The 57,470-nt window shown below is 70.2% G+C and carries 50 protein-coding genes and 2 CRISPR repeat arrays (1 of these 52 running past the window's edge); of the genes, 30 read left to right on the plus strand and 20 right to left on the minus strand.

What is annotated here, in order from left to right:
• The first annotated feature begins 405 nt into the window (after positions 1-405).
• The 5 genes from ABT340_RS38130 (at position 406) to ABT340_RS38150 (ending at position 5,599) form a co-directional block, all read left to right on the plus strand.
• On the plus strand, positions 406-639 hold the full coding sequence (locus ABT340_RS38130) for a hypothetical protein (RefSeq protein ID WP_352015792.1): 234 nt from the start codon (positions 406-408) through the stop codon (positions 637-639).
• A 17-nt stretch (positions 640-656) separates the two neighbouring features.
• Positions 657-881 (plus strand): BldC family transcriptional regulator, encoded by a 225-nt coding sequence (locus ABT340_RS38135; protein ID WP_352015793.1) that lies wholly within the window; start codon positions 657-659, stop codon positions 879-881.
• Positions 882-910: 29 nt separating this feature from the next.
• Positions 911-1,243: direct repeats of the CRISPR family, unit length 28 nt; unit sequence GGACCATCCCCGCGTGCGCGGGGAGCAC.
• A 1,030-nt stretch (positions 1,244-2,273) separates the two neighbouring features.
• A complete protein-coding gene (locus ABT340_RS38140) occupies positions 2,274-3,392 on the plus strand; it encodes a methyltransferase domain-containing protein (protein WP_352015794.1) in 1,119 nt (372 codons plus the stop codon).
• A 996-nt stretch (positions 3,393-4,388) separates the two neighbouring features.
• Positions 4,389-5,234, plus strand: coding sequence for a hypothetical protein (locus ABT340_RS38145; protein ID WP_352015795.1), 846 nt, complete (start codon positions 4,389-4,391; stop codon positions 5,232-5,234).
• Positions 5,235-5,446: 212 nt separating this feature from the next.
• Positions 5,447-5,599 carry a hypothetical protein gene (locus ABT340_RS38150; RefSeq protein ID WP_352015796.1) on the plus strand — a complete coding sequence of 51 codons (153 nt, stop codon included), beginning with the start codon at positions 5,447-5,449 and terminating at the stop codon, positions 5,597-5,599.
• Positions 5,600-6,274: 675 nt separating this feature from the next.
• A CRISPR array of direct repeats spans positions 6,275-6,607; the repeat unit is 28 nt; unit sequence GTGCTCCCCGCGCACGCGGGGATGGTCC.
• 116 nt (positions 6,608-6,723) lie between these two features.
• Here ABT340_RS38150 and ABT340_RS38155 read toward each other — a convergent pair.
• Together ABT340_RS38155 and ABT340_RS38160 are read right to left on the minus strand one after the other, a co-directional pair.
• Positions 6,724-7,542, minus strand: coding sequence for a phosphotransferase family protein (locus tag ABT340_RS38155; protein WP_352015797.1), 819 nt, complete (start codon positions 7,540-7,542; stop codon positions 6,724-6,726).
• A gap of 200 nt (positions 7,543-7,742) precedes the next feature.
• Positions 7,743-8,132, minus strand: coding sequence for a hypothetical protein (locus ABT340_RS38160; RefSeq protein WP_352015798.1), 390 nt, complete (start codon positions 8,130-8,132; stop codon positions 7,743-7,745).
• Between the two features lie 289 nt (positions 8,133-8,421).
• Between ABT340_RS38160 and ABT340_RS38165 the strand changes: the two genes are divergently transcribed.
• Positions 8,422-10,035: a M4 family metallopeptidase gene (locus ABT340_RS38165; protein ID WP_352015799.1), complete on the plus strand. Its 1,614-nt coding sequence runs from the start codon at positions 8,422-8,424 to the stop codon at positions 10,033-10,035.
• 81 nt (positions 10,036-10,116) lie between these two features.
• On the opposite strand, the gene ABT340_RS38170 is transcribed toward ABT340_RS38165, so the two are convergent.
• Both ABT340_RS38170 and ABT340_RS38175 read right to left on the minus strand, forming a co-directional pair.
• Positions 10,117-10,626, minus strand: a complete 510-nt coding sequence (locus ABT340_RS38170) for a DinB family protein (protein ID WP_352015800.1) — start codon at positions 10,624-10,626, stop codon at positions 10,117-10,119.
• Positions 10,627-10,682: 56 nt separating this feature from the next.
• Entirely contained in the window at positions 10,683-11,966 is a 1,284-nt protein-coding gene (locus tag ABT340_RS38175) for a sensor histidine kinase (protein ID WP_352015801.1), read from the minus strand.
• Positions 11,967-12,242: 276 nt separating this feature from the next.
• Between ABT340_RS38175 and ABT340_RS38180 the strand changes: the two genes are divergently transcribed.
• The 5 genes from ABT340_RS38180 (at position 12,243) to ABT340_RS38200 (ending at position 15,913) form a co-directional block, all read left to right on the plus strand.
• On the plus strand, positions 12,243-12,821 hold the full coding sequence (locus tag ABT340_RS38180) for an RICIN domain-containing protein (protein WP_352015802.1): 579 nt from the start codon (positions 12,243-12,245) through the stop codon (positions 12,819-12,821).
• Positions 12,822-12,917: 96 nt separating this feature from the next.
• The gene (locus ABT340_RS38185; protein ID WP_352015803.1) at positions 12,918-13,808 is read left to right on the plus strand and encodes a DnaB-like helicase C-terminal domain-containing protein; all 891 of its coding nucleotides are present in this window, start codon (positions 12,918-12,920) and stop codon (positions 13,806-13,808) included.
• Between the two features lie 63 nt (positions 13,809-13,871).
• Positions 13,872-14,243, plus strand: coding sequence for a VOC family protein (locus tag ABT340_RS38190; protein WP_352015804.1), 372 nt, complete (start codon positions 13,872-13,874; stop codon positions 14,241-14,243).
• 61 nt (positions 14,244-14,304) lie between these two features.
• A complete protein-coding gene (locus ABT340_RS38195) occupies positions 14,305-14,937 on the plus strand; it encodes an AAA family ATPase (protein ID WP_352015805.1) in 633 nt (210 codons plus the stop codon).
• 169 nt (positions 14,938-15,106) lie between these two features.
• A complete protein-coding gene (locus ABT340_RS38200; protein WP_352015806.1) occupies positions 15,107-15,913 on the plus strand; it encodes a class I SAM-dependent methyltransferase in 807 nt (268 codons plus the stop codon).
• Here the strand turns inward: ABT340_RS38200 and ABT340_RS38205 are convergent.
• Complete coding sequence (locus ABT340_RS38205) at positions 15,889-16,734, minus strand: Vgb family protein (RefSeq protein ID WP_352015807.1); 846 nt, start codon at positions 16,732-16,734, stop codon at positions 15,889-15,891. The two genes, ABT340_RS38200 and ABT340_RS38205, sit on opposite strands and share 25 nt — an antisense overlap.
• Positions 16,728-18,227, minus strand: a complete 1,500-nt coding sequence (gene abc-f / locus ABT340_RS38210) for a ribosomal protection-like ABC-F family protein (RefSeq protein ID WP_352015871.1) — start codon at positions 18,225-18,227, stop codon at positions 16,728-16,730. Before abc-f ends, ABT340_RS38205 begins: the two co-directional genes overlap by 7 nt.
• A 74-nt stretch (positions 18,228-18,301) precedes the next feature.
• On the opposite strand from abc-f, the gene ABT340_RS38215 reads away from it, so the two are divergent.
• Entirely contained in the window at positions 18,302-18,898 is a 597-nt protein-coding gene (locus ABT340_RS38215) for a TetR/AcrR family transcriptional regulator (RefSeq protein ID WP_352015808.1), read from the plus strand.
• A gap of 475 nt (positions 18,899-19,373) precedes the next feature.
• On the opposite strand, the gene ABT340_RS38220 is transcribed toward ABT340_RS38215, so the two are convergent.
• A complete protein-coding gene (locus ABT340_RS38220; protein WP_352015809.1) occupies positions 19,374-22,265 on the minus strand; it encodes a helix-turn-helix transcriptional regulator in 2,892 nt (963 codons plus the stop codon).
• Between the two features lie 259 nt (positions 22,266-22,524).
• On the opposite strand from ABT340_RS38220, the gene ABT340_RS38225 reads away from it, so the two are divergent.
• The 3 genes from ABT340_RS38225 (at position 22,525) to ABT340_RS38235 (ending at position 25,198) form a co-directional block, all read left to right on the plus strand.
• Entirely contained in the window at positions 22,525-23,070 is a 546-nt protein-coding gene (locus ABT340_RS38225; protein ID WP_352015810.1) for an ATP-binding protein, read from the plus strand.
• A 77-nt stretch (positions 23,071-23,147) separates the two neighbouring features.
• Positions 23,148-24,557 carry an AAA family ATPase gene (locus ABT340_RS38230; RefSeq protein ID WP_352015811.1) on the plus strand — a complete coding sequence of 470 codons (1,410 nt, stop codon included), beginning with the start codon at positions 23,148-23,150 and terminating at the stop codon, positions 24,555-24,557.
• Entirely contained in the window at positions 24,554-25,198 is a 645-nt protein-coding gene (locus tag ABT340_RS38235) for a hypothetical protein (protein ID WP_352015812.1), read from the plus strand. Before ABT340_RS38230 ends, ABT340_RS38235 begins: the two co-directional genes overlap by 4 nt.
• A gap of 12 nt (positions 25,199-25,210) precedes the next feature.
• On the opposite strand, the gene ABT340_RS38240 is transcribed toward ABT340_RS38235, so the two are convergent.
• Positions 25,211-25,705: a hypothetical protein gene (locus ABT340_RS38240; protein WP_352015813.1), complete on the minus strand. Its 495-nt coding sequence runs from the start codon at positions 25,703-25,705 to the stop codon at positions 25,211-25,213.
• Positions 25,706-25,961: 256 nt separating this feature from the next.
• Here ABT340_RS38240 and ABT340_RS38245 point away from each other — a divergent pair, with 256 nt between their 5' ends.
• The 4 genes from ABT340_RS38245 to ABT340_RS38260 are packed head-to-tail and all read left to right on the plus strand — an operon-like array spanning position 25,962 to position 33,487.
• Positions 25,962-29,264, plus strand: coding sequence for an ABC transporter permease (locus tag ABT340_RS38245; protein WP_352015814.1), 3,303 nt, complete (start codon positions 25,962-25,964; stop codon positions 29,262-29,264).
• Positions 29,261-31,840, plus strand: coding sequence for an FtsX-like permease family protein (locus tag ABT340_RS38250; RefSeq protein WP_352015815.1), 2,580 nt, complete (start codon positions 29,261-29,263; stop codon positions 31,838-31,840). The genes ABT340_RS38245 and ABT340_RS38250 overlap by 4 nt, the downstream gene beginning before the upstream one ends.
• 2 nt (positions 31,841-31,842) lie before the next feature.
• Complete coding sequence (locus ABT340_RS38255; RefSeq protein WP_352015816.1) at positions 31,843-32,811, plus strand: ABC transporter ATP-binding protein; 969 nt, start codon at positions 31,843-31,845, stop codon at positions 32,809-32,811.
• Positions 32,801-33,487, plus strand: a complete 687-nt coding sequence (locus ABT340_RS38260; RefSeq protein ID WP_352015817.1) for an ABC transporter ATP-binding protein — start codon at positions 32,801-32,803, stop codon at positions 33,485-33,487. The genes ABT340_RS38255 and ABT340_RS38260 overlap by 11 nt, the downstream gene beginning before the upstream one ends.
• A gap of 12 nt (positions 33,488-33,499) precedes the next feature.
• On the opposite strand, the gene ABT340_RS38265 is transcribed toward ABT340_RS38260, so the two are convergent.
• The 4 genes from ABT340_RS38265 to ABT340_RS38280 all read right to left on the minus strand — a co-directional run bounded on the left by ABT340_RS38265 (position 33,500) and on the right by ABT340_RS38280 (position 36,792).
• Complete coding sequence (locus ABT340_RS38265; RefSeq protein ID WP_352015818.1) at positions 33,500-34,495, minus strand: TIGR04500 family putative peptide maturation system protein; 996 nt, start codon at positions 34,493-34,495, stop codon at positions 33,500-33,502.
• A complete protein-coding gene (locus ABT340_RS38270) occupies positions 34,492-35,502 on the minus strand; it encodes an MvdC/MvdD family ATP grasp protein (protein WP_352015819.1) in 1,011 nt (336 codons plus the stop codon). The genes ABT340_RS38265 and ABT340_RS38270 overlap by 4 nt, the downstream gene beginning before the upstream one ends.
• Positions 35,503-35,564: 62 nt before the next feature.
• Positions 35,565-35,714: a hypothetical protein gene (locus ABT340_RS38275; RefSeq protein WP_352015820.1), complete on the minus strand. Its 150-nt coding sequence runs from the start codon at positions 35,712-35,714 to the stop codon at positions 35,565-35,567.
• Positions 35,715-35,940: 226 nt separating this feature from the next.
• A complete protein-coding gene (locus ABT340_RS38280) occupies positions 35,941-36,792 on the minus strand; it encodes a maleylpyruvate isomerase N-terminal domain-containing protein (protein ID WP_352015821.1) in 852 nt (283 codons plus the stop codon).
• Positions 36,793-37,559: 767 nt separating this feature from the next.
• Here ABT340_RS38280 and ABT340_RS38285 point away from each other — a divergent pair.
• The 6 genes from ABT340_RS38285 to ABT340_RS38310 all read left to right on the plus strand — a co-directional run bounded on the left by ABT340_RS38285 (position 37,560) and on the right by ABT340_RS38310 (position 44,768).
• A complete protein-coding gene (locus ABT340_RS38285) occupies positions 37,560-38,489 on the plus strand; it encodes an AfsA-related hotdog domain-containing protein (RefSeq protein ID WP_352015822.1) in 930 nt (309 codons plus the stop codon).
• Complete coding sequence (locus ABT340_RS38290) at positions 38,486-39,151, plus strand: methyltransferase family protein (protein ID WP_352015823.1); 666 nt, start codon at positions 38,486-38,488, stop codon at positions 39,149-39,151. The genes ABT340_RS38285 and ABT340_RS38290 overlap by 4 nt, the downstream gene beginning before the upstream one ends.
• Before the next feature lie 2 nt (positions 39,152-39,153).
• Positions 39,154-39,900: a nitroreductase family protein gene (locus ABT340_RS38295; RefSeq protein WP_352015824.1), complete on the plus strand. Its 747-nt coding sequence runs from the start codon at positions 39,154-39,156 to the stop codon at positions 39,898-39,900.
• Positions 39,897-42,614: a PEP/pyruvate-binding domain-containing protein gene (locus tag ABT340_RS38300; RefSeq protein ID WP_352015825.1), complete on the plus strand. Its 2,718-nt coding sequence runs from the start codon at positions 39,897-39,899 to the stop codon at positions 42,612-42,614. Before ABT340_RS38295 ends, ABT340_RS38300 begins: the two co-directional genes overlap by 4 nt.
• Positions 42,611-43,507 (plus strand): UbiA prenyltransferase family protein, encoded by an 897-nt coding sequence (locus ABT340_RS38305; RefSeq protein WP_352015826.1) that lies wholly within the window; start codon positions 42,611-42,613, stop codon positions 43,505-43,507. The genes ABT340_RS38300 and ABT340_RS38305 overlap by 4 nt, the downstream gene beginning before the upstream one ends.
• A 70-nt stretch (positions 43,508-43,577) precedes the next feature.
• On the plus strand, positions 43,578-44,768 hold the full coding sequence (locus ABT340_RS38310) for a cytochrome P450 (protein ID WP_352015827.1): 1,191 nt from the start codon (positions 43,578-43,580) through the stop codon (positions 44,766-44,768).
• Positions 44,769-45,186: 418 nt separating this feature from the next.
• Here the strand turns inward: ABT340_RS38310 and ABT340_RS38315 are convergent, their stop codons facing one another.
• Both ABT340_RS38315 and ABT340_RS38320 read right to left on the minus strand, forming a co-directional pair.
• A complete protein-coding gene (locus ABT340_RS38315) occupies positions 45,187-45,393 on the minus strand; it encodes a DUF397 domain-containing protein (RefSeq protein WP_352015828.1) in 207 nt (68 codons plus the stop codon).
• 3 nt (positions 45,394-45,396) lie between these two features.
• A complete protein-coding gene (locus tag ABT340_RS38320; protein WP_352015829.1) occupies positions 45,397-46,224 on the minus strand; it encodes a helix-turn-helix domain-containing protein in 828 nt (275 codons plus the stop codon).
• 914 nt (positions 46,225-47,138) lie between these two features.
• On the opposite strand from ABT340_RS38320, the gene ABT340_RS38325 reads away from it, so the two are divergent.
• From ABT340_RS38325 to ABT340_RS38340, 4 genes are all read left to right on the plus strand, one after another.
• The gene (locus tag ABT340_RS38325) at positions 47,139-47,357 is read left to right on the plus strand and encodes a hypothetical protein (protein ID WP_352015830.1); all 219 of its coding nucleotides are present in this window, start codon (positions 47,139-47,141) and stop codon (positions 47,355-47,357) included.
• Positions 47,354-47,770 carry a hypothetical protein gene (locus tag ABT340_RS38330; protein WP_352015831.1) on the plus strand — a complete coding sequence of 139 codons (417 nt, stop codon included), beginning with the start codon at positions 47,354-47,356 and terminating at the stop codon, positions 47,768-47,770. Before ABT340_RS38325 ends, ABT340_RS38330 begins: the two co-directional genes overlap by 4 nt.
• A gap of 59 nt (positions 47,771-47,829) precedes the next feature.
• A complete protein-coding gene (locus ABT340_RS38335; protein WP_352015832.1) occupies positions 47,830-48,132 on the plus strand; it encodes a hypothetical protein in 303 nt (100 codons plus the stop codon).
• A gap of 421 nt (positions 48,133-48,553) precedes the next feature.
• Complete coding sequence (locus tag ABT340_RS38340) at positions 48,554-48,778, plus strand: BldC family transcriptional regulator (RefSeq protein ID WP_352015833.1); 225 nt, start codon at positions 48,554-48,556, stop codon at positions 48,776-48,778.
• Between the two features lie 114 nt (positions 48,779-48,892).
• Here ABT340_RS38340 and ABT340_RS38345 read toward each other — a convergent pair whose 3' ends face one another.
• The gene (locus ABT340_RS38345; protein WP_352015834.1) at positions 48,893-49,270 is read right to left on the minus strand and encodes a hypothetical protein; all 378 of its coding nucleotides are present in this window, start codon (positions 49,268-49,270) and stop codon (positions 48,893-48,895) included.
• Between the two features lie 79 nt (positions 49,271-49,349).
• Positions 49,350-49,691: an ArsR/SmtB family transcription factor gene (locus tag ABT340_RS38350; protein ID WP_352015835.1), complete on the minus strand. Its 342-nt coding sequence runs from the start codon at positions 49,689-49,691 to the stop codon at positions 49,350-49,352.
• A gap of 351 nt (positions 49,692-50,042) precedes the next feature.
• Between ABT340_RS38350 and ABT340_RS38355 the strand changes: the two genes are divergently transcribed.
• Entirely contained in the window at positions 50,043-50,210 is a 168-nt protein-coding gene (locus ABT340_RS38355; protein WP_352015836.1) for a DUF3073 domain-containing protein, read from the plus strand.
• A gap of 161 nt (positions 50,211-50,371) precedes the next feature.
• Here ABT340_RS38355 and ABT340_RS38360 read toward each other — a convergent pair whose 3' ends face one another.
• The 4 genes in view from ABT340_RS38360 to ABT340_RS38375 are tightly spaced (each overlapping or abutting the next) and all read right to left on the minus strand, a layout consistent with a single transcriptional unit that may run on beyond the window.
• Complete coding sequence (locus ABT340_RS38360) at positions 50,372-51,643, minus strand: proton-conducting transporter transmembrane domain-containing protein (protein ID WP_352015837.1); 1,272 nt, start codon at positions 51,641-51,643, stop codon at positions 50,372-50,374.
• Positions 51,640-52,998: a proton-conducting transporter transmembrane domain-containing protein gene (locus ABT340_RS38365; RefSeq protein ID WP_352015838.1), complete on the minus strand. Its 1,359-nt coding sequence runs from the start codon at positions 52,996-52,998 to the stop codon at positions 51,640-51,642. The genes ABT340_RS38360 and ABT340_RS38365 overlap by 4 nt, the downstream gene beginning before the upstream one ends.
• On the minus strand, positions 52,995-55,994 hold the full coding sequence (locus ABT340_RS38370) for a YbcC family protein (protein WP_352015839.1): 3,000 nt from the start codon (positions 55,992-55,994) through the stop codon (positions 52,995-52,997). The genes ABT340_RS38365 and ABT340_RS38370 overlap by 4 nt, the downstream gene beginning before the upstream one ends.
• Positions 55,991-57,470 carry the 3' portion of a SulP family inorganic anion transporter gene (locus ABT340_RS38375; RefSeq protein ID WP_352015840.1) on the minus strand. The gene runs 164 nt beyond the window's last position, so the window shows 1,480 of its 1,644 coding nt (coding positions 165-1,644); its start codon lies beyond the right edge, outside the window; the stop codon is at positions 55,991-55,993. The genes ABT340_RS38370 and ABT340_RS38375 overlap by 4 nt, the downstream gene beginning before the upstream one ends.

Below are 57,470 nucleotides of genomic sequence, written 5' to 3' on the forward strand. Positions count from 1 at the left end.
GCCCATAATCCGCTACCGCAGACACTTACCGCTTAACCTGCAGAAACAGGATCACGCGAAGGGCAGCTCATACACCACTTCGCTGGACGTGACCGCGCACCGGCCCTGAACGTGTGGGGCCGGTCCTCCTCCAGGGTGCCCGGCCGTCGTGCTCCCCGGCTCGGGGCCGGGCACCCGCCCTCCTTGTCTCCGCGAGGACCTGCCGTCCAAGCCCGAACGGCTGGAAATCCCCGAACCTCACGGCCCGGGCGGTCGAGGGCCCCGCCCAAGGGAAAGCCCCGGTCTCGCGGTCCCTGCGAAGGTTCTCCCGGCCTCGCGGCCCGAGCGATCGGGAATCCCCGCCCAAGTGAAAGGCCCTGGCCTTGCGGCCCGGGTTTCTTGTCCGCCCTCCGAACCAGGACGACCATGACCGACTACGAGCGACGAATGATCGACCTGCTCATCAGCGCCCACCCCGCCTGGCGCTACGAACATCTCCACCTGCCCGGCCTGCCCAAATGGTGGGCCATCCGCTACAAACCGCTCCGCCCTGACCAGCGCGCGGCCGGAGCCCGCGACATCCTCGGCCGCACCACCCTCCACCGCCTCGCCGAGGCCCTGGCCCACCACGACGAAATCCTCCACCGCACCCGCCATTGACCCCCTACGGAGCCCCCATGTCCCCACTCAAGGCCGTCGCCCCCGATGGCACCTTCACCACCGGAACCGGCACCACCGAACGCCTCCTCACCCCCGGCGAGGTCGCCCGCATCTTCGGCGTCGACCCCAAGACCGTCAACCGCTGGGCCCTCACCGGCCGCATCCCCTCGGTGAGAACCCCCAGCAACCAACGCCGCTACCGTGAAACCGACATCAACGCCCTCCTCAACACCACGTCTTGATCGTCGCCTTCCCTTCTCCAAGCGGGAGGCGGCCATCCCCACGTGCGCGGGGAGCACACCGGCATCACCCCCACGATCGCCGCCCACGTGGGACCATCCCCGCGTGCGCGGGGAGCACCTCCTCCAGGTAACGAGACAGCGATATCCCGCGGGACCATCCCCGCGTGCGCGGGGAGCACCGGTAGGCCGCGACCGATCCGTCGTCGACGGGCGGACCATCCCCGCGTGCGCGGGGAGCACGTCAGATCGACGCCGTTCTCCAAATTGAAGACAGGACCATCCCCGCGTGCGCGGGGAGCACGCCAGGACCAAGGAACCGGGATTGAAGGAGACGGGACCATCCCCGCGTGCGCGGGGAGCACCCTCGCCGACCTGCGGGTTTGTCGGCGGTGAGGGCTGAAAATCATTACTTTCGTTGAGCCGGACATTTCGGGCATGTTGTTTGAAGGGCGTGGAGAGTTCTGAGGGCAAGGGCGGCGGCGGGGTTTTCTGGTGCGTGGTGGGTTTCCTGTCTTGGGGTGTGCTTGTGGATTAGGGGGTTTTGTGTCGTGTCGCACGTTAGCTTGTGGTCGGCGTTGTCTCGGTGAACTTGATGGTGTGTCCGGTATGTCCAAGTCGATGGAAGTGATGAATTTCGGCCCTCTGCGCTGATAAACCTGCAGGTCGCCGAGGGTGCTCCCCGCGCACGCGGGGATGGTCCCGTTCACCTTCAGTAAGGGCGGGGAAGCCATCGGTGCTCCCCGCGCACGCGGGGATGGTCCTCTGTCCTGGAGGGTGGCCCCACTCAGGAGGAGGTGCTCCCCGCGCACGCGGGGATGGTCCGGACGTACGTATATGGCATCCGGTATTACCGGTGTGCTCCCCGCGCACGCGGGGATGGTCCCCCAAACCAGCTCTGTGCCGACCTCGACGAGGCGTGCTCCCCGCGCACGCGGGGATGGTCCTGCGCGGGGCGGGCAGTCAAGCCTGTGTGTGCCGTGCTCCCCGCGCACGCGGGGAAAGCTTCAGGGGTTTGCGGGCGGGCTAATCGGATGTCCTCTCTCTTGCAGTGTTGGTATCGATGACCGATACGCGATTCCAATTCAATGGAGACTGAGGTTTACGGGAACGTTTCCGGTCTGGGGATAATGAATTGCTCCTTCCGATTGCTGAGCGCGAGATTACGCTTACCGTGGGTGCTCCATTCGGGAGCCCGGTCAGGGAAGGAATGCCCATTATGGGAGAGCACGAAGGTAAGCCCGCTGAGAAGGAAAAGGTGTTTGAGCCGGCGCCGCTGACCAAGGAGCAGTCTGATGGTCGCCCCGATGACGGCAAGCACGAGAAGCCCTCGAAGTGAGCGGTATGGGGCCAGGCCGACGGAGGCTACGCGATCATTTGCTGGCCTCCGGGGCGATGACTCTCGACTGGGCGCCCGTCTATGACGTGGTGCCCCGGGAACTGTTCCTGCCCGAGGTGCTGTGGCCCTCAGTCGAGGGGCGGCGCCTGGTGGTGTCCAAGACCGATGATCCCGAGGAGTGGTATCGCTGGGCCTACACCGACGTGCCACTCATCACCCAGTGGGACGACGGTGGGCCACTGCGGGCCGGAGCCGACCGTGGAGATCTGGCGACCAGTTCCAGTTCGATGCCAAGCGTGGTGTTCTCCATGCTCGCCGACCTGTCGGTGTTCGAGAGCGCGAAGGTTCTGGAGATCGGCACCGGCACCGGCTGGTGCGCCGCTCTACTGTCGGCCCGGCTTGGTGAGGACAACGTGGTGTCGGTCGAGATCGACGAGGAGGTGGCCGAGACCGCCCGCAAGGCTCTGGCCGCCGCCGGGTGGCATCCGAAGGTCCTCCTCGGTGAAGGTCTGCAGGGCATGCCGGAGCGGGCGCCGTACGACAGGGTTCTGGTCACCGCAGGCGTTCGTGAGGTTCCCTGCACCTGGGTTCGGCAGACCCGGCCCGGCGGGGTGATCGTGCTTCCGTGGGGGCCGGACTTCACTGATCAGAACGCCGTCGTGCGACTGGTCGTGGCCGACGACGGCAGCGCCAGCGGACGCTTCACGGGGCCTGTCCGGTTCATGCATGTGCGTTCTCAGCGGGTGAGCTGGGCTTTCAGCGACTACCTGCCTGATGGCGACTGGCCCGCCGATACCCGCGAGTCCACCACCACGCTTACCGAGACCGACGTCGTGACCGATGACCCCTTCGCCGCGGTGGACTTCGTGCTCGGCCTGCTGGTGCCCGGCTGCTCCCACACCGTTGGCCGCAGCCCGAGCGGCAAGCAGACCATGTGGCTGTTCGGGCTGAGGGATCGGTCATGGGCCGCGACGTTCTTCGACGAGGAGAACCCTTCGGCCTCGCGCGTTTACCAGGGGGGTCCGCGCAGCCTGTGGGATGAGGTCGAGGCCGCGTACTGGTGGTGGGTCGAGCAGGGGAGGCCGGGGCATGAGGAGTTCGGGCTGACGGTCACGGTAGACGGCCGCCAGGAGGTATGGCTGGGCAACCCGGGCGATACCGTACCCACCCACTGAGGTGACGACCCGGGGCTGATGACACACCCTAAATGACCGTACCGCCAACACCCAGCGAGCGGACCTGTCCTTCGACCGTCGCCAACGAAAAGAGGATCACCCCCGCGTGCGCGGGGAGCACCTCGAAGGCCACCTCGGCATCGAGCCGGACAAGGGACCATCCCCGCGTGCGCGGGGAGCACCGGGCCGTGCTGACGGCGCTGCTGTTCGTGCCGGGACCATCCCCGCGTGCGCGGGGAGCACCCTCGGCGACCTGCGGGTTTGTCGGCGGTGAGGGCTGGAAATCATCACTTTCGTTGAGTCGGACATTTCGGGCATGTTGTTTGAAGGGTGTGGAGAGTTCTGAAGGCAAGGGCGGTGGTGTGGCTTTCTGGTGGGCGGTGGGTTTCCTGTCTTGGGGCGTGATTGTGGATCAGGGAGGTTTGCGTCGTGTCGCACGTTAGCCTGTGGTCGGCGTTGTCTAGGTGAACTTCATGGTGTGTCCGGTATGTCCAAGTCGATGAAAGTGATGAATTTCCGCTCCCTTCGCTGATAAACCCGCAGGTCGCCGAGGGTGCTCCCCGCGCACGCGGGGATGGTCCCTCCACCTGGTACAGCGTCACCCTGATGTCCGGGTGCTCCCCGCGCACGCGGGGATGGTCCGTGCTCTGGGACGGTGCTCTGGTCGGCCAGAGTGTGCTCCCCGTGTATGCGGGGAAGTGCCGCGTTCGTTCGCCTCCAAGTCCACCCTGACCGCGTGGATGATCGGCGCGGCGCTGGGCGTTGGCCTCGATGTCTCCTGGGTGACCGGGGACGAGGTCTACGGCCAAGCTTCCTACCCGCGTGCCTTCCTGGAAGCGCACCGGCTGGGATACGTGCTGGTGATCGCCGCCAACCGGTGCGTCAGCGAGCAAGGCGCCGAGGTCGCCGCTCTTCTGGGCGCGGGCCCTGGCCACGTCCGTGACGTGACCGATTCGTACAAGAGAAGCCTATGGCCGACGACGTATCGTCGCTCGCATGAACGACCTTCTGCACCGGGCGAGCGGCTACCTGCTGCTCCACGCGAGGCTCCTCGACAGGCTCAGGTTCGAGGCGCTGTTCGGCGGCGGCCCCCGGGCCCGTGTGCTCGACGCGCTGCGCGGCTACCAGAACGCCGACGGCGGCTTCGGCCACGCGCTGGAGCCCGACCTGCGCGGCTCCGGCAGCCAGCCACAGCCCGTCGAGATCGCGTTCTGGCTGCTGGACGAGCTCGACGCGTTCGCCGACCCGATGACGGCTGCCGCCTGTGACTACCTGACCGGCATCAGCACGCCCGAGGGCGGCGTGCCCTTCATGCTGCCCACCGACGCGCCGCGCGCCCCCTGGTGGCAGACCGACGCCGACCCGCCCGCCAACCTCAACCCCACCGCACCCCTCGCGGGCCTGCTCCACAAGCACGGAGTCACCCACCCGTGGCTCGGGCCCGCCACCGACTTCTGCTGGTCACGGATCGCCGACCTCGACAAGATGCAGCAGTACGAGGCCCGTGCCGTGCTCACCTTCCTGGAGCACGTATCCGACAGGGAGCGGGCCCTGGCCGAGTTCACCCGCCTCAAGCCCGCCTTCCTGGCGGCCGTCTCCCTCGAACCCGACCAGCCGGGCCACGTCCACTACCCGCTCGACTTCGCCCCCGAGCCGCTGAGGCTGCCTCTGTTCGACACCGCCGTGCTGGAGCGCCACCTGGACGTGGCAGTGCGCGACCAGGCCGACGACGGCGGCTGGGCGCCCAACTGGGAGATGTGGACCCCCCTCGTCCAGCACGAATGGGGCGGCTACCTCACCGTGGGCAAGCTCAAGACCCTGCGCGCGTACGGACGCCTCTAGCGAACCAGTTCTGTCGTGGGCCCCTGGTACTCCGGTGACATTTTGAGATCATGGTTGGGGTCCGCGCTGGTACCAGCCGGATCCGGCGTTCGTGGTCGTCCCAGAGGTAGTTGGCGTGGTTGCCGTCCGCCAGGCCGATGACGGGCGGAACGGGTTCACGGTGAGTTCGTCCGGGCGGTCGAGGACAGCCAGGCAACCGTCTCACAGTAGGTGTGCCGTACAAGCGGAACGAGGTCGAGGCCGCGTACCGGCGGTGGGTCGAGCGGGGGAGGCCGGGGCACGAGGAGTTCGGGCTGACGGTCACGGTAGACGGCCGCCAGGAGGTATGGCTGGGCGACCCGGGCGAGGCTGTACCCGCCCGCTGAGGTGACGACCTGGGGCTGATGACACACCCTAAATGACCGCGCCATCAGCACCCAGCGAGCGGACCTGTCCTTCGATCGGTGCCAACGAAAAGAGGATCATCCCCGCGTACGCGGGGAGCACGGGCTGATGGGCTACGCCGAAAAGCGCGGCAAGGGACCATCCCCGCGTGCGCGGGGAGCACCACGCCTCGAAACTGCCGTACTCGGAGGGCGGGGGACCATCCCCGCGTGCGCGGGGAGCACTGCCAGGCACCCCGGCGGCAGAAACAGCGGCAGGGACCATCCCCGCGTGCGCGGGGAGCATCTCAACATGCTTTTGGGCTTGGCCGACCTGTAGGGACCATCCCCGCGTGCGCGGGGAGCATCCTCGGCGACCTGCGGGTTTGTCGGCGGTGAGGGCTGGAAATCATCACTTTCGTTGAGTCGGACATTTCGGGCATGTTGTTTGAAGGGTGTGGAGAGTTCTGAAGGCAAGGGCGGTGGTGTGGCTTTCTGGTGGGCGGTGGGTTTCCTGTCTTGGGGCGTGATTGTGGATCAGGGAGGTTTGCGTCGTGTCGCACGTTAGCCTGTGGTCGGCGTTGTCTAGGTGAACTTCATGGTGTGTCCGGTATGTCCAAGTCGATGAAAGTGATGAATTTCCGCTCCCTTCGCTGATAAACCCGCAGGTCGCCGAGGGTGCTCCCCGCGCACGCGGGGATGGTCCGAGATGTCACCTGTGCCGGTAAATGCCCCTGTTGTGCTCCCCGCGCACGCGGGGATGGTCCCACCAGGGCGGCGGTCATGGTGTGGGGGTCGATGTGCTCCCCGCGCACGCGGGGATGGTCCGGCCAATCGCTGTTCGCGGGGACACAGCTGGTGGTGCTCCCCGCGCACGCGGGGATGGTCCCCTGCTCGGGGTGGCGGTGCCGGGGGCCGAGATGTGCTCTCCGCGCACGCGGGGATGGTCCCCGCCGGTACTCCACCGCGTGATGTGCTCGGCCGTGCTCCCCGCGCACGCGGGAAGGGTCGCGTTCGTTCGTTGGGCGTTGTGCGGTGTGACCTCTGCCGAAGGCTTGCCGGTGACCGGTCGGGGTGGGTGCGCCTGCCGTACCTGCGAGTGGGTGACGGCCCCCGGCGTGAGGGCGTCAGGTGAGGAGGTGTACGACCCTTTTCGCCTGGCGCCTCAGGGTGTCCGGTGGGTTGTGGGGGGTGGCCGGGCCGGTGGGGCCCAGTTGGAGGAACCACAGCAGGGCGATGAGGCGGCGGAAGCCGTGGACGCGGTCGGCCTCTGCCGGGGTGAGGGTGAAGTGGGCCAGGAGTTTCTCCGCGTCCAGGGTGCCGTCGAGGCGGGAGATGTGTTCGACCACCTCGCCGAGTTCGAAGGCGCGGTCGTTGTGGCCGGAGTCCTCCCAGTCGACCAGCCGGATCCGGCGTTCGTGGTCGTCCCAGAGGTAGTTGGCGTGGTTGCCGTCCGCCAGGCCGATGACGGGTGGGAACGGGTTCACGGTGAGTTCGTCCGGGGCGGTCGAGGACAGCCAGGCGACTCCCGCGCGGTAGGCGTGCCGTACGAGAGGGTCGTCGCCGAGGTCGGGACGCCTGTCGGCCCAGGTGCGGGCCTTGTTCACGGCCACGGCGGGACCCCAGGGGGCGGGCGGGAGCGTCCGCGCCACCGTGGCGGGAATCCGGTGGAGCCGGTTCAGGGCGGCGGCCAGCGCGCCGATCTGCTCGTCGGTGGCGTGTGTTCCGCGCAGGACATGGCCGGGGAGCCTGTTCATCGTGATCGTCGGTGGGTCGGCGTCGAGCGCGGCCCTCACGGGGGTGGGGGCGAGGCCGGGGGCGTGTTCGGCCAGGAGTGTCAGTGTCGTCCACTCCCGGTGTGGCTCTCCTCGGTCCCACGACGCGTATCGCTTGGTCACGACGTTGTCGCCGAGTTCGAGGTCGTGGGTGCTGAACCGGTCGGCCATGCGTTCGCCGTACGCCTTCTCCGTTGTCCGGGATGGGACGGGACGAGGTTATCGAAGGGCGCCGTTCGGCAGACGGGAAACGTTCTTCTCGGGCGGGTCGGGTACGGCGGGCATTCCGTGTCCTCACATGATCGGTATGACGTCTGCCCCGGTGGCGGGATCGGAACGGTCGGCCGTGCACGCGTGTGACGGAGTTTTGGTCATTCGCCTTCCGGGTCGGTCTTTCGTGTGGAGAGGGAGGCGGCGAACAATGTCGCTCCGCCGGCGGCGATGAGGACGGTGATCGGGATCCGGACAAGGCTCCTCGTGTCCGTGCAGCTGCTTCGAGGACCGATATTCCGAAACGATTCATCCTCGGACGTGAAATCGGTCTCGAAGAACACCGAACCGCACTCCCCTCCTTCCGCGGTGACGGGCATCATTCCGGCGAGGACGCCTGAACCCACCAACAGGAGGCCGATGAAAGCGAGCACCTTGGCATTCATGCATTTCCCTTCGGTCGGTCCTGATCGCAGCGGATCATTCCATGACGGCCCGTGCGGGGGAAGGCCGCCGGTGAAGGCGCCGTGGCCCTGGTTGGGCGCCGCCACCTGTCGACCCCTGGTCAGCCAGGCCCGTCCCGTCCGTTCACCCATGCCGCCGGTTCGGTGAAGGTCGTCCGGTTGGCGATTTTTCGGTCTGCCGTAACTCTTGGGACGTGATTGTAAACGAGCCTTCCAAGCCATCCGTAAACGTTTCTATAGCGCCATTGCATGGAAATTTGTGGGGTATTCCAGATTCGAATTCGGGACCAGCTTGAGGGCAGGTTCAGGCCCATTTCATCCGGGCTCTCTGCAATCCCTTCACCCCCCGAGGGAACTGTGAGAGGAGTCATCGAGAGTGAACCGCATTCACAGGACAGGTGCGATCGCCATGCTGGCGGCGGCGGCCATGACCGCGGCCTCGACGTCCGGCGGCGCGCTCGCCGCCGCACCGGGTGCCGTGCCGTACGGCAAGGCCGCCTCCGCCGGTACGCCGGTGTTCGCCCCCTCCGACCCCCAGTCCCGCCTGCGGGCCGAGTCCGCGGCCGACGTGGCCATCGCGGCCCAGGCCAAGCGGCTTCACAAGGGAAGCGGCGAGACGCTGACCCTGGCCGAGAACGTCACGGGCGCGTTCGGCGTGCAGTATCTGCGGTATTCACGCACCTACAAGGGGCTGCCGGTGTACGGCGGTGAGGTCGTTGTGGGCACCGACCGGTCGGGCGGCGTGGTCCAGCAGGTGAGCACCGGGCAGACGGCCGACATCACCGTCGGCACCGTGGCGAAGGTCACCGGCGAGCGGGCCGCCGCGATCGCCCGATCCCAGCTCGCCACCGTGGAGAGCGCGGGCGCGCCCGCGTTGGTGGTCCACGCCACCACGGCGACACCCCGGCTGGCCTGGGCGGTCGACGTGTCCGGCGCGACCACGAGAGGCCCGAGCGTGTTGCACGTCTTCGTGGACGCCCGCACCGGCGCGGTGATCGACAAGGTGGACGAGGTCAGGGAAGGTACGGGCAACAGCTACTACAACGGCAACCCCGTCACCATCTCCACGTCCGGATCGTTCGGGTCGTACACCATGTCCGACCTGACTCGGCCGGGCCTCAAGTGCGGCAACCAGAGCGGGCAGGTGTACGCCCGAGCCTCCGACTCGTGGGGCAACGGCACCGGGACCGACCTCGTGACGGCCTGCGTGGACGTCATGTTCGCCGCGCAGACCCAGTGGAACATGCTCAAGAACTGGCTGGGTCGTAACGGTCACGACGGATTGGGCCACGGCTTCCCCGGCCGGGTCGGCCTCAACGACGTCAACGCGTTCTGGAACGGCAGTTACACCAGCTTCGGCCACTCCAGTGACAACCTGCGCCAGGTGACCTCGCTGGACACGGTGGGCCACGAGTACGGGCATGCCATCTTCCAGGGAACGCCGGGCGGAGCGGGCAGCGGTGTCGAGACCGACGGCCTGAACGAGTCCGCGGGCGACATCTTCGGCGCGCTGACCGAGGCGTACGCCAACGAGCCCGTCACCCTCGACCCGCCGGACTACATGGTCGGTGAGGAGGTCAACCTGGTGGGAACCGGGCCGATCCGCTACATGTACAACCCCTCCCTCGCGGGCGACCCGAACTGTTACCCGTTGCCTTCGAACATCGATCCCCACAAGGCTGCGGGGCCGCAGAACCACTGGTTCTACCTGCTGGCCGAGGGCAGCAACCCCGGAGGCGGCAAGCCCAGCTCCCCGATCTGCTCGGGCGGGCCGGTGGAGGTGGTCGGCATCGGCATCCAGAAGGCGGGATTGATCTTCATGGGAGGGCTGCAGGGCAAGACCCAGCCGTGGACCCATCGCGCGTCGCGCATCGCCACGCTCAGGACGGCCAAGACGCACTTCAACTGCTCCTACGAGTTCAGCGCGACCAAGGCCGCGTGGGACGCCGTCGGCGTGCACGCCCAGTTCCTCGAACCGACCTGCCCGTAGCGCACACGTGACGGCCACAGGAGGGCCCCGGACGGGAATCGGCACGCGTCCGGGGACACTCCTGGAGCCGCCCTGGCGCCGTCAGTAGTACCCCTTCTGTCCGTCGAGGAGTTCGCGCATCGCGTCCAGGTGGCCGACGTGGCGGGCGGTCTCCTCGACCATGTGGATCAGGATCCACCGCAGGGTCGGGGCGTAGTCCGGCTGCCCGCCGACGTCGTCCAACGAGTGGGCCGCGGTGATCTCGTTCGAACGCGCGTACTGCGCCTCGAACTCGTCCAGCAGCCGGGCCAGCGGTACGCCGTCGGCCATCATGTCGGCGTTGAACGGCAGATCCTTCCGGAACTGCGGGTTCGTCTCCTCGGGCTCACCGAGGAAGATCACGTTGAACCAGCAGTGCTCGGTCCACCGCATGTGCGAGACCAGCCCGGCCGGTGTCATCAGCGGAGACTCCGGCAGCACGGCACGGTGCTCGTCCTCGGCCCGCAGCCCCTCCAGCTTGTGGCGCACCAGCACCCGCTGCAGGTCCAGCCACCCGACCAGCTGGGTCCGCTCATCCGCGACGAGGGGAGGCCGTCGCTCGTAAAGGCTCATGCCCGGAACCTAACCGCCGGACAGGCCCGCCGTACGGCCGGAGCGGACGTCGATCGTCAGGCCCGGGGGAGCCGCAGGACCAGCCGTGTCTGCGGGCCGTCTCCGACGCTGAGGTCGCCGCCGTGGTCGCGGGCGATGTCCCGGGCGATGGGCAGCCCGAGCCCGGTCCCTCCGGCGTCGCGTGAGCGGGTGCGGTCAAGCCGGGTGAACCGTTCGAACACCCGCTCCCGCATCTCCGGTGGAATCCCCGGACCGTCGTCCACGACCTCCAGTACGGCCTCGTCGCCGTGGCCCCGTACGACCACCCGCACCATCGAGTCGCCGTACCGGTCGGCGTTGGACAGCAGGTTGGTGAACAGGCGGGCCAGCCGCAGCCGGTTGCCCCGCACGTACACGCCGGGCTCGACGTCCAGTGTCAGTGAGAGCCGGCAGGGCCGTCGCCCGCTCTCGTCCTCGACCAGTCGTCCCAGGTCGAAGCGCTCCTGCGAGACGGGCGCCCCCGCGTCGAGCCGGGCCATGAGCAGCAGGTCCTGCACGATGTCGGCCAACCGCTGCACGTCGTCCAGGGCCGCCCGCCAGTCGGCCTCGGTACGCTCCTCCATCCCCGCCTCCAGGCGCACCATCAGACCGCTGATCGGGGTGCGCAGCTCGTGGGAGGCGTCGGAGACGAAGCGGCGCTGCCGTTCGACGGCGTTCTCCAGCCGGTTCAGCGTCTCGTTGGCCGTGGCGGCCAGTTCGGCCACCTCGTCCCCGGTGGACGGAACCTCGACACGTCCGCTGAGATCCTCGGCGCTGAACCGTTCCAGGGCTTGCCTGATCCGTTCGACGGGTGCCAGGACGCGGCCGACGCCGTACCAGGCGCCCCACCCCATCAGGGCCAGGAGCAGCGCGGACGAGCCGAACAGGAGGGCGGGCAGGAGGGGCGAGTTCACCATGAACGGTTCTTCCATGGCGGCGTAGGCCACGACCGGGCCGTACACGGTGGCGCGGTTGCTGGTGCCCACGATCACCATGCAACGTGACCCCGCGCACACCCGGTCGTCGACCCGCGAGTCGCCTCCGGTCGGCCTGGCCCGCGTCAGTGGCGGACGGCCCTCCAACCTGCGGGAGGAGACCAGGACACGGCCCTGGTCGTCCACGATCTGCAGGAGCCGGACGTCGCCCTGCGGTGGGATCTGCCCGGGGAACCGCCGGTCGTCGATCATGGTGGTGAGGTGGCGGCTGGCGGCGGCGGCCTGGTCGGTGAGCTGGGCCCGCACCCGCGCCGGGTAGGTGACCGAGATCGTCGCCGCTCCACCCAGGATGACCAGGCCGAACGCGACCACCGTCGTGATCGTCATCCGGGCTCTGATGGAGTGAGCGCGCGCCATGTGTCCGACTGTGCCAGGACCACCACAAACACCAGGTCAAATGCCCTTCCGGGGGTGAACTCGTGGTCGAAAGGTCACCGGCCGAGTGGTACGGCTTCCGCACCCTGACGACCTTCATGGGGTTTGGGCGTGGGGCCTGGACGTGAAAATCGACGATGGACAAAGCTCTACGTGTTTGATTCATTACATACGGTGTTGGAAATGCTTGAGTGATCTTCCCGAATCGGTCGAAAAGGAAAAATCACGATGAAGGCAACGATCTCCACCGTACGAATCGCCGCCGGTCTGTGCGCCCTGGCAGTCAGCGGGGCGATCCCGGTCGTCGCCCCCGCCGCGTCGGCGGCGACCTCGGTCCCCGCCCCGCTGTTCAGGGCGAAGCTGATGGTCAACCACAGCGGCAAGTGCCTGGACGTCCCCGGCGCGAACCAGGCCGCCGGGCAGCCCGTACAGCAGTGGCACTGCTACGACGCCCCCGACAACCAGACATGGAACCTCGTCGCCGCCTACAACAGCGACCTCGCGGACGGGTTCGTCGCGGACAACTACTACACGATCCGCGCCCAGCACAGCGGCAAGTGCCTGGAGGTCCAGGGAGGGGCCACCACTGACCAGGCGTCCGTCATCCAGCAGGCCTGCGACACCACCTACCGCACGACCCAGCAGCAGTGGAAACTCGTCCAGCGGCCCAACGGCTACTTCAGCCTGGTCGCCCGTCACAGCGGCAAGTGCCTGACGGTCCCGCGAGGCAACCTCACCGACGGCGTCCTCGTGGTCCAGCAGGACTGTTCGAACGACCTGCCCTACCAGGAGTGGAAGCTCCTCTGAACCACCTGTCATGACCGGCCGCCGCGCTGTGGAACCGCTGACAGGTCCTCGCGCGGCGACCGGTGGGTGTCGGTACCGGCTGACAAGATGACCGCCATGCCTTACGACCCCGCCCCAGCCCCGGTCCGCGAGGAGTTCCACGGTCTTCTAGAGCACCTCGACGCCGTTCGGAGTCGGCCTTCCGGCCGTGTCCTCACGGGCATCACCGACCTTGACGCCCTTCTCGTCTCCCTGAGTCCCGGCACCCTGTCCGTCGTGGCCTCCCGTCCCGGCGTGGGAAGCACGACCCTGCTGCTCGCCTTCTGCCGAGGCGCCGCCCTCACCGACGACACTCCTACTCTGCTGGTCAGCTACGAGTCCTCCCGGCGTGACCTGCTCACCCGCATCGCTTCGGCCGAGGCCCGCGTCAGCCGGCACGCGATACGACGCGGCACCCTGCACGACATCGACCGCGACAGGCTCGCTCAGGTGACACCCCGCATCGCCGAAGCCCCGCTGTTCCTGGCCACTCCCGCCGACTGGACCCTGGGCGAGCTGAGCGCCTGCATCACCCGTGCCTGCACCGACGAGCCCGCGGCCCGCCTGGTCGCCGTCGACGGCCTGCGGCACATCCGCCCCGACACGCGCGGTGGCACCCACGAGCAGGAGATCGCCGAAACCGTCCAGACCCTCAAGGCGCTCGCCGTACGGCTGGAGGTCCCCATCATCGTCTCCACCGACCTCGACCTCCCGTCCGAGGCGGGTTCCAACCGGCCGCCGGACATGTACACCGACCTGTGCGCCCCCGTCGCCCGCACCGCCGACCTTGTCGTCCTGGTGCACCGCGACGACGCCGCCGAGCGCGAGTCCTCCCGTGCGGGGGAGGCCGACCTGATCGTGGCCAAGGACCGCAACGGTCCCACGGCCTTGGTCACCGTGGCCTTCCAGGGGCACTACGGTCGCTTCGTCGACATGCCACATGATGTGGACATGCCTCCGCACGGCTGATGTTCCGGCTCGCGGTGGGGCGGACGGCCGCGCGCTGTCGGGTTGTTGGCGAAGGGATTTTCGATGATCGGCAGGCTGCAGTGCGTGGTTCTGGACTGCCCGGACGTTCTGGAACTCGCACGGTTCTACCGGGCGCTTCTGGGCGGCGTGGTCAATCGGCCCGATCCTCGGTGGGCGGTCGACGACGACTTCTCGACCCTGCACACCGGTTCTGGTCTTGTGCTCGCGTTCCAGCGGGTGGAGGACTACCGGCCGCCCCGATGGCCTGACAGCGCGCACCCGCAACAGTTCCACCTGGACGTCGACGTCCCCGACCTCGACCAGGCCCAGAACGAGGTCCTCAGCCTCGGCGCCACCCTGCTCCACACCGATCCCCGAGGCTGGAGGATCTTCGCAGACCCGGCGGGTCACCCGTTCTGCCTGCTCAGGGGGTGAGGCGGAGGCCTGCTGATGAACGATCCCCACGTGCGCGGGGATGGGGTCGTAGGGTCGGGGGATGTTGGTTTGGGTTAATGGGCCTTTTGGGGGCGGGAAGACGCAGACGGCTCATGAGCTTCGGCGGCGGTTGCCGGGCAGTGTGATCTGTGATCCGGAGCATGTCGGGTTCGGTCTGCACCGGATGCTGCCGCCGGAGCTGCGGGGCGACTTCCAGGACCTTCCCGCCTGGCGGCACGGGGTTCACGAAATGCTTGAGCTGGTCCTCGGCAAGCACGACGGGCCGGTGATCGTGCCGATGACGGTCGTGGAGCCGGAGTACTTCGGGGAGATCGTCGGCCGGCTGCGGGAGAACGGCCATGACGTACGGCACTTCGCGTTGCTGGCCGACCGGGCGACCGTGTTGCGGCGGTTGCGTGAGCGCGGCTTCGGCCAGGTCGTGCGGTTCTTCGCAGGGCGCAAGGTCGCACTGAGGAGGGAGAGCTTCGCCGTGGCCAAGCTCGACCGGTGCCTGGAGCGGTTGCGCGGTGAGGAGTTCGCCGAGCACATCTGGACCGACCACATCACCGTCGCCCAGGTCGCCGACCGGATCGCCGCCTCGACCGGCCTGAAGCTCGCCCCGAACACCGACGGCCGACTACGGGGTCGTGTCCGCCGGGCGGCGACGGGCCTCAGGCACATTCGTTTCGACTGAGCGTTCGCCTCGCCTGGGTACGCGAGCAGACCGTCTCCCAGGCGCGGTCGTTTCGACCGGGCCTTTCGCGGACGAGATGAATTCGTGGCCTTATTGGTGCGCCGATGTGGCAGGTGGAAAATCCCTCACGGGAAACCGGAAATCGCCTTCGGGAAATAGAGTGATTTCCATGGAGGACGATAAGGCGTACACGGAACGGCACGCTCTGTCATTCGGGGGTGTCGCCCAGGTTTACGACGACGCTCGGCCGGATTATCCGGACGAGCTTTTCGAGTACATCGCGGGAAGGCTCCCCGGGCCGAAGGTGCTCGAAGTCGGGGCGGGCACGGGGAAGGCCACGGTGGGGCTCGTCGACCAGGGGCTCACGGTGACGGCCGTGGAGCCCGATCCCCGGATGGCGGCCATCCTGCCGAGCCGCGCCGGGGGACAGGTCGGGGTCGAGGTGGCGACCTTCGAGTCGTTCGCGGCGGCCGGGCCGTACGACGGGCTGGTCAGCGCGCAGGCCTGGCACTGGACCGACCCGGAGACCCGGATGGACCGGGCCGCCGCCCTGCTGCGGCCCGGCGGGTTCCTGGGGCTGGTCTGGAACTGCGGCCCGCTCAGGCAGGAGGAGGTCGTCGCCGCGATCCGCGCGATCTACGACGACTTCGGGCTGTCCGACCTTGAGCGGCCCGCCGAGCCGATCACCGGGGCCGAGGCCGAGGTGATCCAGGATCCGGAGACCTGGCCGGGCGACGAACTGGACGCGCATCCCGGGTTCGAATATCTCGGCAGTGTCCTTTTTCCGTGGCAGGAGACGCTCAGGGCCGCGGAATTCGGCGCCTACCTGCGTTCGACGTCCTATTTCCAGACGCTCGGGCCGGAGAGAGGTGAGTCCCTGATCGGGAGAATAACCACGGTGATTCACCGGGATTTCGACGACCTGGTGACCGTCGACTGGACCACACAGTGTTATGAGGCCGTGAGGCTGGGCTGAACCAGGGCTCCGGACTCCATCGCGACCCAGATCGCGCCGTCGGGCCCGACCGTGAGCCCGTGGGGTTCGGCGCCCTCCAGGGGATACTCCTCGATCCGGCCCTCGGTGGTGACGCGGCCCAGCTTGCCCGCGCCCCACTCGGTGAACCAGAGGGCGCCGTCCTGGCCGGTCACGATGGCGTGCGGCCTGGCGGCGCGGTCGGGCAGCGGGAACTCGCTGATCGCGCCGGAGGTGTCGATCCTGCCCACCTGACCCGCGCCGATCTCCACGAACCACAGCGCCTCGTCCGGTCCGGCGCAGATGCCCACCGGGGCGGCGCCCGGTGTGGGCAGCGCGTACCGCGTCACCTCGCCGTCGACGGTGACGCGGCCGATCGCGTCGCCCTGGTTGAGGGTGAACCAGAGCGCGCCGTCGGGTCCCGCCGTGATCGCCGACGGCATCGCGCCCTCGGTCGGCAGCCGGTGGAGGGTGATGTCGCCCGACGTGGTGATACGTCCGATCCGGTCGCCCTGGAGCTGGGTGAACCACATGGCCCCGTCGGGGCCCGCGGCGATGCCGTACGGCGACTGCACGTCGAAGGCGGTGACCGTGCCGTCCAGGGTGATCCGCCCGATCCGGCCACCGGCGAACTCCGTGTACCACAGCGCCCCGTCGTGCCCCGCGGTGATCACCGTGGGCTGACCGTCGGCGGGATCGAGCTGGAAGATCGTGGGTTCCTCGCCCGGCACGACCCGCCCGATCCGCCCCTGATGGACGAGCGTGAACCACAGCGCGCCGTCGGAACCGGTGACGACGCCGTAAGGTGAACCATTGATCAACATATGTCGCCCCCTGAGAGTTCGATCTCCGTGCCGGTGAAACGGCGCCGCAGCGCCCGGTCGTGCGTGACCACCACGAGTGCGCCGCCGTAGCCGTCGAGCGCCTCTTCGAGCTCCTCGACCAGAGTGAGCGAGAGGTGGTTGGTGGGCTCGTCGAGCAGCAGCAGGTCGTGCTCGCCCGCCAGCAGTACGGCCAGCGCCAGCCGTCGTCGCTGCCCCACCGACAGGGCGCCGACCTTGAGTTCGAGCGCCTCCGGAGGGAACAGGCCGGTCGCCAGCAGCGCCTCCTCCTCTCCGCCGTAGGTCTCGATGACCGTCCTGTCCGGATCGAACGTCACCTCCTGCGGGAGGTAGCCGGTCCGTGCGCCCGCCTCGGCCGCGATCGCGGCGAGCAGCGTCGACTTGCCCGCGCCGTTGGGCCCGTGGATGAGCAGCCGGTCGCCCGCCGCGATCCGCAACCGGTCGAGGCGCACGAGCGTGCCCGTACGCCTACCGGCGGGCGCGAACGTGCCGTGGAAGCGCAGTGGCCTGGGCGGGCGTGGGACCGGGTTCTCCTCCAGGCGGCGCAGGCGCTCCTGGGCCTGCCGTACGCGTGAGGCCACCGAGCTCTGCACGCGCCCGGCGTTGCGGTCGTAGGCCATCTTGTTGTTGTCCTTCATGGCCCGGCCGACGGCGACGCGGTGCGCGGTGGTCGTGGCGAACTCCTTGACCTGCCGGATCTCCTCCCGCCAGTCGGCGTGGGCCTGTTCCCGGCGCAGCCTGGCCGCCGCCTTCTCGGCGAGGAACCCGCTGTAACCGCCGCCGAACCTGGTCGTCGTGCCGTCCTCGACTTCGAGGATCGCCGTCGCCACCCGGTCAAGGAAGGTCCGGTCGTGTGAGACCGTCACCACGGTGCCCCTGTGCTCGCGCAGCCGGTCCTCCAGCCAGGTCACCGCCGCCTCGTCGAGGTGGTTGGTCGGCTCGTCGAGCAGCAGGATCTCCGGCGAGGCCGCCAGCACGCACGCCAGCCCCAGCCGCGCCTGCTCGCCGCCGGACAGGCTCGACAGCACGCGTGAGCGCTCGATCCGTGACAGACCCAGCCCGTGCGTCGCCTTGTCCACCCGGGCGTCGGCCTCGTAGCCGTCTCTGGCCTCGAACGCGGTGAGCAGCTCGCCGTACCTGTCCATGTCCTGTGCCTCGGCGGCCTCCTGGATGTCGCGTTCGAGCGCGCGCAGCTCGGCCAGGGCGGCGTCGATCGCCTGCTGGACGGTGTGGTCACCCGGCAGGCCGAGGGTCTGGCTCAGATAGCCGACGCCGCCCGCCGCCGAGACCGTCACCTCGCCGTCGTCCGGCGTCTCCGTCCCGGCGATGATCCGGAGCAGCGTGGACTTGCCGGAACCGTTCTCGCCCACGATCCCCGCGCGTTCGCCGGGGCGGACGCTGAGGGTGACCTGGTTGAGGACCCGGCGTTCGCCGTAGGACTTCGAGACTCCTTTGAGGGAGAGCTGTGTGGTCAGTGAAGAACTCCAATCGCAACTCGTGTTGCTTTAGGCTAGCAGGGTCAAGGCGCCTAATGCAACTGGAGTAGACTTTGGAGCAGCGTCCCGGTGGTCGCAGCGCTCGCGTGCGCGACGCCGTACGGCAGGCGACCCTCGCCGAACTGGCCGAACACGGTTACGGCGGACTGACGGTGGAGAACGTGGCGATCCGCTCAGGTGTCCACAAGACGACCGTGTACCGCCGCTGGGGGAGCGTGGAGGGGCTGATCGCGGACGCGCTGGAGCTCGCGCGTGAGGAGCCGTGGCCGATGCCCGACACCGGCTCCTTCCAGGAGGACCTGCGGGAGATCGTCCGGCTGGTGCAGAGCGGGTTCGCCGACCCCGTCGCAGGCCCGGTCTCCGCCGCGTTCGTGACGGCCGCCGTGCAGAACGGCGACGCCGCGCGATCCCTGCACGACTTCTTCACGGCCCGCCACGAGCAGGCGGCCGAGGTGGTACGGCGGGCCGTCGAACGGGGCGAGGTGCCCGCGGGCACGGACGGCGCCGACGTGATCAGGACGGCCGTCGCCCCGGTCTACTACCGGCTGTTCGTCACCCACGAGCCGGTCACCGAACACGACGCGGTACGCGCGGCCGACGCCGCTGCCGCCGCCGCCCGCGCGGGCGTCTTCTCAGCGCCCCAGCCGTAGACCCTGACCACGGCCCGCGAACGGCCCGCCGTCGGCGACGGCCGGTCCGGGCACGGATCGACGTGGGTCTCCCGCGCTTTTTGGGAGAGACGTGCGCCAGGCCCCCGGGTTTCCCGAGCCCCGGGGGCCACTCGCATCCAGGGATGCCCTTACCCGGCGGCTCCCAACAGCACTGCCGATCCCTGGCTCCCGAACCTCGTGTGGTGGATGGGGGAAGATGCCGTTTCCGCCCTCCCACCGACCGAGGAGACCCCGCTGAGACGGGGGACGCCGTTGCCCGTCCCGGGAGGCACCGCAGTCCTTTCCGTACTCCACGAGGTGGGAGGGCGTCATGGACAACTCTGTGCCGACGGCGGACGCCGAACAATCCGGGACGACATCCGTAGGGGTACGTGGTTTTTGCCCGCCGTACCCACGGACCCCACCGACCCCACGACCCCGTGGCTCCCGGTCCACGATCCCCCGTGAAGAAGGGTCAGTCGTCGAGTAGGTCGGTTCTGGATTGTTTGCCGAGTTTCTTGAGGGTCCTGGCGACGTGTTGTTCGACCGTACGGGGAGACAGGAACAGCGCCTGGGCGATCTCGCGGTTGGTCCGGCCCTTCGCCAGCAGTCTGGCCACGTCCTGTTCGCGGGGGGACAGCACGTCGCCGTACCCCCGGCGGCCCCGTTTGGACGGTTTGACCGTGCCGTGGCTGCGCAGGCGGTACCTGCACCGGTCGGCGTCGCGGGGCGCGCCCATCGCGGCGAAGTCGTCGGCCAGCGCGGACAGCTCCTCGGTCGCCCGCGCCGCCTCGGCGCCGCCCCGGTCCATCCGGCACAGCGCGGCCTGTTCGGCGGCCAGCGCCGCGTAGTACGGCGCGGGCAGCGCGCGGTAGAGGTCCCTGGCCCGTTCGTAACCGTCGAGGGCCAGGGCCGGGTCGCCGGAGGCCCGGGCCAGCCAGGCCCCGGCCATCTCCAGCGCGGCGGCGGCCATCGGGGTGTCCTTGCCCTTGATGTTGCGTTCCAGTTCCCGGGTGAGCTGCCTGGCGTCGTCCGTCCTGCCGACCTCGACGAGTACGGCGACCGCGACGGGGACGAGTTCCCCGGTCCAGGACCAGACGCCCTTCGCACGCGCGACGGCCAGGCCGCGTTCGATCTCGGCCAGGGCGAGCGCGTTCTGCCCCTGGGCGAGCCTGAGCCTGGCCAGGCCGGCGAAGCCGCCGATGGCGATCGGGGTGATGGCGTCGTGCGGGGCGGCGACGCCGGTCACGGCCAGGCGTTCCTCCGCCTCCTCCCAGTCGCCGCGGACGATCGCCAGCGAGCCGAGGACGAGGGAGAGTTCGCTGGCGACGGGGAACAGGTCGTGGTACTCGTCGAGCAGGTCGGTCGCGCGTTCTGCCAGGCCGTTCCACTCGCCGAGGAACCAGGAGAGCCTGGCCTGGGAGGCGCGGGCGGTGCTGACGACGAACGGCGCCCCGGAGTCGATGGCCAGCCGCAGGCCCGTCTCCAGCAGGGTCCTGGCCTGGTCGTGGTGGCCGACGCAGGTGCAGGCGTCGGCCATGTTGCAGTGCACGCGGGCGAGGTGCCGCTGTTCGCCGGTGGTCAGCGGGGCGGGGGGCGACAGGAACGCCAGCTCCCGCAGGACGCTCGGGTCGCCGGTCTGTATCAGCGACGACAGGTGGTTGGCCAGCAGGGACAGGCGCACCTCGCCCTCCGAGGCCCTGATCAGCTCGCGCAGCCGTTCCCGCCACAGCAGGACCTGCGACACCGGAGCCGTGCCGTAGAAGGGCTGCGCCAGGACGGAGACCCCTCTGGCGAGCAGGTGGGGGCGTTCGCCGAGCTCGTCGAGGGCCGTCTCGATCACGGCGCGGCCCGCTTCGAGACCGCCGATCTGCCGCACCAGGAGCATGCCGAGGAAGAGCCGCACCTCGCCCCTGGCGGCGGTCGAGAGCCGGGGGTCGCTCAGCAGCCGCTCCAGGGTGGCCACCGGGTCGTACTGGTCGAGACCGGTGTGCGCGACCTGGCCGAGTTTGACCGCCAACCGGTCGACGTCGCGGGCGGGCAGCCCCGGGTATCCCAGCAGGCGCTGGAGCAGGCCGGTGGCCGCCGAGACGTCACCGACCTGCGCGGCCAGGTCGGCGGCCCGCTCGCCGTAGCGCAGCGCCAGCGCGGCGTCCCCGGCGTGGTGGCTGTGTTCCGCCATCCGCACCACGGGCCTGGGGACGCGGTGTTCGAGCGCCCGCAGCGCGCGGGCGTGCAGCCGCTGCCTGTCGTAGCCGGGGAGCGTGTCGTAGACGGCCTGCCGGGCCAGCGAGTGGCGGTAGCCGTAGGAGCGCTCGTCGATCTCGTACAGCACGCCGTTGCCGAGCGCGGAGGCCAGGGCCTCGTGGCAACGCCGTTCGGTCAGCCCGGCGACCTCGCTCAGCAGCCCGGCGTCGACGGGCGTCTCCAGTACGGCCGCCGCCTGCGCGAGCCGTACGGCGGGCAGGGGCATGCCGGTGAGGCGTTCGGCCATGGCCTCCCGCAGCAGCACCGGGACCTCGACGTTCTCCAGCAGTTGCCGGGTCGCCCGGCCGCCCTCGGCCGAGTCGCGCAGGGCGAGCAGGGTCTCCTCGACGACGAAGGGGATGCCGGCCGTGCGTTCGTACAGTTTTCCGGCGAACCGGGTGGAGATGGTCCTGCCGAGGAGGGCGGCGGCCAGGACGCGCACCTGGGCGCGGTCGAGGGGGCGCAGGTTCACCAGGATGCTCGCCGCGCCGGGCGGGGGACGGTAGGCGCTGCCCAGCGGCACCCCGCCGGGCACGTCCTCGCGCCGGTAGGTGACCACGATCGACAGGTTGCGCGGCAGGTCGGCCATCAGGAAGCGGAGCAGGTGCCGTGAGCCGTCGTCGGCCCACTGGAGGTCCTCGACGACGAGCAGCGCGGGCCCGACGCCGGAGAGCAGTTCCCTGACGGCGCGGAACAGCCGGTGGCGTTCCGACCGTGGGTCGCCGGTCGGCTCCGGCGCCTCGGGCAGGTAGGCCGACAGTTCGGGCAGCAGCGCGCGCAGCACGCCGGTGACCGGGTTGAGCCGGTTGCGGGCCAGGGAGGGCGGGACGGGCGGGTGGGCGAGACCGCCGAGCGCCTCGATGACCGCGCCGTAGAGGAACGGCTCCCGCAGCGACTGACAGCGGCCGAGCATGATGCGCAGGTTCCGCAGCGGGGGACGGCCGAGCAGCTCTCTCAGCAGCCTGCTCTTGCCGACTCCGGCCTCGCCCTCGATCATGGCCACCGCGGGCTGTTCGGAGAGCGTCGCGGTCAGTGACTCCAGCTCGGTCTCACGTCCCACGAGGACGGGTGACGCCGTTCGCGCCGGACCGTACGCCTCGTGCCTTGGAGCCGTGGCCATCGCATGCCCCTGTCCGCATCGCCGTGCAGCACCACGTGGAGTGAAAGCGTAAGTGAACTCATAGTGGTTGTGAACACCAGTTTTTCGGTGGATTACGTAGCTCTACGGAGGTTCCTACGGATTGCGTTGTGTTGATCCCAGGGAGATGGTGCTTCGGTACGGCTGTTGGGCATCCCCTGACGTTCGGACGGGGGGTATGACGAGGAGACGATGAGGACGCGAAATGTCCATGACGGCGCATCGGCAATCTCGTCCGTGCGTGTTCCTTGAGGGTGAGTGCCGGGAGAGGACCCCGGGGCGGTGGGCGACCTGCTGGGCCAGGTGCTGGGCCGCGCGGTGGGACGCGAGCTGGGACGCCCGGTGGGGTACGGTCCGCCCGGTCGGCCTGCGCGCGTTCGCGGCCACGCCCTCCTCGGTTCCCGACGCCCGCGCGTGGGTGCGTGAGCTGCTTGAGGACCTTGACGGCGCGTCCTGCGCCGACCTCCTCGACGACGTGTTGCTGCTGCTGAGCGAGGTGGTCACCAACGCCGTCGTGCACTCCGACTCGGCACGTCACGAGGAGGGGCTGGTGACGGTGCGTGTCGGCGTGGGCAACGGCATGGTCCACGTCGAGGTGCTCGACGCCGGGTCGGCGACGGGCGGCCCCACCGTACGGGAGGCGACGGCGGACGGCCTCGGCGGCCGGGGGTTGTTCCTGGTGGACCTGCTGTCGGCCGACTGGGGCTCGCACTGCGGCGACATGGGCGGCGCCGTGTGGTTCAGGGTCGGCACCACCCACTCCCCGAGCAACACCCTGACGGGCTGATTTCTCGTAAGGGACACGTCGTCCGGTGGGACGTGCTTCCCTCCCGTCGATAACATGGGGCGGGTGGGAAGGCGCTGATGCTTACAAGACTAGAGGTCGACGGATTCAAGAATCTCCTGCAGTTCGAGGTGGATCTTGGTCCTTTCACATGTATCGCGGGCGTCAACGGCACCGGAAAGTCGAATATCTTCGACGCCATTCAATTCATCAGCCTGCTGGCGGACAAGTCTCTGATCGAAGCCGCCCAGGAGGTTCGCGGTGTTCACGGTGAACGCCTGGGTGATCCTCGCGACCTATTCTGGAACGGATATTCCGGTGCCCATCACACGATGCGGTTCGCGGTGGAGATGATCGTCCCGGGCGAGATCGAAGACGATTTCGGCCGTCCTGCCACGCCTACGACCACCTTTCTGCGCTACGAGCTGGAGATCGGCTACATTCCCCCAGGGGGAATCGAGAAGATCGGCCGCCTGAGCCTTCTGACGGAGAACCTGCAGCACATCAGGCTGGGGGACGCACCGGACAAGCTCCGCTTCAGGCACAGCGCCGGTCACTTTCGTAAGGCGGTGCTTCACGGGCGCAGGGCGGGCACCGCCTTCATCTCGACGACGAAGGACGCCGACGGTCAGCCGATCATCAGCATCCACCAGGACGGTGTGAACAGGTGGAAGTCGATTCCCGCCGCCGCGTCCCGGGCCCCGGCGACGGTCGTGAGCACGGTCACGAGCAGCGAAGACCCCACCATTCTGGCCGCCAGGAGGGAGATGCAGTCCTGGCGGCGGCTGGCCCTCGAACCCTCCGCGCTCCGGACGGCCGACCGCTACGTCGACCGGCGTCAGATGGATCCGACGGGGCGGCATCTCGCGGCGGCGCTTTTCCGTATCGCCTACGAGGACGGTGACCCGGAGCGGGTCTACGCGAGGGTCGCCGGTCGGCTGGCCGACCTGTCGGGTGTCGACGTCAGAGGTCTTCGGGTCGACCAGGACGACGTGCGGGAACTGCTCACGGTACAGCTCGTCGAGTCGGGCGGGCTCGCCCTGCCCGCGAGGAGCCTGTCCGAGGGAACCCTCCGCTTTCTGGCTCTCTGCGTTCTCCTGGAGGACCCGTCGGTCGAAGGTCTTCTGTGCATGGAAGAGCCAGAGAACGGCATACATCCGGCTAATCTCAATGCGATGGTCCATCTGGTGGAAGATCTGGCGGTTGACGCCGAGGAGGCGCCGGGGCTGGACAATCCATTCCGACAGGTGATTGTGAACACCCATTCGCCCGCGGTCGTCCAGTTGGTCGATCCCCAGGATCTTCTTTTCGCCGAGGTGGATATCCGGCAGGCGCCGGACGGCACGATGACGCGCGCGCTCCAACTGCGCCCTCTCGCGGGTTCCTGGCGGGACAATGAGAATTCGACAGGCAGGGCCGTTACCAAGGCGGATATACTGCCTTACCTTACGGCCCCGCCCGGAGCTCAACTCACCCTGGGGATCGCGTGATTCTGCGTGTCTTGTTTCTTGGCGAAGGAAGCAGTGACGGCGGTATCACAACTCATATCAGGCGTATAGCGACCGAATACGGTTTCAGGGTCGTCGTCACCGATCCCCTCACGGAGAGATTCCCCCAGTCGCGCCAGAGGACGGTCAGGTCGAAACTGGAGACGATCAAGGAGATCGGCGGCGTCTACGAGCTGGTGATCGTCCACCGTGACGCCGACGGCGACGGCAGGGAGCGTCGTCTGCATGAGATCAGACAGGCCGTCGAGGCGGTCATGCCGGACACTCCCTTCATGGGAGCCATCCCGATTCGCATGACCGAGGCGTGGCTCATGTTGGACGAGCGCAACATCCGGCAGGTCGCGGGAAACCCGAACGGCAGGATGGACCTGGGGCTCCCGAAGCCGGCGTCCGTGGAGAGGATTCCGGACCCCAAGGCCATGCTCGCCGAGAAACTCGCTCTGGCCTCGGGGCTGTCCGGCCGGAGGCTGGACAAGTTCAAGAAGCGTTTTCCCGAGCATCGCCGTCAGTTGCTGGACCGCATCGACCCGTTGGGTCCCATCTGTGAGGTCTCCTCGTGGAGAAGCTTCAACGAGGACCTTCTGGCCGGTCTGAGCCAGGCGGCCGGTCTGAGTTCGGGCTGATTCCCTGTCCGGTCAGACGCCGAATTCGTCGCAGAGGTCGGCGTAGCGGTCCAGGTGGTCGGGGTTGTTTCGGTAGGTGCCGAGGCCGATCGTGTCGAACTCGTCCATCGGGGGTTTCGCCTGGACGCCGAGCAGGGCGAGGGCGTCGTTGATCGAGGCCTGGTCGGCCGTCAGCCGTCGCTCACCGGCGAACGCCACGGCCCACTGGTCGCCGAAGCCGGCGAAGTACTCGGTCTGGATGATCGCGAACCGTGGCTCCTCGGCGCCGGTCACCTCGCGGACGAGGTCGCACAGCACCGTCTCGCCGGGGAAGGTGGCGGGGAGGCCGTCGGGCAGGTCGAGTCGTGTGTCACGGTCCCGGGTCGCGGCCCAGTAGGCCGAGAAGTAGTGGTCGATCGGGAGGACGCTGACGCCGTCGCGCACGAGTTCGGCGCGCAGCCCCACCGAACGGGCTCGGTCGGCGTCGATCCGCCCGGCCACGACGAGAGCGCAGATATGGTGTCCCACGCCCGAATCCTACTGTCCGGTTACATGCCCTTTCGGGGGGTAACCGGTGTTGAACGGCAATGTTGGACGTTCCGAAATGGCCCGCTGAGCTGCGGATATATGGCGAGAAAAGCCTTATGTCATGAGATCGATATCACGTTGACATTGCCCTGAAATATCAGCTCCATCACTGTGCGTCGTCCGAACTTGTTCCGGAGTGCCGTTTACCCGGAATGTGGCGGCAACGGATGTAATCGCTGCTCGGGGAGGCGGTGCCATGCCGAGGCCTACGGCACTGGTCGTGCGCCGCGCGCTCAGTGAACCACTGCTGTTGTTCGCGGCTTTCGGGGCGATCCTGCTCGCCACGACCACACTGGTCGGGCTGAGCGTCTACGCCACCTCGGTGGTCGACGCGGGTGTCCGCCGTACGCTGGAGACCGTTCCCATCGAGGTCTCCGGCGCCATGGTCAACGCGCCGGTGCACGAGGGCACCTTCGAGGCGACGGACAAGGCACTGCGCGCGCAGGTCGCCGAGACCTACGCGGGCCTGCCCGTCGTGGTGACGGTGCACGGTCAGTCGGACTCCTACGCCATGCCCGGCCAGGAGCGCAGGTCCAAGCCGGAGCTGCTGAGGTTCGGCACCCAGCAGGGTCTCGCCGAGCACGCCCGGCTCGTCAAGGGCGCCTGGCCGAAGACCGGGACCGAGGTCGTCGAGGCCGCGATCACCGGCGTCGTCGCGCGGGACACCGGAATGGCCGTCGGGGACTCCTTCACGGTCGAGGGACGACTCGACAAGTCGAAGGTCCGCGTCAGGATCGTCGGTGTCTTCGAACTGAAGGACTCCCACTCGGGCCGCTGGGCGGGGCAGCCGTTGCTCACCCGGGGCATCGAGGTCGGCGGCTACGTCACCCACGGACCGCTCATGGTGTCCGAGGGAGTGTTCCTCGACCGGTTCGCCGCGGGCACCTCGGTCTCCTGGCTGGCCGTTCCCGACCTGCGCTCCCTGCCGAGGGAGGGGCTGCGTCCCCTGGCCGCCGAGGTCGGCGCCATGCAGGGGGTGCTCAAGCGAAGGCCGGGCTGTGAGGGCTGCACACTCGCCACCCGCCTGCCGGAGCGGCTGAACCAGCTCGCGACCGCGACCCTGGTCGCCCGCTCGACCATGCTCGTGCCGGTGCTGCAGCTGCTGTTGCTGGCCGCCTACGCGCTGACGCTGACGGCCCGGCTGCTGGCCGACCACCGGCGCACGGAGACCGCGCTGCTGCGCTCCCGAGGCGGCGGTGCCGTACGGCTGGCGCTGCTCGCGGCGGGGGAGGCGCTGCTGGTCGCGCTGCCGTGCGCCGCGCTCGCCCCACCGCTGGCCCTGCCGCTGCTCAGGGCGGTCAACGCCATCCCCTGGGCGGGGGCGTCGGGCACGTCGGTCGCGGTCGACGTCGGGCCGTCCGGTTACCTCACCGCCTACGTGGTCTCGGTCGCGGTGGCGCTCGGCTGTGCCGTACTGATGACGCTGCCCGCGCTCAGCGGCTCCCGCCGCACCTATGTGGCCGAGCAGACGGCGCGTGGGCGCGGCCAGCGGTACGGCCCGCTCCAAAGGGCGGGCGCGGACGTGGTGCTGCTCGTCGTCGCGGCGCTCGCGGTGTGGCAGCTGCAGCACTACGGCGCCCCGGTCACCGCGACCGCCGGGGGCGAACTGGGCATCGACCCGCTGATCGTGGCCGGTCCCGCCGCCGCCCTGCTCTGCGGTGGCGTGATCGGGCTGCGCGTCGTGCCGCCCGTCTCCAAAATCGCGGAACGGCTCGCCGCCCGCCGCGTCGACCTGGCGCCCGCGCTCGGCGCCTGGCAGGTCAGCCGCCGTCCGGGACGCTACTCGGGGCCCGCGCTGCTGCTGACCATGGCCGTCGCGATCGGTGTGGTCAGCATGGCGACCACCGCCACCTGGCGCGGCTCCCAGGAGGACCAGGCCAGGCACCAGGCCGGGGCCGACCTGCGGGTGGCCGCACCGCCGGAGAACGCCGAACTGGGACCGCTCGGCAGGGCGGCGGCCTACACGTCGCTGCCCGGCGTGACCTCGCTCAGCCCGGTCTACCAGAGCGGCGGCGAACTGGCGGGTGAGGAGACGACCCTGCTGGCCGTCGACGGGAGCGAGCTGCCCGGCATGCTCAAGCTCCGTCCCGACCTGTCGAAGGAGACAATCGGCACGCTCGCCCGCGGGCTCACCGCGGCCCGCCCCAAGCTGCCCGGCCTGGCGGTCCCCGGACGCCCCGACCGGCTGCTCGTGCGGACCCGCCTCACCGTCCAGGACCCCGCGAAGACCGAGGACTACGCCAACACGGGGCTGATGCTGACGCTCGCCGACGGCGCGGGCACGAGGTATCCCGTCCGCTTCTTCCCCGGCCTCGGGGAGCGGGAGACGGCACTCGACCTGACGCCGCTGCGCGGGCGGAGCGGGCGGCTGACCTATCCGCTGACCGTCGCCTCGATCGTCGTCGACGTGCCGCTGCCGATCGAGGGGGCCGGATTCGAGGCGGCCGTGCTCGGCGTCAGGACGGGAGACGGCGCCCAGATCACCGTGCCGGAGGGGACGCGGCTGGTCCACGGGCTCTCGGCCACGACCGCCAAGGAACGCGGCTTCGAGACCGGGGAGGGGCTGTTCACCGCCTCGTTCGAGGCCCCGCCGCGCCGCGAACCGTTCGACGCGCTCGCCCCGCAGCGGGTCACGGTCACCCCCGTGGCGAAGGAGGTGCGGGAGGAGACGGTGTTCTTCAGTGAGGGAACCCCACAGGGCGACCATCTCGGCCCGCTGCCGATCGTCCTCACCGCCGACCTGGCCGCCAAACTCCGCCTGACCACGGGCGCCACGGCCAAGGTCACCTTCGACCGGCACACCACCGTGATCAAGGTCGCCGGGATCGTGGAGGGGGTGCCGGGGACGACGTCCGGTGTGCCCGCCGTACTGCTCGACTGGCAGACGATGCAGGCGTGGGACATGCTCGGCCATCGCAACCCGCGCATGCCGACCGAGTGGTGGCTGAGCACGGACGGGGCCGAGACCACCGGGGCGGCCGCCGAACTCAGCCGCCACCCCGGCTGGGAGACGACCGTGGTCGACCTGTCCTCACTGGCCGACGGCCTCAGGGACGACCCGCTCGCCGGCGGGCTCAGGGGGGCGCTGACGCTCGGCTTCCTGGCCGCGCTCTCCTTCGCCGTCCTCGGCTTCGTCGTCAACGCCGCCGTCGCGGCCAGGGAGCGAACGTCCGAGTTCGCCATCCTGGGCGCCCTCGGCGTCGGCTTCCGGCAGGTGTTCACGATGCTCGCGGTCGAACAGGCCTTCCTGATCGGCCTGTCCCTGGCGGCCGGGACCGGGGTCGCCGTGGTCGTCGCGTCGCTGGTCGTGCCGTACATCGTGCTGACGGGCCAGGCCACGGCCGTGACCCCGAGGGTGCTGCTGGACATCCCGTGGCCGGCCACGCTGGGGCTGCTGGTCACGGTCGCCGTGCTGCTGTTCGCGATCGTCGCCGTGCTGGCCCGTGCGCTGCGGCGCCGGGGCATGGGCGGCGCCCTGCGGATCGGGGAGGACCGATGAACCCCTGGACACAGGTACGGGTCAACCGGGGCGTCGCCGCCGTGCTCGGCCTGCTGGTGCTCAGCGCCTGCCTGCTGGTCGCCGCCGTGCCCAAGGTCACCCAGACCGCCTACGACGAGGCACTGCGTGACGCCATGGCCAAGAGCGAGCCGAAGCGTACGGACCTGACGGTGGTCAGCAGGCGCAACGGTCCCCCGCAGGAGCCGCTCACCCCGGCCGTGCTGCTGGACGCGGACCGGAGGTTCAGGGCGGAACTGCCCTCCGCACTCCGCCGGGCCGTGGCGGCGCAGGGCGCCGGGAGCAGCCACCACATGGTGCGCAAGAGCGAGAACCCCGTGTTCGCCGTGGACGGCGAGGTGCGCTCCTACCAGTACCTGAACCTGGGCTGGGTCTCCGGCACCGAGCGGTATGTCCGCTATGTCGAGGGCCGTCCGCCGGGGGAGCCGAAGAAGCTGGACGACGGACCGCTGTTCGAGGTGGCGCTGGCGAAGCAGGCCTCCGAGGAGATGCGGATGCCCGTCGGCTCGACGGTGCAGCTCGGCGGCCTGCAGAAGCTGTCGGCCACGGTCACCGGGCTGTTCGAGCCGATCGAGCCGGACAGCGGCTACTGGCGGCACAACGAGGCCTTCCGCCGGGTCATGAAGATCCGCAAGCCCGGGGCCGACACCGACGACTGGTACGCCACCGGGCTGGTCGCCGGAACCGCCCTGCCCGAGCTGGGCGCGATGTACCCCAACGTCACCTACCAGTGGGTGATCGGCGTCAACGGCCCCGCGGTCACGACCCTGCGGGCACCCGAACTCGCCGAGGCGGTGCGCGCCTTCCGGGGGGCCGTCCCGGTCGTGCTCGACGGCACCTCGCCCGGCTCCCTCGACACCGGGCTCGACTTCCTGCTCGACGAACACCTGAGCCGGATGCGCGTGGCGGAGTCGCTGCTGCTGTTCGTCATCGGTGGCCTGCTCACCGTGTCGCTCGGTGTGATCGCGCTGGTCGTACGGCTGCTGGCCGAACGCATGCGCCACAGCCTGGTCCTCATCCGGGCCAGGGGAGCCTCCCTGCCCGGGATCGCCGCGACGACCGCCGCGACGGTCGCGGCGGTCGCGGTGCCCGCCGGGGTGGCGGGCTACGCCCTGTCCTACGCGCTGCCTGGACCGCTCACCCTCTTCGTGCACCTCGGCCCGCTCGTCGTCGTGGCCGTCACCGCGCTGCTGGCCGCCGGGCAGGCCCTGGACCACCGGTGGCCGCGCGCCGACCGGCGTGACGACGTCGCGACCTCCCGCCCCTCGCCCCGGCGGATCACCGCCGAGGCCGCGGTCGTCGTGCTCGCCCTCGCCGGGACCTACCTGCTGCGTCAGCGCGGACTCACCACCCAGACGGGCGAACGGGGCTCCGACCCCTTCCTGATCCTGGTGCCCGCCGGGCTGACCGTGGCCGTCGCGCTGGTCGTGCTGCGCTGCTACCCCTACCCGCTGCGCCTGGCCGTACGGCTGGCCGCCAGGCTGCGGCCCGCGGTGCCGTTCCTCGGCCTGACCCTCGCGGCCAGGGCCAGGCCCGCCGCCACGCTGTCGGTGCTGATCCTACTGCCCGCGCTGGCGGTCGCGGTGTTCGGCACCGTGATCTCCGGTGGGCTGGCCACGACACAGCAGGCCTCGGGATGGCAGCAGGTCGGCGCCCGAGCCCGGCTGGACAGCGCCCTGCCCCTCACCCCGGAGGCGGTCGAGAGGATCAGGCAGGTTCCCGGGGTCAGGAACGTCGTCCCCGCGACGCGGAGCACCGCCATGGTCAGACCCGACATGCAGCAGGTCATCGTGCTCGGCGTCGACACGCGCGCCTACCGGGCTCTGCTGTCCGGCAGCCCTCTGGTCCTGCCGGACGCGCCGGTGCTGGTCTCGCCCGACCTCGCAGGCCGGGGGCCGATCGAACTGGTCGCCAAGACCTCGCGCGCGCTGACCCCCGGCGGCGTCGCCGTCGGCCTGCCCCGCATGTACGGCGGCGGCCCCCTGGTCGTGGCCCCGCCGGACGGCTCCCCGGTCAACACGGTGTTCATCGACGGCGCCGGCATGGACGCCAAACAGCTGAGGGCCGCGGCCGGCATGCCGGACGTGCAGGTGACGAGCCTCGACGACGTCCTCGCCGACATCGTGGGGGCGCCGTTCACCGCGACGATCGAACGGGCCTTCACCGTCGTCACGATCGCCCTGGTCTGCTACGCGCTGGCCGCGGTACTCGTCGCCCTGGTGACCGGCGGCGCCGACCGCACCGGCACCCTGTCCCACCTGCGGGCCCTGGGACTGTCGACGGCCCAGGCCCGCCGGCTGACCGTGCTTGAGATCGCCCCGATGATCGTGCTGACCGCGCTGGCCGGGATGCTGCTCGGCCTCGCGCTGCCCGCCGTACTGGGGCCCGGGATCGACCTGCGGGCCTACACCGGGGGTCTCGCGGTCGAGGTCTATCCCGCCGACCTGACCACACCGGTCCTGTTGACCGCGGGCCTGGCGGCGGCGGCCGTCCTCGGGGCCTTCGTGTACGCGACGCTCGGGCGCGCGGTCGCCCCGCGCCTGAGAGAGGGAGAGTGACGGTGAGCGGACTGGCGGACACCTCGCTGGCGGAGCTTGAGGCCGAGGCCGTACGGCACGGCCCCGCCTTCGGGGAGGGCGCGCACATCCTGTGCGACAACCTGGTGCGCATCTACAAGACCGAGGGTGTCGAGGTGGTCGCCCTGCAGGGTCTCGACCTGCTGATCGAGAAGGGTGAGCTGGTCGCGATCGTCGGAGCCTCGGGCTCGGGCAAGTCCACACTGCTCAACGTGCTGTCCGGGCTCGACGTGCCGACCGCCGGGGTGGCCAGGGTCGCCGGGGTCGACCTGCTGGCGATGACGGCGCGCGACCGGCTGAGGTACCGGCGCCAGGTGGTCGGCTTCATCTGGCAGCAGACCTCCCGCAACCTCCTGCCCTACCTGAGCGCCGCGGAGAACGTCGAACTGCCGACGCGCCTGGCGGGCAGACGGCGGCGCGACCGGGCCACGGAACTGCTCGACCTGCTGGGCGTGGGGTACTGCGCCAAACGCAGACCGGCGGAGATGTCCGGCGGCGAACAGCAGCGGGTGGCCATCGCGGTCGCCCTGGCCAACTCCCCGCAGGTCATCCTGGCCGACGAGCCGACCGGAGAGCTGGACAGCGAGAGCTCGGAGGCGGTGTTCGCCGCGCTGCGCGGGGCCAACCGCGAACTCGGCGTCACCACGGTGATCGTCACCCACGACGCCATGGTCTCCGGGCAGGTGGACCGGACCGTCGGCATCAGGGACGGGCGGACCAGCAGCGAGACGCTCCGCCGCGCCTCCTCGGACGGGCTGGTCGTGGCGGAGGAGTACGCCGTGCTCGACCGTGTCGGCCGCCTGCAGCTGCCCAGGGACTTCACGAGCGAGCTGAACATGGAACGCCGCGTCCGCCTGCGGCTGGAGAGCGACCACATCGGCGTCTGGCCGGAGGAGGTCGCCGACGGTCCGGGCAGGAAGGCCGGCGAGATGGAGGACGAGGATGGGGACTGAGGAGTCGCTGGTCGCCGTCGAGGGGCTGCGCAGGGTCTACCGGAGTGGCCCCAAGGAGGTCGTCGCCCTGCGCGAGGTGTCCTTCGAGGCGGCCCCCGGGGAACTGGTCGCGGTCAGGGGGCGTTCCGGGTCGGGCAAGACGACCCTGCTCAACCTGGTCGGCGGTCTGGACCGGCCGGACGCGGGCCGGGTGACGGTCGCCGGGCACGAGGTGACCGCGCTGCCCGAGGAGGGGCTGCTGGCCCTGCGCAGGGACGTGGTCGGCTTCGTCTTCCAGTCGTTCGGGCTGATCCCGGTGCTGTCGGCGGCCGAGAACGTCGGGGTGCCGATGCGGCTCAGCCGTACGCCGACGGCCGCGCGTGAGGACCGGGTGCGGGTGCTGCTCTCCCTCGTCGGGCTGGCCGAGCACGCCGACCAGCGGCCCTACGAGCTGTCCGGAGGCCAGCGGCAGCGGGTGGCCGTCGCGCGGGCGCTGGCCAACCGTCCCCGGCTGCTGATCGCCGACGAGCCGACCGGCCAGCTCGACTCGCAGACCGGCCGCCAGATCATGCGGCTGATCCGCGCCCTGGTCCGCAGCGAGGGCGTCACGGCGCTGGTCGCCACGCACGACCCCGCCCTGATCACGCTGGCCGACCGGGTCCTCGAACTCCGTGACGGGGTGCTGGCTCCGGCCTGAGCCGGGGACGGGTCACAGCCAGTACCACTCGATCCTGGCCTTCGCCCGCCGGTCGGCGAGGAAGGCGGTGAAGGCGGCCCTGCCCGCCGCGGCCAGTGTCGGCCCGTCGGGGCGCGCGGGGTCGCGGCGCCGTACGGCTCCGAACAGGAATCCGTCCCGGTGGGGCACCGGACCGGTGGCCTCGCCCTCACCCAGCTCGCGCAGCGGGGCGGGCAGTTCGGACGCCGACCGGTCGGCCACGTGGACGGTGAGGTCCCCGACCGGCCGGGCGACCGCCTCCCCGAGCGCGGCGAAGGGGTCGTCGCGCCCGGCCAGCTCCGTCAGCCGCTCCTCGGAGCCGGTCGCCCACACCGCCGAGACCCGGTCGAACTCCGCGGCGTGCTCCGCGAAGTAGGCCTCGGCCGACTCGGCCTCCCTACGGGCACGGAAACCGCGCATCTTGGCCAGCGAGTGCAGGTGGTTGTCGTAGGCGCCGGGTGTCAGGCCGACCTCTTCGAGCCAGCGCAGCATGTCGGCGCGGCTGTGCAGGCCGCGGTGCCTGCGGAAGTCGTCGGAGGCCCGCTGGAGCTCCTCCTGGGAGGGGGCCGGCTCCTGCCAGCTCTCCAGGATGAGGAGGCAGTAGTCGATGAGGTCGTCGTGCACGGTCCGGTCGCGGTCGGCGAGCGCCTTCAGCGTGAACAGGGCGGTCTGTACGGAGAGCTGCTGGCCGTCCACGGACAGCACGTTGCTCGCGGCCCAGTGCGTGGAGTGCTCGGCCGTCCACGGGACGCCGTCCTCGGCGGGGGCGGTGATGGCGACGCAGCCGCCGTCGGGGTGGTCGAGGACCAGGTCGTAGTCGACGATCGGGGTGCCGGGCCGTACGTCGACCACGAGCTGGGCCAGGCTCTCGGGGTGGGTCGCGCGCCACGCGGCGACCCTCTCCCGGGCGTCCGGTACGGCCTCACGCCTGCGCGGCAGCTCGCGCAGCAGTTCGACGGCCCCGGCGAGCGTCTCGGGGAACCCGCTCACGCCGGGACCCCCTGCCGGGTCGGCCCGTCCACCCCGACGGCGGGTTCTCCGGCGGCGAGCCAGTCGGCGATCGCCCTGGAGATGGGCAGGTCGGTGAACTCCTCGATCCATCCCCACTGTCCGTTGGGGTTGAGTTCCAGATACACGTACTCGCCTTCCGGGGTGAGGATCACGTCGATGCAGCCGAAGGCCAGGTCCAGGGAACGGACCAGTTCGACGCAGCGCCGTTCCATGTCCTTGGGCAGGTCGTGGACGGCGTACTTGGAGAAGTGGCCTTCGTAGTGCCGGTAGTCGTGGCGGGTCGCCTTCGAGCCCTGGGAGTGGATCTCGGCGGTGAAGACCTGGTCGCCCACGACGGTGATCCGCAGCTCCACGGCCTTGTCCACGTAGGGCTGCAGGATCACGGGGGCGTGGGCCAGGCGGTGCCTGCCGGTGAGATGCCGCCGGGAGACCGGGGTCGTGTAGAAGTTGTGGCCCATGCCGTCGATCCCGAACTCCACGAACTCGACCTCCTTGGCGATCATCCGGCCCTCCGTCTCCTCCCAGACCTCGATGAGTCCTTCGGGGCTGTTGGTGACGGTCGTCTCCGGGACGGTGAAACCGAGTTCGGCGGCGGCGGCGAGGTTGAGCAGCTTGTTCTGGGTGCGGAGCACGTCGGCGGTGCGGGCGGGGAACCAGCGCGCGTCCAGGGTGTCCTCCCACCCGTTGAGGTGGAAGCGCGCGATCTTCCGGACGTAGTCGCGGTGCGTCTCGTCCGTCACGACGTCCGCCGCCCTGGGCCGGGAGGGCCTGCGGTTCCAGACGGCGCTGAAGAGGGAGAAGTCGTACTCGGTGCCGTTCGTCACCAGGGTGTGCCGCCACCGCCCGCCGGTCAGGCGCGAGGTGATCCGGCTCTCGGTGGGATAGTCGCCCGGATCCCACCAGAGCGTTTCGATTCCTCGCTCGGTGAGTTCGGGCAGGACCAGGTTGACCGCGAGGTCTTCTTTTCTGCTGATTACCAGGATCACGGGTTTCTCCGCGGGAAGGCGGATGGTGCCCGTGCACCCGTACGGGCACCATCCATTTACTTTCAGGAAATGTCGGGCAGCGGGTCGCCCTGGGTGCCGTTGCCCAGCGAAGAGGCGTACCTCGGGGTCGGGGGCGTCATCGGCGGCCGACCGCCGACCACGGCGCCCAGTACCTCGGCGGAGCCGTCCAGGTCATCGATGCGAACAGTCATTCCACACCTCCATCGGTTTCTCGCTTCAACGAGACCGATCCTTCATCCGGCCCCTTGGAGAGGACTTGGAGGCAACTTGGATCTTGCCTGGAAGGAAATCCGGATATCGGCCGGGAAGTATGAGAGCCGCTCACGGTTCTCGCCGCCGACGCCCGAGAGAGCAGTCGACATATGAGGGGAAAATTGGCGAAAGGGTGCAGAAATCCGGAAAAGTCCGGAAAGGGCCTCAGGGCATGTGGACGACGCGCAGGAAGGCGGGCAGCAGCCAGGGACGGGGCCCGCCGATCGTCACCCGGCCGCTGAGCAGGGCCCGCAGCTTGCCGATGCGGCCGAACATCATCAGGTTGAAGACCGCCGGGTCGAAGGTCACCCGCACGTCCGGCCTGCGCCCCGGCTCCCCGAGCGTCACCCGCCCGTCGCGCAGGACCATCGTCACGGTGGTGATGTACGGCGAGCGGAACTCGACCGCGATCGGGCGTTCGGAGCGGGGCTGGCCGGTCTCCAGCAGTCGTCCGGAACCGTGGCGGACGACCCCGGCCATGAACAGCTCGACGAAGAAGGCCGCGTCCGCGGAGGCGATCCGCCACGTCATGCCGAGGGCGCGTCCCATGTCGTGGCCGTGCAGCAGCAGTTCGTTGAGCAGGTGGGCGAGGATCCCGGCGACCGGGACGCGGGAGCCGCCGAGCCAGGAGACCGGCAGCGTCGGGTCGAAGTCCTCGGTCGAGGTGAGCAGGTCGTCGATGTGGGTGTTCAGCAGTTCGGCGAGCCTGTGCGGGTCGCGTTCGGTGAAGTCGCGCAGCGTCAGCTCGTTGAAGTCGTCGATGTCGTCGACGGTGATGTCGTCCAGCCACCCGTCCAGGACGGGGAACGGGTTGGGCACCTCCGCGGGCCGTACCAGGGAGGTGTAGAGCCAGGCGACGACGGTCAGGTGGGCGGCGGTCTCGGAGACCGACCAGCCGGGGGTCACCTCCGCGCGGGCGTCGGGCGCCGAGACGACCATCTCGGTGAACCGGTCGCCGACCCGCCTGAGGGCGGAACGTACGGACTTCCACTGGTCATGGGTGATGGGCGCGGCCACGTCTGCCTCCATGTTTTCGCGTGGGGGTTCGTGAAAGGCGTTTCGCGGGCCGGAATGGCGTTTCCCGGGAGGGGAAGCCGATCCGCCTCCACGAGACGGGAGCGGCCGAAAACTCCATCACCGTAACATCCGAACATACGAACCTAATGGCCGATGACGTGGTTTCTCCACCAGGAAGCAGCCCGATGGGGGATATTCCACGATCAGGTATGTCCTGACCTTGAGAAACGCCCGGGGAACGCGCTGTGGGCCGAGTCGGTCCCCTTTCCCCGGGCGGGCTCGGTCGGGTACCGGCCGGCGGCCGGGGCTCGGATCGCCTTTCTTCGGCCGCCGTTGTGAGGCCCGTGTTCTCGGCGTGAGGGGCGGACGGGGGTCCGGAGGCCTGAGGGGTGCTCCGGTGCGGGTCCAGGGCGGGGCGCCGGACGGGCATCAGGGTCGGCCAAAAACATACTTTCGTGACCTATGTCCATGTTTCGGATGCTTAGGGATGTCGTAGTCGCCGGTGGATTGCCATCTTTGCCCAGGTAACACGACAGACCTATTCCAAACGGGCACTGTCAACATATTCTCCGAAATAGAGCAATTTGGAAGATGCGCAACCCGAATCCGGCGATGATGTTCGCTCTGCGAATTGGTCGTGTTGAATCCGTGTTTTCGGTCGCGCACACCGGGAGATCGGAGGGTTTTTCGATTGATGGTGGCGTTTTTTTCGGGCCGCCGTATTCGCCTGACCCTGTTCACCGCACTCCATGCTGGAGGTTTGTGCATTGGTATCCCATCACCATCTGGGCACGTCGTTCGGCGCTCCGGCGTCGGACTGGCTGAACGTCATCACTCCGGCTGAGGGACGGCCAGGGCGGTACGGCGCCACGTTGTGTGTGGACCAGAACCACCCCTTCTTCTTCGACCACCCCCTCGACCACGTCCCGGGCATGTTGCTGGTGACCGGACTGCTCGACCTGCTGCGCGACCACGCGGTCCTGTCACGGGACCACCGGGTGCGCCTGTCGTTCGAGTTCACCTCGATGTGCGAACTCGGTCCCGGGGTCGACCTGTCCGCCGAACTCTCGGACGAGCGGGGGGAGTGGACCGTACTGGCCCTGCAGGAGGACCGGCCGGTGTGCGCGGGCACGGTCGCCCTCACGGAGGAGCCGAGGTCGGAGTCCCCCGAGGAACAGGGTCCCGCGGTGTCTCCGGCACCGATCGAGGGAGGGCTCGCGCACCGCGCCGACCCGAGGAACGTGCTGATCGGCGAACCCACGATCTCCCACGACGGTGAGAGCACGGGCTCCCACGACGGTGAGCGCGAGGAGTACGTGGTGCCGCTCGTCCCCCCGCCCGTCGGGCACTTCCTGTTCAGGCACGGCAACGAGCACTACGGCCTTGAGGAGATGATCGAGGCGGGGCGGCAGTTCGCGACCGCCGCCAGTCACCTGGCGCACGAACGGCCCCGCGACGCGGTGATGCTCTGGCTCAGACTGGCCGCGGACCTGCCCGCCGCGCCCCCACGCGCCGAACGGCTCACACTGCGCTGGCCGACCCAGCCGCCCCGGGGCAACCGGGGCACCTTCGACCTCACCGTGAGCCGTGGGACGGCGACCGGCCAGGGCGTGCCGATCGGCTCGCTGTCCTACGGCTCCAGAGCCCTCAGCCCCGCCTCCTACCAGAGGATTCGCCAGAACGGAGAACAGGAGTGAGCGGCACCCCCTCACCGGTCACACCCAGGGCGTGGACCGGCTACATCATCCCCGTGCTGTTCCTGCTCGCCGTGACCGCCAACGTCGCGGGACTGGTCGTGCACCTCGGCCGGGCGGGTGAGCCACCGCACCTGGCCGCCGCAGTCTTCGCCGTGGCCAACCTGGTCTGGGTCGCCCTGGAGACGCCCGTCACGTTCCGCAGGCCGTCCGCCCCGCCCCGCGAGGTCGCCACCCTCCTGTTCTACGGAGGCGCCAGGGTCGCCGTGATCGCCGCGGCGCTCCTGGGGCCGTTCCCCTGGCAGCGGCTGAGCCCGCTGGCCGTACTGCCCGCCCTGATGTTCGTCTCCGGGGTGGCGCTGCGGCAGATCGCGATGCGCACGCTCGGGCAGTTCTACTCGCACCACGTGATCCGCCGCGACGACCACGTGATCGTCCGCACCGGGCCGTACCGGGTGGTCCGTCACCCCGCCTACGCGGGCATGCTGCTCGGGCACACCGGGCTGGTGCTGTTCTTCCTCAACCCGTTCAGCGTGGCGCTGCTGGTCGTCCTGGCCCTGGCCATCGCCAGGCGCATCCACGTCGAGGAGCGGGAACTGCTGGCCATCCCCGCCTACCGCGACTACGCCACCGGCCACCCCCGCGTCGTCCCCGGAGTGTGGTGAACGTGAACCCCCGACCCGACCTCACCTGCGACGAACTGCTCACCACGACCAGAGCCGTACGGCGCGGCCTCGACGAGAGCAGGCCGGTCGACCTGGAGCTGGTCAAGGAGTGCCTGCGCCTGGCCCTGCAGGCCCCCAACGGCTCCAACAAGCAGAACTGGCGCTGGATCGTGCTGACCGACCCCGGCCTGCGGGCCGGGATCGCCGACGTCTACCGCCGCGCCTTCCTCGAACGGATGGCGCCCCTGTTCGCCAGGCTCGACGAACTCGACCCGCGCACGCGACGCATGGCGACCGACGGCCGGGACCTGGCAGAACGGTTCCACCGCATCCCCGTGCTCGTCATCCCCTGCCTCGAACTCGCCGACGGGCACCTGCCGGAGGGCAACCAGGCCGGGCTGTGGGCCTCCCTGCTGCCGGCCATGTGGAGTTACGCGCTGGCCGCGCGCAGCCGGGGTCTGGCCACGACCTGGACCAGCGTCCACCTGGACCGGGAGAAGGAGGCGGCCGAACTGCTCGGCCTGCCGCCGAACGTGCGCCAGGGCGGCCTGCTGCCGACCGCCCACAGCCTCAGGACCGACTTCAGGCCCGGTCCCCGTCTTCCCCTTGAGGAGGTCCTGCACATCGACGGCTGGAACGGCCCTCTCAAAGACGGCCCTCGCGAAGACGGTCCCGAGGGCGGCCCTCGCGAGGACGGCTCCCAGAACGGCTCTCGCGAGGACGGCCCAGGGAAGGAGCCGAACCCGTGACCCCTGTCCCGGAGCCGCCCGTGCTGCGGGTGGACCTCCACGACGTGACGCGGGTCGGCAACAAGTTCGCCAGGCTGGAGTCGATGCGGCTGGCCGGTCTGCCCGTGCCGCCGCTGTACTGCCTGCCCGCCGAGGCGTTCGACCTGGTCGTGGGGAAGGTCCGTGACGGCCTGCCCGCCGTGCCGCCGCTCGGTGACGCCGGGGCGGTGAAGGCCTGGGGCGAGGCCGCCACGGCGGAGGTGGCCCGGCTGGCCGTCCCCGGCGAGCTGGCCGATGCGGCGCTGGCCGCCTTCGACGAGGTGATCGGCCCCGACGGGCTGGCGGCCGTACGGGCGTGCGTGGTGCCCGCGGCCGGTCTGACCGGTGAGGACGACGCCGCCGACCCGTTCGCCGGGATGAGCGACAGCTTCCTGTACGTGCCGCGCCGTGACCTGCTCACCAGGATCGTGGACTGCTGGGCCTCGGCCTACAAGCCGGAGGCCGTGCTGTACCGGCTGCGCGCGGGCGCCGACCCGACGGCGACGCGGGTCGCCGTCGGCGTGCAGCTGATGGTGCCGGGAACCCGCTCCTTCGTCGCCTTCAGCCGTGACCCGCGTGACGGCTCCGCCCGGCACGTGATCGCCGCGGCCCTCGGGATCGGCGAGGGCGTGGTGCAGGAGAAGGCCGACGTGGACCACTTCTTCGTCAGCCACGCCACCGGCGAGGTGACCGAGCGGACGGTCCGCAAGAACCGGATGGTCGGTCCGCCCGGCGAGGACGGTTCCGGGGAACTCGCCCTGCTGGTCGTACCGGACGAGCTGGCCGGCAAGCCGGTGCTCGACCGGGAGCGGATCTCCCGGATCGTGGAGGCCCTCACCAGGATCGAACGGCACTTCGGCTGTCCACAGGATGTGGAGGGCACCTTCACCGAGGACGGGCGGCTGTACGTGGTGCAGGCCAGGCCCATGGCGGAGCCCCCCGAGGAGAGACCGCGGACCCGGCAGGTGTTGTGGAGCAACCACAACATCACCGAGAGCTACCCCGGGGTCTCCGGGGCGCTGACCTACTCCCTCGCCCGCGACTTCTACCGGTGGATCTTCACCGACCTGTACCGGCGGATGGGCGTGTCCGAACGTTCGCTGCGCCGCGACAGGCACCACCTGGAGCGGATGGTCGGCATGGTGGACGGGCGGGTCTTCTACCGCCTCGACGCCTGGTACGCCCTGCACGGCAGGCTGCCGGTCTTCGAGTTCGTCAGGGGGTGGTGGGAGCACTCGATGGGGCTGGCCGACGACCCCCGCTCGGTCCCGCCCCGCCCCGGTTGGCCGCTGCGGGCCCTGCGGATCGCCCCCGGTTACCTCCGCAGGGCGCTGCGCCACCCCCGTGACGTGCGCGAGTTCCTGACCTGGTGGGACAGGACCGCGGCCACGGCCCACGAGCGCATCGACCACGCCGAACCCGCGGAACTGGTCGCCTTCTACCGGCGGCTGTGGGCGCAGGTCGCGGTGCGCTGGGGGGTCACGCTGACCAACAGCGTCTTCAGCATGACGGTCGCGGGCACCCTCGACCGGCTGCTGCGCCGCTGGGCCGGGCAGGACGGCCGCGCCCTGATGCTCGGCCTGCTGTCCGGCGGGCCGGACAACCGCTCGCTGGCCGCGCTGCGTTCCGCGATCGCGCTGGCCGAACTGGTCGGCGCGAACGGGCCCGCCCGCGAGCGGGTCCTCGCCGCCGAACGGCCCGAGGACGCCAGACGGGCGTGGGAGGAACTGGTCGAGGGCCGGTACGGCTCCGCGATCGCCGGGGCGGCCGCCGCGCACCTGCGCCGCTACGGCGACCGCGCGGCCGGTGACCTCAAGCTTGAGGAGCCGACCCCCAGGCAGCGGCCGTGGATGGTGCTCGACATGGTCCGCCCCTTCGTCAGGCAGGGTCTCACGGTCGCCGCGAGCCGGGCCGAGGAGCTGCGGGTCCGCCGGGAGGCGGAGCGGGAGCTGCGCGAACGCTGCCCGGGTCTGCTGCGCCGTACGGCGTTGCGGCTGCTGGCCGCCGCGATGCGCGGGCTGGTCAAGGCGCGGGAGGACACCAGGTTCTGCCGCACCGAGCTGTACGGCCTGTCCCGGGGAGTGCTGTTCCGGCTGGGGGCCGAACTGGCGAAGGCGGGTCACCTCGACCGGGCGGACGACGTGATCGACCTGACCGTGCAGGAGGTTCTCGGCGCCTTCGAGGGCACGTTGCCCGGCGCCGACCTGCGTCCGCTGGCCGCGCACCGCAGGAAGGAGCGGGAGTTCAACGAGACCCTGCCCGCCCCGCCCTCACGCCTGCTCACCGGCGAGGGCCTCGCCAGGGACGTGGGGGCACGGCGGACGGAGCCCCGGGAGCAGGAGGGAGATCCCCGGCTGCTGCGCGGCCTGGCGTCGAGCGCCGGGCTCGTGCGCGCCCGCGCCAAGGTCGTGCCGCACCCCTCGATCCCCCCTGAGGCCTGTCAGGACAGAATCCTCATCGCCAGGGAGACCGACCCCGGGTGGCTGTTCCTGATGAGCGCCGCCAGGGGACTGGTCGTCGAACGCGGCACGCTGCTGTCCCACACCGCCATCACCGGCAGGCTGCTCGGGGTGCCGACCGTCGTCGCGGTCGCGGGCGCGACGACCCGCATCCCCGACGGGGCCCTGATCGAGCTGGACGGAGCCGCGGGGACCGTACGCGTCCTGGACGAGGCCCCCGAGGAGGGCGAGGGATGATCGGCCGTCTCGGCAGGTACGTGCTGGGCAGCTACCCGCCTGCCTTCTACCTTCCCTACGGGGTGAGCTGGGCCGTCGGCGTCACGGCGCTGTTCGCGCTGGTCGACCCGCGTCTCACCGGCTGGCGTCCCGACGTCGGCGTCGTGGTCGCGGCGCTGACCTTCGCGATCGACCTGCTGCTGATGCGGGCCCTGGACGACATCAGGGACCTCGACTACGACCGCGAGCACAACCCCGGACGGCCGCTGCCGAGCGGCGCCGTCCGGGTGGGTGACCTGGCGGTCCTCATCGCGGTCGGTGTCGTGGTCGTGCTCGCGCTCAACGCGGGCCGGGGGATCGCCCTGGTCGCGCTGGCCGTGCAGCTGGGGTACGCGCTGCTGGTGCTGGCGGCCGACCGGCTGCTCGGGTGGCCGCACGGTGACGACGTGGTGACCGGCCTGCTGGTCAGCTTCCCGGTGCAGATCCTGATCAACCTCTACCTCTACGCCGGGGTGCTGCACCAGACGGGCCTCGGGCCGGGGTGGCACGCGGTGCCCGCGCTGCTGACCGCGGCGACCGCGTACCTGCACCTGGAGTTCGCCCGCAAGGTCACCCGTGAGCTACGGCCGGGCGAGCGCAGCTACGTCACGGTGTGGGGGGCGGAGCGGACGGCGGTGATCTCGACGGTCAGCGCCGTGGTGTCCGTCGCGGTCGCGCTGGCGTTCGTCCGCCCGTGGGAGTCGTCGCCGTGGGGCTGGCTGGTCGTGCTCCCGCTGGGCTTCGTCGTCTCCGGCGCCGACGCGTTCTGGCGGCGGCGGGCCGTACGGTGGCCGGTGCTGCCGCCCGCCCTGTTCCTGCTGTCCAGCTTCGTCCTCTATTTGGTCGTGGCCCTGCTCGGAAAGGACACCGGATGACCCCCCGCCGCTTCCCCTTCCCCAGGGAGTACGAGGACCTGGTTGTGGCCCTATTCGGAGAGGACGCCGGATGACCACCCGCCGCTTCCCCTTCCCCGAGGGGCCGGATGCCCGGCCGCCGAAGGAGTACGAGGAACTGCTCGGCCAGCCGGGCCTGCCCGAGGTGACGCTGTCGAACGGCAGGCAGGCGCTGCTGGTCTCCCGGCACGCCGAGGTCAGGGCGGTGCTGTCCGACGACCGGTTCAGCCGGGCCGCCTTCTCCGGGCGGCCGATGTTCGCCCGAACCCCCGAGTCGCTGGCGCTGGCCACCAGCGACCCGCCGGTGCACACCCGCAGGCGGCGGGCCGTACTGCACGCCTTCACCGCGCGCCGGGCCAGGCAGCAGACGCCCTGGCTGCGCGAGGTCGCCGGGGAACTGCTCGACGACCTGGAGAAGGGCGAACGGCCGGTCGACCTGGTCGACGGGTTCACCGTGCCGCTCGCGCTGCGCGTCATCACCGAGATGCTCGGCGTCCCCTGGGCGGACCGGACCATGCTGCGCCCGCTGGTGGACAGGATGATGTCCGCGGGCCGGTTCGCCCCCGAGGAGGTGGCCGAGGCGCACGCCGAGTCGCGGCGCTACTTCACCGCCCTGGTCGCGGCCAGGGGCGAGGAGATCGCGGCCGGACGGCCCGGGCCCGACCTGCTGACCGAACTGCTGACCGCGCCGGAGGAGGAGCGGCTCAGCGTCGAGGAGATCGTGGTCTTCGGCGCCGGGCTGCTGATGGCGGGCTACGAGACGACCGGCAACCAGCTGGCCATGTGCGTGCTCACGGTGCTCCAGGACCCGGCCCTGGCCGCCCGCCTGCGCGCCGAACCGGACGCGCTCGCCCCCGCCGTCGAGGAGATGCTGCGCTGGAACGCGCTCGGTTCGACCGGCGGCGCGCCGCACGTCGCCACCGAGGACGTACGGCTCGGCGAGACCCTGGTGCGTGCGGGCCAGGTGGTGGTGCCGCTGATCGACGCCGCCAACCGGGACCCCGGGATGTTCGCCGAACCGGGACGGTTCGACCCGGCCCGCGAGGTCAACCCACACCTGGCCTTCGGGCACGGCAGGCACTTCTGCCCCGGCGCCCACCTGGCCAGAGCCGAGATCCACGTCGGCCTCGGGGCGCTGCTCGGCCGGTTCCCCGGGCTGACGCTCGCCGTACCGGCCGAGGAGTTGGTGTGGCGGCGCGGCATGTTCATCCGGGGACTGCGGGAGCTTCCGGTCCGCTGGTGAACCCTCCCCGCCCGGTCACGGCCGGGCGGGGTGTTCCTCTTGCGGGGTGCCGCCGGTCCGTCAGGGCCGAACTGGAGGAACCACATCAGGGCGATGAAGGACCATGACGCGTGGCTTAGCTGGTTCGAAAAGGTGGGGTTGCGAACCCTTCAGAGTGATGAGGAACCTGTGACGGAAGGGCGGCTCCCGGGGCGAGTTCGCCATTGACGATCTGCTGGCGGAGCTGGTCCGCGATCGCGAGGTACAGGGCGCCTGACTGATCCACGACTACAGCTTGACGCGGGCTACCTTGCCCATCAAGCAGGGCGGCTCGGGCGGAAGCGAAGGTGTCACAGTCGTACCCACTGTGCGAGCAGCCCCCAGCATGAACAAGACCCCGGCACTGCGAAGGGTGCCGGGGTCCTGGGAGCGAAGGTGCTCAGGCGTCGAAGACACCGATGTTCACGCGGCCGATGAATGAGCGCCACTGGGCAGGGGTGAACGCCAGGGCTGGGCCGGAGGGGTCCTTGCTGTCGCGGACGGCGACCAGACCGGGAATGTTCGTCGCGACCTCGACGCATGCGTCTCCGCTGTTGCTGAGGCTGCTCTTGCGGAACTGGGCGGCGGACAGGTCCGGGGGGAACATGGGCTACTCCTTCATGGCCTGGGCGATCATCACCTCTGATGCGTCAGGGGTGAGCGCTTCTTCGCAAATACGCTCGAATGACACTTTATAGCGTTTTACGTGATCCGGGTTGTCGACGTAGACGTCTCCGACTGTTCCTGCTATGTAGGCGACATCGTCGGCCGGGTTGGGGTATTCCAGGATGATGTATGCGCCGTCCATGCCTGCGTGGATGCCTGCGGTGAAGGGGAGGACCTGGACGGTCACGTTGGGTTTGCGGGCTGCGATCAGCAGGGTTCGCAGTTGTTCGCGCATCACTTCTTGGCCGCCGATCGGGCGGTGAAGGACCGCCTCATCCAGTACGGCGTGCAGCGTTGGTGGGTTCGGGCGTCCGAGTAGCGTTCGTCGTGCCATCCGAGCCATGACGCGGCGGTGCACTTGTTCGGCGTCGCCGTCTCTGAGCCCGGCGCTGATGACCTCGCGTGCGTAGTCTTCGGTTTGGAGTAGGCCTGGAACGAGTTGGACACCCCATTCCTTGATGACGTGTGCTTCGTCTTCGAGACCGACGTATGACCCGGCGAATACGTCTGAGTAGGCCGTCCACCAGCCGCGACGTGTGCCGTCTTGTGCCAGTTGGATGAGTGCTGCGCGTACTGGAACGGTGACGCCGTAGACGTCACAGATGGTGATCACGTCTTGTTCTGTGAGCTTTGCGACTCCTGTTTCCAGTCGGTTGAGTCTGCTCTTTGACCAGGACAGGTGTGCTGCTGCTTCGGTGGTTGTCCATCCGGCAGTTTCCCGGAGGGCTCGGATCTCGCGAGCCAGCCTGCGCTGCCTGACGGTGTTCTGCATGGACTCAGTGTGCCCCACGTGCGGTCGCCTTCTTTCTTGAGAGTGAAGACCTCTGGGATATCCCATTGAGATATTGGGATTTCCCATCCATCATGGGGATGGCTCTCCTAGGGTGTTGTGTGTCGGGGAGCGACGTGGTTCCCGAGGCAAGTGCCCTGAATGGAAACGGACCTGCCCGGCGGTTGCGTCGCCGGGACAGGTCCTTGATCAGGAAGGTGTCTCCTGACGTGAGTAAGAGTAGTGCCCGGGACTCCAGCCCGGACACGTCGATCCGGGACGGCTGTGGCTGCTTCGCCGACGCTGTGCCTCTGCCAATGGGATGCGCCCGTTGCGGGCACTCGCCGTATGCCCACGGCTGTTCGCGCCAGGACGGGCACGATTATGTGCAGCCGTCCGGGGTGCTGATGAACGCCCGTCTTCAGGCCCGTCGCGCGTACGGCCCGCAGGTTCTTCCCGCGCCTCGGCCTCCGGGGGAGGCGGCGCCCGCTGAGGTGATCCCGTTGGTACCCGCCCAGCGGCGGCCCGATCCTGAGCCTGGGCCGGAGGCGCCCGCGATGGTTCCGGCCGCGAAGGCCGTACCGGCTGGTGGTGGGGAGCCGGTTCCTGTGGATGAGCCGGGTGCGGTTCCGGAGGCTGTGCCGGTACGGCCTGTGCTGCCTCGGCGGGTTCGGCGTCCGTTCTCCACGGTTCCTCGGGCGGGGGTCATCTGGACTCGCGTGCGTCAGCCCAACCACCACGGCGTACGGCCTACGAGCGGCAGACCGTACCGGCGTGGCGGCCGATGCCGCGTTCCCCATGGTCGTACGGCCTGTCGGCCGGTTCGGGTTTCGGCTGTTCCTTGTCCCGTAGAGCGGGCCCGTCTGGTGAACGTCCTGGCCAGGCATGCCTCTGGTCGGATCTTGGAGGTCCCGGTCATGCAGCACCCCACCCCCAGTCGTCCGGTGATCCCGGGTTGGCGGTTGATCATCAGTGACGCAGGCCGGTTCTGGGCCTTCCGCAGCCACGTCTTCCCCTTCGCCGCCGTACGGGCCGGGGCCGAGTCGGCGGTGGACGCCGACACCTTCGAGGAGATCCAGGCCCTCGTCGCCGAGCAGGAGAAGACCGCCGCCTTGGTTGAGGAGGTCACCTCATGACGGGACGACACCGGGACGGCCAGCCGTACGAGGCGGTGTATCGGCGGGTGTGGGACGGCCCCGCGCGGGCGGAGGCCGAGCGGATCGACCTGGCGTGGGCGGAGTGGACCGTGCTCTACAGCCTGGGGCGACGCAGCTTCTACGCCGTGGCCGCCTGGGACGGGCCGCGACCGGTCATCGTCGAAGACCCCACGGGCAACGGGCTGGAGGAGCGGATGCGGGAGGCCGAGATGATCAAGGCCGTTCGGATCGCGCCGCCTTCGTTGGCTCCGAGGGGGCGTCAGGTTCGGGAGGGGGCCTCCCACGGGGCCGGTCGTGTGCCCGCCGGGGTGCGCAACGCGCGGGTCGCTGCGGAGCCCGGTGAGGAAGCGGCGCCCGCCGGAGGGCGTTCGCCGGGCGGGAGGGCGGCATGATGCCGATGGCCTGGGCTTCTCGTCAAGTTTCTGAGCTTTCTGATCGAACCGGTAACTCCGTGCAGACGGCTCACCCGGGCTGGTTGGTTTTCCACAACTCGACGACCGGGCTGTGGAGCGCCTACCGGGGCACCCTGTCCGGCAGGCCGTACCTCAATGACGTGCTGCTGGTGCGGGCCGAGTCGGTTGAGGAACTGGACCGCAAGCTGGCCGCTCAGGTGCTCTTGATGGTGCCGCCGAGTATCCAGGCCGTCGCCGTCGCCCGCGCTCTTCGGACCCGGACCACCCGGATCGTACGCCCTGGTCAGGCCATCGCGCCTGGTCGGCCTACGGCGTTGCGCAGGCTGCTGCGCTCCCCATAGCCGGTACGGCGGCTCGCCGTACCCCTTGAGCGTGCGGTCCAGGGATGAGGGACCTGGACCGCACACGACTCCGGCAAGCCGGTACGGCGGGTGGGAAGGCTCACGGCCCGCCGTACCTCCTCAAACGTGCGGCTCAGGTGGGAGGGACCTGGGCCGCACACCCTCGCGAGACGGCTTCCGCGCACGCCGGGACATGGCAGGGCGTGCTGGGGAAGGAGGGAGCCGTCTGGCGCACCGGTCTTCCCTCGTGGAAGGCCGGTCCTCCTCCAGGGTGCCCGGCCGTCGTGCTCCCCGGCTCGGGGCCGGGCACCCGCTCCCTCACCCCCGACAAAGTCATGAACCCCGGACCCCCACTGAGCCTCACAACCCAAGCGATCAGAAGCCCAGCCCGCACACCCTCCGCCACTGAAGGAGAAGCTCCTTGTCCCCCCTCAAGGCCGTCGCACCGGATGGCACCTTCACCACCGGCCCCGACACCACAGAACGCCTCCTCACCCCCGGCGAGGTGGCCCGCGTCTTCGGGGTCGACCCCAAGACCGTCAACCGGTGGGCGCTCACCGGGCGCATCCCCTCGGTCAGGACCCCCAGCAACCAACGCCGCTACCGCCAGAGCGACATCGACGCCCTTCTCAACCCCTCCCCCTGACGGCCGTTCAGGAGGCCGGGATCGATGAAGGGCGAACAGAGGAACCAGCTGGGCCGCCCCGTGAACGTCGCCGAAACAGTCTCCCCGCCCGGTCGAGGCCGGGCGGGGAACCCGTCAGCGCGGGCCCAGGTTGATCGAGCCGAACACGTCGCCGGCCTGGATGACCGTCCCGTGGATCGTGGCGTCGCCGCCGATGGTGTTGGAGACGTCGTGGCTCTGCCGTACGACCTTGGCCGTCTCCTGTGCCCAGGCGGCCAGCTCGTCGGCGAAGGCGGGGTCGGCCGTGGCGCGGTCGATGAGGATGCCGGTGATCTCCTCGGCCTGCCCGGTGGTGCCGCCGGGGGCCGCCTCAAGGGCGGCGACCTCGCCGGAGTCGCCGCCGAAGCGGTTCCTGGCCAGGGTGACCAGCGAGGTCCAGGCGCTCTTGCCTACCTCACCCGCCGCGCCACCGACGAGGGCGGTGACGATCGCGGTGAGTACGGTTGGGTCCATGACGGCGCTCCTGTGCTCTGATCGGCTGCCCGCGGGCGGGATGCCGCCCGCGGATCGATCATGGCCGAAGTCGGGAGCGTCAGGGAATGGGTTTGTCGGGATCGCGGAGTTCGGCCAGCAACTCGTCCCGGTCGGCCAGCAGGTTCGCCAGGATCCTGCGGGTGGCCACCATCAGGTCGGCCAGGTCGGGGGTCGAGAGCGCGTACACGACGGTCGCCCCGTCACGGGTGGCGTTCACGATCCCGGCGCGGCGCAGTACGGCCAGCTGTTGGGACAGGTTGGAGGCCTCGATGTCGAGTTCGACCAGGAGGTCACGGACGGGCAGCGGGCCGCGTTGCAGCAGCTCCAGAACCCGGATGCGGAGCGGGTGCCCCAGCGTGCGGAAGAGGTCGGCCTTGACCTGGTAGAGCGGCGCGGGCATGATCAGGACGCCCCGTCGGCGTGTGCCCGCGGCCTGGCCGCGAACGCGTTGACGCCGCCCACTTCTCGTGGACCGATGACCTCCTGCTGGATCCAATCGAGGAACACAAGACACTTATAATCTGGCAAATTGCATAATTGTTCAAATCGTCAGGTTTCTAGGTAGGATGAGGCCGTGTTCTGTTCCCCAACGCCGCTCGGCAGACCCGATCCCGGTCGATACGAGGATGGGGTAGGGCGTCGCTGGGTACAGGTACCGGCGAACACAGCCTGACCTGCCGCGCCAGGCTGGATTCGCCGGCGACGCGACGGTGACAGTAGGTCAGCACGGCCGTGTGAGGGAGTACAGCCAATGGGGCGGGGTCGAGCCAAGGCGAAGCAGACGAAGGTGGCGCGCGAGCTGAAGTACAGCAGCCACGGGATTGACTTCAACCGGCTGCGTGAGGAACTCAGCGCGACCGGGGGCTCTGCGAAGGAGGACCGGACGGAAGAGCCCGTGGAGGAGCTTCCCAACCGGTAGGTTCCCGCGCCGGATCGCCGAGCCGTACGGTGCCGGTGAAGCCACACGAGGTCTTACCGCGTTGGCGCAGCCGTACGACACGAACGAGACCGTGTGGCGCGACGGAGCCTTATATGACCGGCCGCCGGAGTCCGGCGGCCGGTCCTTCGGATTCCGTGGGGTCAGGGGGTCATCGGGAAGAGGCCTCCGACCAGCAGCGCGCCGATCGCGATCGTCAGCGCGTACGTCTCAAGCGGGACGAGGTCACGTTCCCCCGAGTGCGTACGGCTGCCCGCGAACAGCGCGAAGAAGCACCGCATCACGGTCATGCCGTTGACGCCGACGGCTCCGGCCAGCGCGAGCCAGACGACCGGTGACCCGGTGACCGACCCGTGGATCAGCAGGTGGCCGCCCACGAACCCCAGGGAGAGCGGGAAGCCGACCGTGGCGAGCCCGCACAGCAGGAACGCCACGGCCAGCCGGGGGGTCCTGGCGAAGTTCCCGCTCGGCGCGCGCAGCGACAGCGTGCCGCGCCGCGCCTCAAGGGCGGCCAGCGTCATGGCGAGCCCGGAGACGGCCAGCGCGGAGGCCTCCCAGGTCAGCACCGCCCCGGAGACCGCCTCCGGCGAACCGCCGAGCCCGCACGTCACCAGCCCGGTCTGGCTCATCGTCAGGAAGGCCAGCGCGCGCCTCGCCTCTCCCTGGACCACCCCGAACAGCGCGGCCACGACGGCGGTCGCGCCGCCGAGCAGCGCCACGTCGTGGGCGAGCGGAACCGGCAGGTCGAGCTGGGCGAGCAGGCCGAGGGGCGCGGTGTGGAAGACGACCACGACCCCCAGCGGGACCCGCTCGACGAAGCGGGGATACCAGCTGTGCAGCGGGACGACCGCGAACCTGGCCATGATCGCGAGCACCACGAGGACGCCGCCCGCCGTCCGCCAGCCGGCGGCCGACAACGCGGTGCCCACCCCGAAGAGCAGGACGCCGGGCAGGTGGTAGGCGGCGAAGAGCCGGTCGAGCCGGTCGCCGCCCCGGCTTCCCTCGCCGCCGCGCAACCCGGCCCACACCAGCCAGGCCGACAGAGCCCACAGCACGACGTCGACCGCCTGGTGCCGTACGGCCACGAAGCCGCAGGAGACCGCGAGCAGCCGCAGGATCCTGGCCAGCGTCGCGGGCGGGTGGGAGGCCAGCGGGCTCATCGCGACGACCAGCAGGCCCGCCGCGCACGTCGCGACGACGACGAGCCTGGTCGTGCCCTCCGGCAGCGCGGCGTGTTCGCCGGAGAGGAACGGGACGAACCCTCCCGACCAGGGCAGTACGACGGACAGCGCCGTCGCGGCCGACGCGCAGGTCACCGCGGTACGGCGGGCGGCCTGCCGGTCGGCCACCCGGGCGACGACCACGGAGGACACCAGGAACAGCACCGCGACCAGCGAGGGGACAAAGGTGATCATGACGTGCGCCCCTCTCTCACGGGAACGGTGGTGTCACCGGCGCTCAGCAGCCGCGCCCACCGGTCGTCCAGCGACTCGGCCCGCCTGACCAGGCGTGCCAGTCCGCCGACCAGGTGGTCGCGCAGCCACGCGTCGAAGTAGCCGCGTTCGAGCGCGTAGCGGTACAGCCACGCCCGTGGGCCCGCCGGGACGAGCCGGTCCAGGTGCCTTCCCGTCGGCGGCAGCGGCGCGCCCAGCGCCTGTTCGAGGTGGTGGTGGTCGTGGATCAGGCTCGGCGAGCGCAGGATCTGGGCGGTGCGCAAAGCGGCGTGCGCGACCAGGTGCGCCAGCGCGAGGTACCGCAGCCCGAACCCGACCTCGACCAGGACCACCCCGATCTGGGTCATCGAGGCGTAGGCCAGTGTGCTCTTGATGTCGGTCTGGGTACGGCCGACCAGGGTGGCGTGCACGGCGGTCAGCGCGCCGACCACCACGATCGCCGCCCGCACCCCCGGCGCCCCCGACCAGGCCGACTCGGTGCGCAGCAGGAGGTACGGCCCCATGCTGACGGAGATCGCGCCGTAGAAGACGGCGCTCGACGGCGTCGGCCCCTCCATGGCGCGGGGCAGCCAGCCGCCGAGCGGGACCTGGGCGGCCTTGCCCATCGAGGCCCACAGCAACGCCAGGCCGACCACGAGCGCGTCCCCGCTCGACGTGGGGGGCGAGAAGAGCGCCCACCCGCCGCCGTCGACCCCGGCCACGCTCGACGAGCCGGTGGCGTGGTGCAGCCACACCACCGCGACCAGCAGGCCCACGTCACACGCCCGGTAGACGAGGAAGGCCCGCAGACCGTGCTCGACCGGCCTCCTGCGCTCGTGGAAGAACGCGATCAGCAACGCCGAGGACAGCCCGGCCAGCTCCCAGCCGACGAGGGACAGTTCGAGGGCGCCCGCGAGGGCCACCAGCTCGACGCCCGCGCCGAACAGCGTCAGCAGCATGTAGAAGCGCAGGTAGCCGGGCTCCCGGTGCAGGTAGCGCCGGGAGAAGACACCGATCAGGCCGCACAGCAGCGCGGCCAGGATCGCGAAGGGCAGCGAGAGCCGGTCGCCGACGAGCAGCAGGTGGAACTCCGACTCCCCGCTGCCGAACCAGGTGCCGACGGGCGCCGTCACCAACGTCCGCCCCTCGCCGACCATGACGCAGGCCAGCGTCAGCGCGGCGGCCGTCGCCAGCCCGAAGGCCAGCGCGACGGCCGCCGAGACGGCCCGCTCGACCCGCCGCCGCCCCTGCCAGGCGAACACCGCCATCAGGGCGAACGCCCCGAGCGGGAACCCGGCGACCGAGAGCAGCAGAAACCGCTGGAGGGTGTCGTTCACGACGCCTCCTCCCCGACGAGCTCCGGGGAGACCCGCTCCCCGGACCCCGTGCCGAGGGAGGCCGTCACGTGGGCGAACCCCAGGTGCTCCCGCCTGCCCGCGTAGAACTGCGCCGAGCGGTGCACCGTGGGGAGGGCCTCCCCCTCGGGGACGTACGGCACGAAGCCGCCCCGCTCGAAGACGTGCATCGCGTCCGACGACGGGCTCCACGCGACGAGCTGGATCCACCCCTTGGTCACGAGCCGCTCCAGTACGGCGTGCGCCCCCACGATCGCGGCCAGCCGCTCGGGCTCGGTCTCGACGACGAGCAGCAGCCGTACCGGCTCGTGGATCTCGACCATCTGCCAGGGCAGGCCCGTGCGCAGGTCGGAGGCGTGACCGTCCATGACGCCGAGCAGGCCGACGATGTTGTGCGGCAGCTTCGTGCCGCACCCGTACCCCGCCGGGTCGACGTAGCTGAAGTAGTACTCCAGGTTGATGCCCGCGCAGACCGGTCCCGCCGCGAGCAGCAGGTTCGTCAGCAGGTCCCCCGACGGGTCGCCCTCCGGGTCGTAGGAGACGAGGAAGGCCCGCCGGTCGAGGAAGAGCCCCCGGGTGCGCGACCTGCGCCCGACGACGCCGATCGCGTTCGTGGCGTGGCCGTACTCGGGCCTGGGCTGGCCCAGGTCGACGGTGTGACTCTCGACGTGGGCCAGCGCCGCGTCGAGTGGCAGGTCGAGGGGGGCCGACTCGAACCTGCGGCAGCGTTCGTGCGCGTCCAGGACGCACGCCCGCGCCATGATCCGCTTCGCCTCCTCGACCGCGTGTCTCGACCGCTCGGGGACGAGGTCCTCGTCGTAGTAGGTCATGGAGTCGTCGCAGGTGTTGTGGTACGCCCCGACGAACCAGGTGCCGTCCGGGATGTCCAGGCCCAGGTCACGCAGCCCGGCGCGCACTCCCGGGTGGTTGGCCATCGCCGCGAACGCGCGCGCGTTGGGGCCGCCGCGCCCGCCGCCGGTCGCCCCGCAGTCGTGCGCCGACTCGTGCGGGTTGTTGAGGCTGGAGGAGCCGTGGCCGACGATCAGCACGACGGGCGCCAGTTCACGGCCGAGCCCGGTCGTCCGCAGGGCGGAGGAGACGACCTGCACCATCTCCGGCACGGAGTACCCCCGCCGCAGGCCGTCCTCGGTCTCCACGGCGCCGGGGGCCCGCTCGATCGCCAGCCTGGTCACGGCCCCGCCGCCGGGGTCGTGGTCCAGGCGCCGGGACCAGCGGTGGAACCGGCGCGGGAACAGGCAGCGGCCGACCAGCGTGACGACCTGGGTCGCCCCGAGGCCGAGGGAGATCACGCTGCCGCGCGCCAGGGTCCTGCTGCCCACGGCCAGGCCCAGGCTCAGCCCGCCCCGGCCGTGCCGTGAACCCGGCTGCCGTGGCGTGCGGGATACCGTACGGGACTCTGCGGGTTCCTCGACGACCAGGTGCGTCGGGGTGACGACGACCGGGCACAGCGGGCGCGGGCGCACCTCGCCCGTCCCGAGGTAGGTCATGGCCACTCCGAAGAAACCGGCGTAGCCGTAGGTCCTGGCCTGCGGGAAGTGCTCCTCAAGGTGTCTGCGCAGCGACTCCTCCCGCTCGTCGATGCAGAACACGGCCTGCATCGTGACGGGCGGTGCCTCGGCTCCGGCCGTGAACCGCCGGTGGGCGTCGAGCGCGTCGAGCGCCCCGACCCGGTGCCGCCGTTCGTAGGCCAGGTGCAGCAGACGGCGCCGTTCGGTCTCGTCGCAGGCGACGACCGCCCCGAGCCAGGCGGCGGCGTGCTCCGGCCTGGCGAGGACCGTGACGTCCACGGGCATCAGCTGTGCCAGGACGAACGCCTCGTAGACCAGTTCGAGGCCGGGCCGTACCGTCGTCCGGTCGGCCGTGGCGGGCCCGCCGGGGTGGTTCCGCATGACGTGCCGTGCGGCCTGGACGTCCAGGACGAGCTGGACGGCCAGGTAGTCGAGCAGCCGTGCCGCACGCGCCTCGACCGGCGCCAGGTCGGGCCGGTGCTCGAACTGACGCATCATGCCCGCCCAGCCGCGCAGCGACAGCAGCGTCGTCTCGATCGCGGCGCCCCGGGCCTCCTCGGGTACGGCCAGCTCGTCCAGGGCCCAGACGACCGTCCGCTCGGCCGTCCAGCCCTCGGCCTCCTGCCGTCTCAGCTCGGTGCCGAGACCCCGCAGGAACCGGTCGGGCGGGCCGCCGGCCTGGCCGTACAGGCGGCGGAAGGCGCGCAGGAAGCCCAGTTCGCGCTCGGGCATCGGCCAGTAGGCGATTCCCTGGTCGAGGAAGGCCGCCGACAGCCGGATCAGCAGCGGGTGCACCAGTTCGTCGGTGTCGGTCCCGGTCTCGGCGAGGATCCGGTCCCGCCCGCGCGCCGGGGGAGCGCCCGCGCCGGGCACCGTCGGAGCCGCCGCGGCCAAGCCGTTCCACAGGGTGTCGAGAAGCCGCGCCTGCGAGGCCCGCGCAGTCTGTTCGGGCGTCGTGGTCCAGTCGCGGCCGGCCTGTGCGAGCAGCTCGGCGCGTCGCCGGGGGTCGAGAAGGTCGCTGAGGCGGGTTCGGGCGTCGGTCTCCAGGAGCAGCCAGTCGAGCGCGGCGCCGCTGGGGATCTCGAACAGGTTCCGCAGCCGCAGGGCGAGGAAGCGCGCCCGCGTCGGCCCGCCCGGCACGATCGGGGCACCGCCGGGTGCCTCGGCCTCGGCGACCGCGTCGATGTCCGAGGGACGGATCCGTCCGGAGCCGACGTGGTCCCGGAAGGCCGCCTCACTCTGGAACGGCTCGGTGCCGAACACCCGCGCCGCGCTGACGACGGCCTCGTCGAAGGGCAGGTGCTCGAAGGCGTGCAGGGTGTTGTGGTGGACGAACGTCTGCAACGGAGCCTGTTCGGGCAGCAGCCTCGCCGCCCGTTCGACCAGCTCGGTGACGTCCGTGACGCGGTCCCCACGTCCGGGGGCCGCGGCGATGTCCAGATGGGTCATGCTCGCCTCCGGCGTCTGGTCGCCTGCGGGTGGGAGGAGACGGGGACGAGCCCGTCGAGCCCGCGCAGGGTGAGGGTGGCCCGCCACTCACGTGACATCGTGGCCAGCCCGGAAAGGAAGGTGTGGTCGACGAGCGTCGCGTCCGTCACGTCGACGACGACCTCGGTGACGCCGCCGTCCCCCGTGTCGTCCTTGGTGGCCCCGTTGACCGTACGGCGCAGCGGCAGCAGGGCGGTGAAGACGGCGGCTGCGGGGACGCGGACGTTCAGCACGCTCCCCGAACGGACGGCCACGGCGCGGGGCCGCAGGAAGGCCACCGGCGGCACCCCGCGGACCAGGTGCAGCACGATCTTCAGGGCGAGACCGGCCGCGACGCCCATGAGCAGGTCGGTGGCGAGCGTGACGAACATGGTGGTCAGGAACAGGGCGAGCTGGTCGAGGCCGACCTCGCGGGCGTGGGCGAACTCTCGGGGGGAGGCGAGCCTGGTGCCGGTGTAGACGAGCATGGCGGCCAGCACCGCCAGCGGGATGGTCTGCAGCAGGCCCGGCGCCAGGGCGACGAACAGCAGCAGGAAGACGCCGTGGAAGAAGTTGGACCCCCGGGAGACGGCGCCCGCGTCGATGTTGGCCCGGCTGCGGACGATCTCCGAGATCATCGGCAGGCCGCCGATCAGCGCGGAGACGAGGTTGCCGCCGCCGAGGGCGAGCAGGTCGCGGTTGAGGTCGGAGGAACGCCTCTCGGGGTCCATGGAGTCGACCGCCAGCACGGTCAGCGTCGACTCGATGGTGCCGATCAGGGCGAACATCACCACGTACTTCAGCGACGTCCCGCTGAGGATCACCGAGAAGTCGGGGAAGGCCACGGCGTCGAGCAGGGTGCCGGGGAGCCGGACGAGGAACTCGGGGCCGAGGTGGTAGGTCGTGGTCATGAACCGGTAGTCGTGCGGGACGCCGACGTGGAACCACAGCGCGACCGGCACGGTCACGGCGAGCACGACCAGCGGCGCGGGTACGGCCCTGGCCCACCTGGCCCTGATCAGCGGCATGCCGAACATGATCAGCAGGCCGAGCGCGCCGAGCAGCAGGACGCGGGGGTTGGCACTGGCGACGCTGTGCGGGATCTCCGCGATCAGGCCGAGGGTCTCCTTGCTCTCCGGCTTGACGCCGAGCGCGACGTGGGCCTGCTTGGAGATGATGATGATCCCGATCGCGGCGAGCATGCCGTGCACGACCGAGGGGGACATGGCGATGCCGACGGTGGCCACCCGGCACAGCGCGAAGGCGATCTGGACGACCGCGGCGACGACGCCGACGGCCAGCGCCCGCCGGTAGCCGACCGCGAGGTCGCCTCCGCCGAGTTCCTGGACCGCGCCGAGCGCGATCACGATCAGGCCCGCGGCGGGGCCCTTGATGGTCAGGGGCGCGCTGCCGAGCAGGCTGACCAGCACGCCGCCGACGATCGCCGTCAGGACACCG

Origin of the sequence: Streptosporangium sp. NPDC000239, assembly GCF_040300765.1 — a bacterium.
GTDB lineage: Bacteria > Actinomycetota > Actinomycetes > Streptosporangiales > Streptosporangiaceae > Streptosporangium.

Coding starts and splice junctions, on each gene's coding strand:
- ABT340_RS38180 (WP_352015802.1), top strand. CDS start 12,243: ATGAAGGCAACGATCTCCACCGTACGAATCGCCGCCGGTCTGTGCGCC.
- ABT340_RS38205 (WP_352015807.1), bottom strand. CDS start 16,734: ATGTTGATCAATGGTTCACCTTACGGCGTCGTCACCGGTTCCGACGGC.
- ABT340_RS38190 (WP_352015804.1), top strand. CDS start 13,872: ATGATCGGCAGGCTGCAGTGCGTGGTTCTGGACTGCCCGGACGTTCTG.
- ABT340_RS38195 (WP_352015805.1), top strand. CDS start 14,305: ATGTTGGTTTGGGTTAATGGGCCTTTTGGGGGCGGGAAGACGCAGACG.
- ABT340_RS38325 (WP_352015830.1), top strand. CDS start 47,139: ATGCAGCACCCCACCCCCAGTCGTCCGGTGATCCCGGGTTGGCGGTTG.
- ABT340_RS38315 (WP_352015828.1), bottom strand. CDS start 45,393: ATGTTCCCCCCGGACCTGTCCGCCGCCCAGTTCCGCAAGAGCAGCCTC.
- ABT340_RS38350 (WP_352015835.1), bottom strand. CDS start 49,691: ATGCCCGCGCCGCTCTACCAGGTCAAGGCCGACCTCTTCCGCACGCTG.
- ABT340_RS38140 (WP_352015794.1), top strand. CDS start 2,274: ATGACTCTCGACTGGGCGCCCGTCTATGACGTGGTGCCCCGGGAACTG.
- ABT340_RS38310 (WP_352015827.1), top strand. CDS start 43,578: ATGACCACCCGCCGCTTCCCCTTCCCCGAGGGGCCGGATGCCCGGCCG.
- ABT340_RS38220 (WP_352015809.1), bottom strand. CDS start 22,265: ATGGCCACGGCTCCAAGGCACGAGGCGTACGGTCCGGCGCGAACGGCG.
- ABT340_RS38230 (WP_352015811.1), top strand. CDS start 23,148: ATGCTTACAAGACTAGAGGTCGACGGATTCAAGAATCTCCTGCAGTTC.
- ABT340_RS38320 (WP_352015829.1), bottom strand. CDS start 46,224: ATGCAGAACACCGTCAGGCAGCGCAGGCTGGCTCGCGAGATCCGAGCC.
- ABT340_RS38245 (WP_352015814.1), top strand. CDS start 25,962: ATGCCGAGGCCTACGGCACTGGTCGTGCGCCGCGCGCTCAGTGAACCA.
- ABT340_RS38185 (WP_352015803.1), top strand. CDS start 12,918: ATGCCTTACGACCCCGCCCCAGCCCCGGTCCGCGAGGAGTTCCACGGT.
- ABT340_RS38250 (WP_352015815.1), top strand. CDS start 29,261: ATGAACCCCTGGACACAGGTACGGGTCAACCGGGGCGTCGCCGCCGTG.
- ABT340_RS38155 (WP_352015797.1), bottom strand. CDS start 7,542: ATGGCCGACCGGTTCAGCACCCACGACCTCGAACTCGGCGACAACGTC.
- ABT340_RS38260 (WP_352015817.1), top strand. CDS start 32,801: ATGGGGACTGAGGAGTCGCTGGTCGCCGTCGAGGGGCTGCGCAGGGTC.
- ABT340_RS38370 (WP_352015839.1), bottom strand. CDS start 55,994: ATGACCCATCTGGACATCGCCGCGGCCCCCGGACGTGGGGACCGCGTC.
- ABT340_RS38305 (WP_352015826.1), top strand. CDS start 42,611: ATGATCGGCCGTCTCGGCAGGTACGTGCTGGGCAGCTACCCGCCTGCC.
- ABT340_RS38360 (WP_352015837.1), bottom strand. CDS start 51,643: ATGATCACCTTTGTCCCCTCGCTGGTCGCGGTGCTGTTCCTGGTGTCC.
- ABT340_RS38175 (WP_352015801.1), bottom strand. CDS start 11,966: ATGACGATCACGACGGTGGTCGCGTTCGGCCTGGTCATCCTGGGTGGA.
- ABT340_RS38345 (WP_352015834.1), bottom strand. CDS start 49,270: ATGGACCCAACCGTACTCACCGCGATCGTCACCGCCCTCGTCGGTGGC.
- ABT340_RS38145 (WP_352015795.1), top strand. CDS start 4,389: ATGAACGACCTTCTGCACCGGGCGAGCGGCTACCTGCTGCTCCACGCG.
- ABT340_RS38130 (WP_352015792.1), top strand. CDS start 406: ATGACCGACTACGAGCGACGAATGATCGACCTGCTCATCAGCGCCCAC.
- ABT340_RS38170 (WP_352015800.1), bottom strand. CDS start 10,626: ATGAGCCTTTACGAGCGACGGCCTCCCCTCGTCGCGGATGAGCGGACC.
- ABT340_RS38135 (WP_352015793.1), top strand. CDS start 657: ATGTCCCCACTCAAGGCCGTCGCCCCCGATGGCACCTTCACCACCGGA.
- ABT340_RS38330 (WP_352015831.1), top strand. CDS start 47,354: ATGACGGGACGACACCGGGACGGCCAGCCGTACGAGGCGGTGTATCGG.
- ABT340_RS38275 (WP_352015820.1), bottom strand. CDS start 35,714: ATGACTGTTCGCATCGATGACCTGGACGGCTCCGCCGAGGTACTGGGC.
- ABT340_RS38200 (WP_352015806.1), top strand. CDS start 15,107: ATGGAGGACGATAAGGCGTACACGGAACGGCACGCTCTGTCATTCGGG.
- ABT340_RS38355 (WP_352015836.1), top strand. CDS start 50,043: ATGGGGCGGGGTCGAGCCAAGGCGAAGCAGACGAAGGTGGCGCGCGAG.